The organism is Caballeronia sp. LZ032 (genome assembly GCF_031451315.1).
GTDB lineage: Bacteria > Pseudomonadota > Gammaproteobacteria > Burkholderiales > Burkholderiaceae > Caballeronia.
On the sequence record NZ_JARUXP010000007.1, the window covers coordinates 57672 to 112522 of the forward strand.

Genomic DNA, 54851 nt, shown 5'->3' on the forward strand with positions numbered 1-54851 from the left:
AGAACACGCTCGTAAAGAACGTTTCCAACGAACCGTTGATCGCCTCTACACAGCGGTTATACGACTCGGCCTTGCCGTCCGACACCGTTCCGTCAGGCAGCGACACCGGGCGCCACGTACCGTCGACGCCGCGATAGGCAAGGTAGTACTCCGCCTTGCCTGTCTTGCCGGGCTTGCGAAACGTGAAGGACGAGCGATAGCGAATGCCGTCGTGCTCCCATTCGAGTTCCTTCAAGGCACTGGTACCACAGACGTGATCCCAGTAAGAGAACGCGTCGACCGACAGCTTCGACGCCCTGGACGGCATGATCGGATACGGGTGCAAGTTGTCCATTATCGTGGTCTTGCCGGCCCCGTTAGGGCCGGTCAAGGCGATGAGGCCATCCGGCAACGTCTCCAGATCGAGCGTCACGCAGTCTCGTTTCATGCCGTCGCGCACGCCAACGAAGCCTTCCAGTGTCAGTTTCAGAGGCCGCATGACACGTCCTCCGACACGTTCAACGAAGCGGACAGCGTTGCCATCTGCGAGTAAAACGCGTCGTCGTCCTCGTTGGGAAACGGCTCGTTTATCACGACGGACGACACAGATTGCACCGGTGCTTTGGGCGCTTGAAGCGTTCCGTCTAGTGCGGCCGCCACGTTGTCGCAGACTCTGCCGAACTCGCGACGCGCATTCGTCAGAAGCTCGGACCAGCCGCTATGCCCGGTGAGGCTACGGATCTCAGCAGCAGACCACTGACTTGCATAGCCTTCCTGATAGGACCAGAGAAGGTGCTGCATTTCAACGGTCGGCGTAACGGCGATCTCGCACGCCCCGGGGGTTGTGGCGACCAGCAACAGCGTCTGACCGAACTGCGCCAGTACCGCGCCGCGGTGTTGACCGAACGGCTGATGCTGAATCGCAGCGGTAAAGCCGGCCGAATCGACCAACGACTTTTGAAGGTCACGCGATGAGCAGTCGCCCAACGCAAAGGTGCGAACCCAGTTCGGGCCAGCGGGATAAAGACCAAACATGATGCACTCCGTTATGGTGGGCGGAGTGCTGCCCCGGAAGGGATCGCTCCCCGCCAGGGTGAAAGAAGAAATGAACTGCTAGAGAAAGGTCCTGCCACTACGAATCGATGCGTCAAAGACGCGGTAAAACCTGTGTTTCGATAGCGACGTTGACAGTCGGCTATCGGAACACGGCTTGCGTGTTCAGGCGAAGGAGCCATACTGGCCTCCTCTGCATGCGCGGCTACTTTATTTGCTAATTAAGCCGCGAACAAATCATCGTTGAGCCACGAAAGCTGACTTGCCAAAGCCGACTCGACAATTTCCACCGTCGCATCGGGCATGGGCAGTGCATCGTCGCCAACATCGCTATCCGGAGCGACGTGGGCCGTCACCGGCGCAGGCTCGGATATGCTCGACAATGCGTCAGCGTCGCTCAGTCGCGCCAGCACGCCAGCGGCGATTGCCTCCGCGTCCCCGGTTTCCAGCAACTGCAGCCGGTCAAGCAAGGGCGCCGGATCGACGTCAGCGTGTTCGCACCAACCCTCGAGCTTCCGGTCAATCGACGTTTCGAGGCTGATGCCTTGGGCGCGTGACCGGACGACGGGAAGAATGCGAGCTTCGACCTTCAGCTCGGCCGCGTTGCTGAACAGCGCGGCGATCGCGTCACGGTCCACTGACTGTTTGTGCTCTTCGTCGACCTGCCAACGAACTCGCACAAACTTGTCGGTCGCATCAAGCGCGATTGCCGTGAGGCGCTGCATGTCGGGCGGTCCATCAAAGTCGACGCAGATCGTCTGCCGTGAAGGCGTAACGACCAGATCGGCGTGCGCGCTTCCGACCTCAACATTCCACATGAGAAAGCCTTTGTCGCCTTCCTCACCGTAGTAGAACCGCCCGATGGAACCGGGATAGGCCACGACGCGCCCCGCTCGCTCCCACTGCTGCGCTTTATGGATGTGTCCAAGCATGAAAGCATCGCATTCGGCGTCGAACAAACTGCCAAGCGAGAACTCATGGTCGAACCCTGCCATCGTCACGCCGTGCTCGGTCGTACAACCGTTGACCGTGCCGTGTGACACCCCGACAGTTCGAATGCCTGCGGCACGAAGCTGCTGGTTGACGCGCCCTGCTACGGCGAGATAGTCGCCCAGCACGGCTTCAAGACCCGTCCCGGCTTCCTTAGCACCAACAGCGACCGCCAGCGCCCCCTTATTAACCGTGGGCAGACACGTGAACACGACATCAGCCCCGATTGCCAGAACCTCGCGCAGCTCGTCGTCCGAGAACACCGGGCCGTCCGAGGGGTAGAACCGCCCCTCGTGGAGGCTTACCTGCTGCACGCGTTCGGCAACATAGATCTGATGCGTCGTTGCCATCAGTTCGAAGTTGCGCAGCGTGCCCGGAGGCTCGTGGGAAAACGTGCCCTGCAGCATCAGGACCGGCATGCTGCCGCTCAGACCGTTGATGCGGCGTGCGAGGCGGTTCAACGACGGCGCGTGTGCGTCGAGACGATGGTCCGTCGCATCACCCGAGATGACTGCCACGTCGGCATGGGCCAGCACCGCATGGTCGATGCCGAAACCGAAGCATCGGTCCGACTCTTCGATGTTGCCCGGCGCGTAGTGCAGGTCAGAAAAATGTGCGATCTTCAAATCGCCTCCTATAAATGAAAAAGGCCACCCGAAGGTAGCCAGTATTTGCCGACGCACCGCTAGGGCGCGCTAAAGGGATTACGTTGACAGCGTGTCGCGGACTTTCATCAGCGCCTTGCCCAGAAGGTTCTGGCCGCGCCACTTCGATCTGTCCGTGATGTCTGGATGGTGCTCACCGAGACCCACACCCCATATCGTGTCGTAAGGACTTGCTTCGACAAGCTCGGTCGGCGCCGTTGCGAGCAACAACGTCCGAAGACCCGGATGCTGCGCGAACTTCTCACGGCACCCGACATAGACGATCGACTCACGCTTGGCTTTCCACGTATCGAGGTCGAAGCCCCTAACCTTGCGGCCGAGGGCTTTCTGTTCCTTCGGCAAATGCGTGGCAAGTACAGCTTTGGCAATGTCCTCGTCGCCGAACAGCTTGGCTTTGGAGAACATCATGAACTGTTCCACCGACACAAAATTGACGTCATGGTAAGTAAAGCGGCACGGATGCCAGTTACTAAAAGCGTCCTCCGCGCCGAAGAACAGCGTGAAGTTGCCGACTCTACGCATTGGAAGCTCCTTCGCGTGAACAAGTAGATGGGCCGCCGAAGCGGACGAATTCGATGCGCAGGTACAGCGCGGTCGAAAACATTTGAGCAAGCGGTTCTTGCTGAAATGCTCTCATGCGCGAGCGGGAAAGACCGTGAGACACCGGAGAAAGGATGCCAGCCCCCGAAGGGGACTGGCCAAGGTTAGACGTAGGCAGCTTGTGCAATCGCGTCCTGAATTTCGACATCGAGCGAGGCGGGATCGTCAAGCGCGTTCTTGAGACGCGCATTCATCGCATCTACATCAGCGATGCGTTCGATCCAACCGCGACCGTACGTCTGGTGCGCGTACTTGCGAAAGCCGTTTTGTCGCTCCGGCTGACTTAGGCCCAGACGATGCAGCAGGTCCGACAGGCGGTGACGCTTGTCTTCCAGCGTCTCGTCGGGATCCGGCGAGTCGTCGTCGTGACCATCGGCGCCGTCGATGCCTGATGATGCGCCATCGCCTGTCAGTGCTTCCCCGGTCTGTTGCTCTGGCTGAAGGAGCGAATCGCCGATCGACTGTACCGTTCCGTCCGACTCGAGCAGCGCCACTGCACGACTGGCAGCATCGAGCGCCGGTTGAGCCTCGTCCGCGCCATCCAGCAGCGCGCCTAGGTCGATGTCGGCATCGAGCACCGTCAACATCTGCTTCTGACGCACGGCCTGGCCATTGTCGTCAATCCGCGTGATGTCGAACTCTTTCTTCGAGAGCCAAAAGCGCGTGCCGGTGAGCCTGCCGCGCGCCAATGCCACGGTCTGCATCGCCGAATACGCCTTCTGCAGCACGTAGATGGAGTTGGTCGGCAGCTCGATCAGCCCAAGCCCCTTTACGTCGGGAACTGCAAACAAGAAGTTAGCGGTCAGGTTGCACTTGCGGTCCTGATACTGCGGACAGACGTGAGGATCACAGACGCCATCGGGAATGTCGTCGTCTTGCCGGTGGACGACCAGTCGCCCACCGAAGGATCGCCGCGCGCGTTGTGCGCGTGCGTTGCGCTCGACCGGCGCGTATGTCTTGCAATAGCGTTTGCCGTCGCGGTCGTACTCCGAGAAGTACTGTCGCCCGGTAGTCGTGTACGCGGCCATCTGATTTGGCACATTGCGCAGCCAGTCGTCGAACGCAAACATGATCGGGAAACGGTAGAGCCGCAATCCTTGCCCGCGATCCTCGCCATACAGCCGCAGGATTTCGTCGGCCGTGTCCGGATTAGAGAAGTCCGAGCGTCTGCACACGAAGTAATCGACGTTTCTGGGAATCAGCGCGTTCCGAAGCTTCAGCGACGTTTCGAGCAGCTTGCCGATGGCTTCGAACGACTCGCCCGCAGCGACCATGTCGTTGTAGAGCTTGACCGCTTTTTCGTTGGACTGGTGCGCCCGCGTGAGCACTTTGATGCCGGGTCGAATCTTGCCGATCGTGGGCGGGCGAATAGCTCGTTCCTCAACGAGGCTACGCGGCGCGTGATCGAACATCTGAACAACTGCATTCATGACGGTTTCCTTGCAAGAAAGAAGATGGCGTTGGTCCGCAGTGATTCGGCCTGAGATTGCATCTCTCGGGCTGCAGCACTGCCGCGACGTTCGCTGATATGGGAAATGAAGACAGAGCGCTCTGCGTCGCTGAACATCGCGACTCGAGCGACTTCGCACCGCTCACGCCAAACGGGGGACGTGGTGTCCGCCTGCTCGCACTCGGTATTGATTTGATGCGTGATGGCCTCGGCGATACGTTGATTGAGGCGGTCGGGCAACAACATAGAACAGCACCTCCGTTGAGAAATGTCCGGCCGCAGGAAGCGACAGACGAAAAAAAAGCCCGCTCCCGTGAGGGAACGAGCTTCTTGAAATCGATATAGAGACCTACGCGCCACGTCCCTTCCGGGGACGTGGCGTGCAGGGAGCGGCCGGCATAGGCCGGTGTCGCTCGGTCAGAGAACGTAAAGTCGTTCTCGCGCAGCATGGTCACGCCGCGCAACAGCCCTTTTCGGAATTACTTCCGCCGCAGGAATCACGGATCAGCCAACTTCGATCGTTCTACCCAGATCAGGCTCTGGAGAGAGAACACCCGAAAACCCGGGTTCGAACGATGTACCGGCGCAAATGAATGCAGCACTGGGTACGAGTATCACGGCTGAAATTGGGGAGTGTGTAGCGAGCACACTCAGCACAAGGAAGATTTCCACACCGGTAGCTATCCGGTCGGCGCATGCCAACGCACGAGGCGGGCACGACTTGCAGAGAAAAGATGGACTCCGGGCTTGGAGTCGAGGTCGATGCGTCGGTGACGCGGGGAATGGAGTTGAGTATCCGGGTTATCGACGCGAGCGTGCGGGTGAAAGCTCACGAATTTGACCTAGCTTTCGCCGTCTTGACTCTTGCCTAAACAATGAAAATCTTATGTGAGAGAGAACACAGACATACCGAAACCGATCATGACTGGTACCGACATGGAAGCACCTGAAGACGGATTAAGACCCAGCTCACCTCCGGTCGCGCCGACTGGCGAGAGCGGTCTTCGGCGGCTCGACCGCCTGACCAACGACAGCCGGCTCGCGCGAATCCATGCGGATACGCTGGCTAAGACTGAACTGCCGTACCACTCGGCATTCGCACGTGAGTTTTTGCGAGGCGACTTCAACTTTGCAGCAGCGAAGATGACCGTCGCTCGCGGCGGCAAGCTCATCGCTATCGAATCTGAATTTCGAGTGGCCGAAGGCTGGTTCCGCAAAGCAATGGCTTGGGCCAATGAACTGCCCAAGAGGCAGACTGCGACGTATCCGGAGATAGTGACGCTCGAAATCAAGCACGCCATGTCTGGACGATTGGTACGCCTGCTGACTATCTATGACCAGCTCTTCTTACTGACGATGGGCGCACTGATCGCTCGATCGTTGGGCTCGGAAGCTCGTCAAAGCACCCTCGATGCCGCTCAAACGCGGATTCGCAAGATCGCCTATCTCTGCATTTTCGACAACGATCGCTTTGCCCCCGAAGGTGTGTTGCTTCCCGACCCTGGTCAAGCCCACTAAACCGTCTTGAGCGCGCGCATGCGCTCTCTGTCTTGACTAGCGGCAGCGCTGGTTACGCTCGACCTAATGCAACGACGAGAGGACCTCACATGGACCTACGCGATATTCAGCGACTGCACGCACAGTTCGCACCCGACTCGATGACCATTGATCTGCCGCGGCAGATTGCGGCGCTTCCGGCGCCGGCGGACCTGACGGCTCAGGACAAGGCGCCTTCTATGAAGGTGCGCCTGCCGAAGGCAGCGCCCACCGCGCGCCAAACGCTCGTTGCCGTGGCACTCGCCGCTGTGATCGGTATGGCAGGAATGGGAGCCGCTTCCCTCTACAAGTCGTTCGGCGCACCGTCGGTCCACAGCGCCGCTCGCTCGGATTCCGGTGCAGGCAAGCTCGCGGGAAGCGAGCAGCCAACTGCACCAACGACGCGTCCGATCGACGCGGAACCGCCTCATCCGGTTGCCGTGGCACCGATGCTCACCGCGAAGGACCTCGCTCCTTCGGGGGTTGGCTTGACGGCTGACCAGTTCAGAAATTCGCTTGGAAGCAACGCTCCCGCCGTTGGCGCAACCCCAGCCAAGTCGGCCCCGGTTTCGACGGAGGAGCAGCGAGCGGCGGCGTCGCCGATTCGTCAAGCCCGTCGTGACGCGGACGCGACACAGCAGCCTACAGCCAACGCCCCCGCGATGAAGGCGGCCGCACCGGCAGCGCAAAGCGCTGCGCAGCAACCGGCGACGTCGGCCACGACGGCAACGCCCGCCGGGAAGACGCAAGCCACAGACGGCGCGACGACAGAGACCTCCACGCCGTCGCACTCGCACAGCTACCGCCATCACGCAAAGCGCGCGCGCGACGAGCAGACCACGGAGTCCGACGGCGCCGCCGCATCGAATAAGAAAGCAGCACCCGCGACCCGCGGCGGGTCGAACGAAGTGCAAATGTTCTAGGAATCGACACCATGAAAACCGAACTCAACATCACGCTTATCGCGCGCGGCTGCGCCATCACCGGCGACATGGTCGTGGATCACGGCATTTCGTCTTTCGGCCTGCTCGACGGCGGCATCATCTCCACGCAGGGTCTGCTGCACATCGGCGAAGGCGGCCTCGTTAAGGGCAGCGCACAGGGCGAGCACGTTCGCATTGACGGGCGCGTTGACGGCGATGTGCACGCGCGTGGCTCGCTGGAAATCAACGGCCAAGTCTCGGGTGACATCTTCTACTGCGGCACCATCCGCCTCGGTCCGCGTGCGTCGCTCAACGGCACGCTCAAGCGCGTCGCCAGAATGCTGACGATTGAGGCCGATTCGACGCCGGACGAAGGGCCTATCGCCGGTCCGCGCTTGGACGACACGAAGGGCCAGGAACGCACGGAATCGAACGTGACGGAGATCTCGCGCGCCATCGCCTGAGCCCTGAATAAGCGTGATGATTTGCCGATAACGGGTCAAAGTCCCTAAGAACCCTGATCATGAAACCCGTCGAACCGATCTTCGATTTCGTCACTAAGACGTGGGACGCGGCAGCGCAAGAAGCCGCGTTCGAAGGCCATTGCTTTTGCATGCTCGACACTGGCCGGCTTGTGAACAGCCATGCGATGACAGCGGGCACGCCGCACTGGAACCGGCCCGCGTACAAGTCCGTCGTGACGTACAAGATGGCTATGCGCCAATAACCGTAGGGTTTATACTGATCACGTCTCCTCCATGTCTCGACCGATATGGATTGCAGCCCGCCTTGAGCGGGCTTTTTTTTGGCTGTAGCCACGAGAATCAGCGTTTCATCTGACGTTGAGCGACTATGCGGATATGCCGACCGCTTTCGCCACGGCGTGCACATGGACTGCAAGCACTTTCACTCTTCGACTTCACTGACTGAGGCGACCATGCCTGACACCGTCCCGAAGCCTGAGCACGAGTTCCTCAACGCGCTCCGCAAAGAACACAAGCGCGTCTCAGTTTTCCTGGTCAATGGAATAAAGCTGACAGGCCGCATCGAGTCCTTTGATTCGTACACGGTCTGTCTGAACGCGGCGACGGGCCCGCAGGTGATCTTCAAGCACTCCATCTCGACGGTCAGCGAGGACCGCGGTCGCCCTCAGAACTCTGAGCGCCACGAGCGCCCTGATCGGCGCCCGCGCCCCGGGCAGAAGGTGCCATGAATAGACACGGCACCGAGAGTAGCCGAGGCGGATCAATCGGCGCTCGAGAACCGTGGCAACAGCCCAATCACACTCTTAGGCCGCTGCCGCTACTTGCTGAAGTTGAGCTTCGACGACAAAACGAGACTCGAAATTTTTGGACGTGCCCGAGATCATCAGGGATTCACGTGCGCGCGTCATCGCGACATAGAACAGACGACGTTCCTCTGGCTCCGTCGACTTCGCATCAGGGACGATCGTCTCTTCGCTGCGCGCGATCCACACGTGATCCCACTCCAGCCCTTTGGAGCTGTGCATCGTTGTGAGGATGAGCGCGCCGGGCGTCGGCTCGTTGTTATCCTGACGCAGGAAAAGAAGCCGCTCAGCGAAGCTGCCCGACAAGCGACAGAGGACTTCATTCGTCGCCTCGATCGCGCGAATTGCAGAATCCTTCTTCGCGTACTTCAGCATCCATTCAGCGACGCCTGAGAGCGTCAGCGAATAAAACTTCCGATCGCACAAACTTTGCCATTCCGCCAGCCGCTTCATGAACTCACGGTAGTTCGTCGCGACGTCCTCGGGCAATCCCAGCTCGACTAACTCGGCGCGGCCCTTCTGCGTCAGTTCCGCGCCCATTTCGGCATGCAATGCGCGCAAATGCTGCGCGGTCAGGCCCAGGTGTGCGAGAACGGCGTCAAGACCGGTGTCTTTGATGCGCTCGACAATCTCGAGCAGGTTGCACATGAGCGCGCCCTCGGGGCGGCTCAGCACCGATGCGCCGGATGCGCGGTAATACTTGATGCCGTGAGAGCGGCAAACGGATTCGAGCGGATCAAGGATGCGGTTGGTGCGCGCAAGGATGGCGCACGATTGTCCTTTGGCGAGCAGCGGCCCCAGCACCTCGACTGCAGCGGTCGCTTCTTCGTACTCGTCCGGGTGCCGCGATGTCAGGACGCTCCCGCCCGGCCCCTTCTCGGCGCGCAGCACCTTCGCAATCCGGTCGACGTTATTGCGGATCACTCGGTCGGCCGCGCCGAGAATCTCGGCACGACAGCGATAGTTGCTGCCGAGCACGACCGGCTTCGCGTCAAACGCTTCGATGAACGATTCCATGCCGCGATAACCCAGCGCCTCGCGAAAAGCGTAGATGCTCTGGTCATCGTCGCCGACGACGGTCACGATCGAACCGGCCTTTGCATGAAGCTCGATCCACCTGTATTGCAGCGGGTCGGTATCCTGAAACTCGTCAACGAGCAGATAGGTGAACGCGTACGGGGCGATGGTTCCGTTTTCCATCCCCTCCACGGCGAGGCGCAGCATGTCCTGGAAATCAATCTTACCGTTGCGGGCAAGCGCGTCCTGATAGGCGTGGTACAGCTCGCCGTCGGCAGTGTCCGGATCGCACCGCCCGAAATTGGTTTTGATCTTCTCGATCGTTGGAATGAGGTCTTCTGCCTTCCCGTCGCGGCCGAGTTCCTGCATCACGCGGATGAGCATACCGAGCCGGTCACCATCCGAGGCGATATCGAGCGCACGTGCACCGGGGCGCTTCAGTTGCTTGAAGGCGAGCGAATGGAAGGTGCCCGCGATCAAGCGCTTCTTCACGGATTCGCCGGCGGCCGCCAGGATGCGCTCCCGCAGTTCGAGCGCGGCGTCCTTGGAGAAAGTGACGGCGCCGACCGTCGCGGCGCTGTCTTGCAGCAACAGGGCCGCTTTCGTGGCGATCGTTTTCGTCTTGCCCGCGCCCGGGCAGGCGATCGCCACGCAATGCTGGCGCAACTGGGCGACTTCCCGTTGCTGGGGATTGAGTTCGGCCAGCATCGCGCCTCCTTAGTTGCCGCGGACCGTCGTCATCAGCTTCAGGTGCGTCATGTACCCGCGAATGCCGAGCGGATTGAAGCGCTTGAGGAAGTTGACTGCCTCGTCGTCCACGTCGGACTGGTCGCGGATGCCGTTCCAGACCATGAAGTCGAAGTGATCCATCGCGCGGTCGAACTTCATGATGGCGCTCAGCACGCGCATCGAGAAGCGCGAGTACGCCTCGACCTCGATGTCCATTGCGGGCATCGGAATGGTGGGCTCGAACACGAATTCCTTGTTGGCGCGAAGCTCCGCTTCCTTCTGCTGCCGGAAGCCTTCGGCGACGCGCAGTTGCTCGTCCACGTAGCTCTCGATGCCTGCGAGCAGCTTTTCGAGCGCACTGTTGACCACTTCCTTGTCGCTCTCGCCGAACGTCGAGCGGCCGAAACGCTGCATGTTGATGCTCATGCGGTTGATGTACGGCCACCATTGTTCGAAGAGCGGCTTCAAGCGGGTATGGTTCAGCCGCACGCGGGCGGTCACGACTGCTGCGCCGGAAAGCTGGCGGTCCAACAACTGACGGCCGATCTCACGGCGGCGCTTGATGATCGCAATACGCTCGGCCGCAGGCAGGTCGCGAAACAGCTTGCGCGTCTTCGCCACTTCCGCCCGCTTCATCTGCGCGTCGTCGGACGAGATCACGCCTTCCTTCTGGAGGCGATCCGCATCCGCCTCCATCTGCGTCAACTCGCGCTCAAGCTCTCCGTCGTCCGCGCCGTCGGTCGTGAGCGGCGCCTCGACCGTACCTTGTTCGAGTGCGCTCAACGCGACGTTCTCCTCACTGCCGGGTTCGACAACCGTGCTCATTCGCCATTTCTCCTGTCTGGACCGCATGGGTCCCGTTTCATCGTGGGTGATCAGGCAAGCAAAGCGCGTTGCCTATGGGATCCATTGTTGCGGTCGGGGGCACCGGTCAACGTCCGAAACAGCGACTATTTCGCGCGCCTTTCCGACGACGGAGCCGAGTGGGGAGCACGTTTACGCGCAGTGCCCCGTTGCGCTCGCACGCACGGTAAGGTCATCCGCGCGTTCAAGAATGGAGGTCGGTGAGAGCAAGGACAGGCCGGCTCGGGGCGAGACGGCGCTTCCGTGAGGGAGCGCCGAGGGGGGAGTGCTGGTGGCTGGGGACCGTATCATGATGAAGCCCGTTTGCCACAAAGAAGCTGATTTTTGCGAGCTTTCCGGACTTCGCCTTACTAACTGCTTTCTATCGCGCAGATTGAAACGACTCCGCTGCTTTCCACAGTAGTGCGCCTAGCAGCGCAGCGGCCGCGACCCAGTATCCCGCCAGCACGGGTAACGGGGCAACGAGCACGGCCAAGAGCGTCCCGAAAACCAGCAAGAGGCCGTGGCTGGCGAGGTGGAAAGACAGCGGGCTGACGAAGCCCGCCGCCGAGGCTTTGATCTTTCGCCTAGCGGTGCCATCGATGAACATTCCGATGGCAAAAAGGATTGTGCCCACGATCCACAGCTTCATCACCATCGCGCGAAAGACGATTCGATAGACGAGCAGCCAGAAATTCTCGGTCCACGTATGCGCGAAGCTGGAAAAACCTCCGTCGTTCATTCCGCCGACGCTCCCCGACGCATTCAATGTCCGGTGAAGCAGGCCTGTATCAACGAACGCATGGCGAAATATTCCGTTTGCCCGGCTCACAGCGGCATCAACCTTCTGCTGCCCAACGGTAGCCACCAACGACTGAGTCTCGACGTCCGGCACCTCGAATAGCTTCCGGTCGGGCACCGCAGGCATCACGGCGATTGCCAACACCGGGACCAAGAGAAACCAGATCTTCAGGTGCGAACCGAAGCGGCTAGCCATGTAGCACCTTTACTGCCGCCAACACGGGTATCAGAGCTACGGCGAACAGCCCGCACCAAAAGAGCGCGGGGCGATACTCGGCGATGGTCGCCAGTGCGTAGCAACGCGCTCCGGCGCCATGGGTGAACTCTTCGGGCACGGCAGCGTTCGCATCGCCGTCGAATGCCATGGCGGTCTCGAGTGCTCGCTTTGCCGTGCGGAAATCAGTCTGCGACAACTTCGCTATTATCGTAACGGTGAGCGACATCGTATTCCTCGAAGTAGCGGCGGAACGTCTCGCCGTGCAGCACGCGGGATGCGAGCTGGAATGCTGCGGTACGCTGCGTGATATGGTCCGGACAGCGCTCGTCGACCATTTCAAGCTCGTGGTCGGGATGGCGCTGCTCAAACGCGGTGATCGCCTCCACCATCGGGCACCACACTTCAACCTTCTCGCCACGGCGCGCAATGTAACGACGCGCGTAAAGTGCCTGGGCCGGCTCAAAGAGACCTTGCATGAATGCCACGTACGGTTCGCCGTTGCGCTTGGCCCGCCTGTAGCTGTCGAGTGCCGATTCAATCATCTCAGCAGCCAACGGCCGCTTGTCTCCCATGAATCGTTCGCCGATGAAGTCGGCCACGCGGGAGCACGCGAGCTCGAGATCCGGCGACACGTTGAACACCGGCATGAGCCGGTGCGACAGCTTGTGATCGCGGATGATGTGTTTGTATGCAGCGGACATAGTTTTAGGTTTAGCCTTCGATGATGGGAATTCGACCCTGATACACGGCACCTCCCGAGATGCGCATGAAGTACTGCAAGTTCGGCAAGCTATGGAGGAGGCGAACCGGGATCAATGGCACCTTCTCAAGCTGAAGCGAGCGCGATTGCGAGCCGCTGAATTCCAGTGCATGCGCCTCTGTAGTCGTGTTCAAGCTGTTCGAGACGTTCACCACGCGGATCGCGGTTTCGCCGACCTTGTCGGAGAACCACTTAGCAGTATCTGAGTCCTCCAGTCTGAGGACAATCTGGTTGTTCAGGTTACCCAAAACCTGCAGCATTTTTGCTGCGTTTCCGAGTTTTGCTTCTAGGTCGGCGCGCGCCTGAAAAGCGACAAACGCCTTGAACCCGGCCCCGCGTCCCTTGTTGAGGATCTGAATCACCTGCTCGTTGATGGCCTCGGCGATCTCGTCGATGATAAGCACGACGTCGGGCTTCTCCGCGTAGAAGTTGTAGATTGCACCGCACACCGCCGCGACGTCAGACAGCGCCATTGAGGCGATCGCTTTCTGCACGATGTTGTTCGACAGGGAATCCAGGCCCATGTAGAGGACCGCCTTCTGCTTGATGATCTTGTCGATGTCCCATATTTCACGCTCGTCCTCGAAGTCATCTGCCTTCGGTGCGAGCATCAACCCGGTTTCCCCAGTCGCCAGCATCTGCAGCAGCGGCAGCGCCGAGGCGATGATTTTCATATAGTGCTCGCGGTCGTGGGTGTGCGTCGCGATCAATCCGTCGATCGTCTCGTGCCCGCGATCGTGAGCGGCAAACCGGTCGAGATAGAGCTTGACCATCCCGTCGACCATTGACGCGTCGTTGCGACGCTGAGCGTCTTTGACCGTCGCCGTGACTGTCAACTCTTCCCAGTCCGTCAGCCCGTTTTCGATGAAGAAGCGACGCAGCCCGCGCTCAAGAAGGTTGGAAATCCCCGACTGCGCGTACTTGAGAATCGATCGGAGGTTGGGCTTGTCGCCGACGTACAGCTCGCCCTTCACGGCGCGGTCGATGAACAGAAACGCGAAATCCCGGAACTGGCCTTCCTCCATCAACTGCGCAATTCGCGACGGAATTTCAGACGGCTGCGACCAGTTTTCCAGCGGGTTCAGGCGAATCGACTCGTGCGGTTTGGCCTGATTGAAGTAGAGGAACTTGCGGCCGGTGCGGGCGCACTCCTTCTCGACGCGCTTTTTCCACTCGTCGTCGTTTTTGGGGTCGACGATGATCAGAACGTCTTTGGGGTTATGGATCACCTGCGTGGAAATGACTTCATACGTCCGGGTCTTGCCCGCGCCCGTTGTACCGGCCACGAGCGTGTGACCGCCCATTGCCTTGTAGTGAAACGGCACCTTCACCTTCTGCGGCTCCATGCCGTGGATCCACGATGATCCCTGGGGCATGCGATCCCGGATGCTGTCGCTCGGTCCGAACAGCCGTTCAATGCGCGCCTCGACGGTCCGACCGATCTCGGTTTTAGGCAGCCACTTGGGCAACGACGGAATATCCGTCACCGGCATGCGAAGAATCTCATGGGCGATCTGCGTGTGCTTCTGCGTCCATTCGTAGCCCGTGCCCAAGTACATCGAGTCCGCTTTTTGCCGCATCGTCTTCTGCGTGGCGAGGAGCTTGTCGATATGGATCTTGCTGAGCCACTTCGTGGAAATCGCCATTCGAAAGCTCAGCGCCTTCCAGATTTGCAGTGCGCGTATCGAAAGCAGCAGCACACCCGCCAGAGCGAATGCCCAGCCGTACGGCATCCCCGAGACTAGGATTCCAACGATGACCACCGGCCAGACGACGAATGGCCTGAACTCGTAGATGGGTCGGAAGTGGTTGACGTAGCTCATGCCGCTGGCCGCTCCATGATGAGACGCCCTGCTCGCTCGACGATGCAGATATCGGTGCCATGAGCGCGCATGAGTAGCTGCCGCTTCTTAAGTTGCTCGACGAGCGTATCGCTCGTCATGCCGTACGCGCCGACAAGGCGCTTTTGCACGGCAAGGCCTTTTTCTTCCCAGGTGACCTTCGCGTTTCCCGACGCGACGTCGCCCGCGAGTGCCTTGAAGAACTCTTTCATCATCGCGGCACCCGGCCCCAGCACCTCAGTTAGTTCCTCGTCTGACGGCCCGGTTCGGCTGCCGGTGCCACGACCGGTATTAGCCGCCGCAGGGTCGATCGCTGCCGGGCGCCGTGGCGCGGGGGTCGGGACTGTGGAGGACTCAGTCGTTGCGGCTGCATCGCCCGGTGCTTGGCTGCGCTCCAACGCGTCACGCAACGACTGAGACAATTTAGGCGGGGCTCCTGAGACCTTCTCGTCAGCGGAGTTCGTTCCGGCCGCGCTAGGCGTTGCGGCCGCGCTGGGCGTTGCCGAAGCCAGGGCAGCCGAGGCCGCCATGTCCCCGGATGCCGGCGCTGGCTGCGGATTTGGGTCGTTTGAGGACGTCTTACTGTTTGCCGGGGCCGTCGATTGGACAAACTGCGGCTCGAGCGCGAGGGCGACATGCACGGCGGACGGAACATCGTATTTGACCGGCGCAAACACCGCCTTCTGCGCTTTGCGCTCAAAGTCCACGGCAACGTCCATCGCCTGCCGTACCACTTTATGAACGAGCGGCTCGTAACCTTGCGGACTGCGCTCTGGATTGATCGCGTTGAAAAGGTCGTCCAGCACCCCGGTGTCAAACCCGGCGAGCAAATCTGGCGCGATGACAGTCTGGGCGAACATCGCGGTGCGCATCCGCTCGTTCTTGAGCGGCGCTGCTCGCCGTTCCACCGTGTATTGCCCGCCGCCCAGCCACGCGCCGAACGCGCCGTGTGCCGCCGGATTCCACTTCGACCGGTCGGACAGGCGAATCATCTCGAAATGACGGAATGGCTCGTCAAGCAGAGAACACGCAGCCGCCAGGAAGACCGCATAGTTGTATTGCGGCTCGAGCCGCCGCCGCTTGTCGGACGTGAGATCCGCGGCGAACTTCTGCGCACCGGCCAATCGCATTGCATAAAACGTCGACTCGATCGTCGCGCGGAAAGCACCGCCCGGCTCACAGTGCAGATCCGGCGTGAGCGGCATCGAGGAGAACCAGCTCGCGCAGCGGCGCAAGACGGACACCCACTTCCGTCCGAATTCCGCCTCAGTGCTTTCGTTCGCGCACTGGCGAACGAGCTCAATGCGCTTATGGTGCGTCGCGAACAAGTCTTCGATCGCGATAGCTTCGTGAGCGATTGTCATGGAATGAATTTGCTCGCCAGCTTCAAAGCGCCAGTACCGGTCGCCGTCGCACCGCCACCGAAGATCGTTGCTAGCTTCGGAATCTCAAAGGACAGCAGCAGCACGAACACCGCCAAGTCGAAGACATACGCCCCGTTGACGGTCGTAGATCCGCCTACGTGCGTAGCCTTGCTTACCGCGTCTGAGATGGACGTCCCGACGAGCTTTATCAGGACGGCAACCACAACGGTGTACATCCCCGCGCTGATCATCCAATCTAGCCACTTCTTAAAATAGCTGCGCGTGTACGACGAGAAGCCGAGCGCAATCGCGATCGGGCCAAGGACAATACCGACGGCGGCCTGAATTTGGCCAATCGCGGTGTAATAAACGAAGATGATCGAGGCGAGAACCATGAGCATCCCCGCGAAGGCGAGAACGATGACATCGGTCAACAGCGCAGGAATGTCCCACAGCTTGACCGTCTTAAGCTTCGCCGTGAGCGCGTCGATGATGGTCCCCGCTAGGGACGCCATCTGGGAGCCCACCGACCCGTTGTCGGAATTGCTGATATGTGCCGCCAACTGCTCAAACCACGTCCAAAAGCCAGCCGCCGACGACGTGTAGCCAAGGTACAAGGCGACGAAGATGCCGAGGACAGCCACTTCCTCGAACAGGTCGACCCACGCGGAAATCGGATGGTGGGTCCCGGCGAACCTCACTCCGACGAGAACTAGCGAGATAACGCCCAGGCCCCACGCGAACTTGTTGGCCTCGCTCATCACGTTGGAACTTGCATCCACTGCCGTCGTGACGACGTTGCCGAGCAGGACATGGATCTGCTGTGCGGCGCTGCTTGCCCCCTTGCTAAAGTCGCCCGCCTGGCTTGCCAGCAGTGCAGCCGAGCTAGTCGACGACGCCGGCACAGCGGGGGCCGCTTGCGCCATTGCGCGGCTAGAAGTAAAGCCGATGCAGCAGATCACCGCCAGAAAGACGAGGAGCGACCTCATGAGCGAAATTGCTGATCGCTCCATCATTGCCCCAGCACCTTCGAAGATCCGATTTGCGCGTCGAATGCAGCGCGTTCCCTGTCCTGTTGCGCCTTGATTGCCGCCTGACTCGCGTTGTTCGCCTTCTGATCGGCGACTGTCGCCGAGTCTTTGACAGCGTCGTTGCGTTGCTTGGCCGCCATCATCGTCAGAAGGTCGCTGTTCTGACTGGAGATGATGTCCAGCATGTGCGTGGTCAACTGAGCGGTGGCCTGCATCGTCGGCGACATGTTCAGTTGGTCCTGAATCTCCTGCCGGCGCTTGGCGAGCGTGCTCACATGCGAGATGACGTCGTTGCCCTGTTGGAAAAGTAGCTTCGCCGTCTTGTCGTTGTTCTGCAGTAGCGGGTTTTGGTCCGTGAACCACTGGTCGGCGGTCTTTCCCGATTGCGTGATCAACGCCTGCACCTTGTTCGCGTACTCGGCGTTGCTCTGCAGGCCACCGTAGAGATCCTTCAAAGCGTCGGTGTACTTGCTCAGGCTCGAGATGTCGCCTGTGATGCTTTTGAACTGCGCAAGCATCGCGGCCGGATCGAGGTTGGTCGCCTGCTTGAGCTGGTTAAGCATCATCTGGTACTGATAGACCAGATTTGAATCCTGATAAACCTCACCCTTCACGGCGGCCGCTGCCGTCATGGTGTTTTGAATGAAGTTGGATGCGTCGAACACAGGCATGTTTGCGTAGGTCTGCTGGACGAGACCAATCGTCAGCACACCGGTTGCGGCGACGCAGCGGAGCAATTTTTTCATCATGGCGGTACCTTGCTGATAGAGCGTTAAGCGTTGACGAGTACGTCGCGCACGTACTCCTCCTGCCACTGTGGGCTGCCGGACTTGACGTGCTTGTCGAGAAGCGCTTGGGCGCGGCCGTCCGAGCGGAGATAGGCGAGCGCTTCTTTCGGGAACTGGGCCTGCAACATCCGGCTTTGTTTGGCCGTCACCCACAGGTAGTCGCGATTGGGCACCGCATCGGAGATCATCTTGATCTGATGCGGCGTAAGGCCGAATACATCGCGGTACAAGCCTTGGTTGTTGATGGCGTCGCTGTTGGGCAGGTAAATGAGGTTGGGGATGTTCTCTTTCAGAATCTCAAAGTTCGGCACGCGCGCAAGCTGCCCGAGCGACTGCGTCGCCATCACCAGCGCGGCGTTGAGCTTTCGGATCGTCACAGCCCAGATTTCGAGGCGCGCATAGAACTTCGGGTAGGTGAAGAAGAAGCCCGCCTCTTCGATCTCGATCACGGTGTAGCGCTTGCCGTCGAGAATCTGCGCGATCCGGTAAAACGCGTAGTCCATGAACAACGCGGCGGCCACCGGGAAGTTCTGGAACAGGTCACCCATCTCGATTGACAGGTCGTCGGAGATGGCGAAGCCGTCTTCGGCGTGATCGAAAAACTTGCCGTTCTTGTTGCCTTCGGTCCACACCTGCAACCGCTCGCGCAGGTCCGCGGGCAATAACGTGATCAAGCTCGACAGACGCCACTTCTCAGGCGGGAAGCCGAGCGCCAGCGTCTTAATGCGGTCGTAGATTTCGGTCTGCTGTTGCGGCGTGCACGTGTAGTCCTCGCCCTCGATGGCAAGCTGCACCCAATCCGCGACGTACGACCAGTGCTTCTGCTCACCGATGAGCGAGAGTGGATTGACCGAGGTTGCGGCCTCGAAGCGCCCCGTGGCGTCGATAAATCGGCCGCCGCCGAGCAGCGTCGGAATACGGGTCGATCGGTCCTTGTCGAAGCGGATGCGCCGCGCGCCGTGGCGGCCCGTCTGCGTCATCAAGTAGTTCAGAAACACCGACTTACCCGCGCCGATCGGACCAACGACGAGTGTGTGCGCCTTACCGCCCGGATGGTGCAAGTCGAAGTACTGCAGCGTGCGATGGCGGGTCGGCAGGCACGTGAGCGGGCCGGTCTTCATACCGGACTGCTGCGTCAGCCATTCGTTGACTTTTGAACCCTCGCCCACGCTGCAAAGCGGGGCGATGTCTGACACCGCGGGCGTCTCAACGAACTGCAGACGCCTTTGCTGGTCCCAGCGGCCAGGCAGCGTCGCGCTCCAAGAGGCGAACAGGTTGGTCTTCTCGAGGATGACACCGAAGCCAGCGTTGCCGATGACGCCGACCACCTGACGAGTGGCGTCCTCGCATTCCTCCGGCGTGCTCCCATAAACGACCACCGAAATGTTCGCGAAGCCGTACTGTTGGCCTTCGGCGTCGAGCTTTGCAAGCGCGTCACCGGCTTCCTTCGCGAGGATTTCCCGGCCTTCGTCGTTTTTCTGCTCTTCCTTCGTTGCCCACTGCTTGAGGATTGCCACCGGGTTGAAGGCCGCGACCTTATAGAACCCGCGAATCTTCTTGATGTAGGCGCTCGCCCGCGAGCTGTCGAGGAATCGGAACATCACACAGACGTCCAGTTCTGCGTCCACCTGCGAGAGCACGTCGAGCGCCGCCTCCTGAAAGCCCATCCACTCCTTGATGCCGATGATGCGGGCGTACACCTTGCCGTGCGCCGATTCAAACATCAGCTCGGTCGCGCCGATTGTGACTTCGGTCTCGGTCAAATGCGTGTCCAGCATCGTGACCGGATAGCGCACGCGGCGCTTGGGTGTCGACGGATTCGCGCGCTGATGCAAGAACGACAGCACATTCTGAAGCTGCAGCCGCTTCATCTTCAAGCGCGTAACACCGCCGACAAAGCCGTCGATCACGGACTCGAACCGCTTGATCTCGTTCTGGATCTTGGTCAGGTCGAACGCGAAGGCACTGCGCGCAAGGATCGTGTCTTTCGCCGCTTCGAACATCGCGACAGCCAAATTCTTGCCGCCGACCGTCATGTGATAGCCGATCTTGTCGAAGATCCGCGAGATGCCGGTTTCAGGCGTGAACGCCAGCGCGAGCGAGTGAGAGTTCTTGAAGTACTTGCCGCTGCCGATGATCGCTTGATTGATCGCGTCGACGCGCGCATCAGCTTCCGACGCGAACGTGCCGTCGATGCCTCCGCGCACGCGCCGGTGCGACATGCGCCACCACGCGGTGATGCGGTGATCGAAGTTGCGGCATGCGTGGTCGAGATTGTCGCGCGCGGCGGTGATGTCGCCCGGATTCGGCGAGTCAGCGTCGATGCCTTCAAACTCGAACACGGTCAGCAGCGACCCGTCCTTGTTGAGCACCAGTTCGGGCGTAACCATCGTCGCCCACGGCGCGATTTCCTGCACCGCGCGCTTGGTGAACATCATTTTCAGCATGATTCTGGCCTATTAGCATGGAAGGTCCTGATCGAACCCATACGGGCGCTTGAAGCGCGCGCTAAAACGGCTGCTCGGCCCCGGCTCATAGACGTCCGGGTAGCGGTTGTACACCAGCATCACGATTCGCCACCACGGGTCAGTCGAGCTTTTCCAGCGCAAGAACACATGCACCACCACGCCGACAAGGAGAAATCCCGGCGTCCAGCTCGTGTAGGTGAGCAGCGCCGTCATCGTCCCGTTGAAAATGGCGAGTCCCCGGTCTGCACCGCCCATTTGGCGCGGCAATGAGAGGCCTCGACTAACCTTGTGCTGGCGCATATCAGCAGGCGTTGGCCATGTGGAAGTGGCTCTGCATGATCGGCACGGCGACCGACGCAATACCGAGGCCGACCAGCACCACCGAGAACGTCTTGGCGATATTGCTTTCCGAATTCGCCACCGCGACGCCGCCCAGCGTGATGAGCACGATGCCGATGCCGTACAGGTACGGGCCGCTGATCAGGTTGCTGATCGTGCAGATGATGTCCGTCAGGCCCGTCAGGTTGGAGAAGTCCCCCGCCGCCATTGCGGCTACCGACACCACGCTCAGTAGCGCGCCGACCAACATCGACTTGCCCGGGCGCAAATGCTTCGCGACCGTGGCGGCTCTGTTCAGTACCTTCTTTCCCTTCATTTGATGCTCCCGTTAAAAAACGCGTTGTAGGTCGTAATCGTTGTTTTTGAATCCCCTGATTTCGAGGATCTCGGAGACATGCCGCATCTCGCCGGTGCGCTTGAAATGCACAACGTAGTTGAAGCAGTCAGCGATGTTTTTGCGCATGTCTTCCAGCTCCCACCGTGATCCGGTCGGGATGCCGAGCATGGCGAGCGATTCGAGGCGGCTCAAGGCCGTGCGCCCGTTGTTCGCGTGAATAGAAGCGAGGCCGCCGTCATGGCCTGTGTTAAGCGCCTGCAGCAGGTCGTAGGCTTCGCCCCCACGGACTTCACCAACGATGATGCGGTCGGGGCGAAAGCGCAGGCACAGCGCGACAAGCAACTGCGTCGTCACGTTCGTGTCGGCGTTAGAGAGCAGCCGCACGCGGTTTGGCACGTGCAGCTTCAATTCCATGGTGTCCTCGATGGAGATCACGCGCTGGTCGGACGGGATTTGTTCGATCAGCGCGTTGAGGAACGTCGTCTTACCTGCTGACGTTCCGCCGGCGACGAGTACGTTCTTGCGAGACTGTACGAGCGCGACGAGCGCCCGCATGAGCGCCTCATCCTCGATGCCTTCCTCGAAGTGAATGGCTTCGGCGAATTCCGGCCGTGCGTTTGCGGCAGAAAACGCCCCCATGCTTACGTAGTCGGAAAGCGTCAGCTTGGACTCGCGGTGCTTCCGGATGCTCAGCGCATGGCCGTCGATCGAGGTCGGGCTCATAACCGCCGCGATACGCAGGTTCTGGTGACCGGCGTTGATGATGCCCTTGTCGCTGCCAGCCTTGGCTGACTTCTCAACGGAGGAGGCTAGCGAGTGGATTGCCCCTTCTAATTGTTCCGGGCGCAGGTCGATGTTTTCGCGCGTCATCACGCCGCGACGCTCCACCCAGACGTTGCGGTAATCGTTGATCATGATTTCCGCGAGGTCGGGCGCATCGAGCAGCTCGCGCAGCGGCGAAAGCGCATGGAAAAACATGCGCACGGCTTCCGCTTCGAGCGGGCGCAGTTTCAGCAGTGGGTTATCGGCAGACTCGGACACGCGATGCTCTGAGGGCGATCTAACATGTCGGGTATTGTTGGTGTTGCAATGTACCTCCGGATCCGCAAAAGACGCCTCAAATTCATCGGCTTTTAGGGTATTGCCAGCTATCGCCCCCGGTAATTAGCTCCTGGCCTGCCAGAAGGGCCAAGTGAATTATCATGATGAAACGCATTTGCCGGAAAGACGCTAAAAATGATGTAGCTTTCCGGCTACGGCCTGCGGCGAGTGGCTGTTAGGCCTTTCCTGTTGTTCGGCGGACATTTTCGTCGACCGCTATCCGCTTCGTTCGTTTTTCCGCCCCTTAAGTGATCGGCGATGCGTATCGGAAAACCAATCAAACCCCTTCCCCACCCAAATTGCGACTATTGCGGCAATCCGGCCGTCGTTGCGCGTGCAGGCGACGACGCCTACCCTTACCGAGATGATCATGGCCCGCTGTGGCTGTGCCAGAACTGTGAGGCGTGGATCGGCGTCTTCCCGCGCAGCACGCGAAATGTGCCGCTCGGGCGCCTTGCCGACGCGCGCCTTCGGGAACTGAAGGCGAAGCTCCATGCGGCGCTCGAACCGTTGGTTGCCGCGAAGGTCCGGCGCGATGGCTGCAATGTGTTTGAGGCGCGTGCCAAAGCAATGAAATGGCTGGCTGGCGAGATCGGGGCGGATGCGCAGAAGTGCTCGATTCATACGCTCGACGCAGATCAATGCGAGCGCGCGATCGCCGTTGTCGAGCGTTTCCAGCGCGGCCGCACCGCTAGCCCTTCAGAACCGGCGTGGGAAGATCGTTAACACGGGCAGTCAACCAAACGTTTGCTATGTCTCGCACCCTACCCTTCCAGCGCTCCTCTCAGGCAGCCCGCGCGCGCCTGAACAAAGCGCAATTGCTCCCGATCCCTCGTGCCGTTGCTGATGACCTCGCGCTTCGTGCCCACCTGTCGTTGGAAGCCATCCGCAGCGCGTGCGATCACATCGGCCCCGCGCAGCACATCACCGAAGTCGTGTTGCTCGGCAAGTTCCTCAGCGAGGCCGGCCACGGCGAGTTCTCGCACGAGTCGCTGCTGGCAGCCGACCGGGCGATGGCCGAGGTGTTCGACGGTGGCCGGCAGACCGGAACGTGGGGGGTGTCGTCGGAGTCAGCCTTCGCGCTGCTGGCTGCGATTGTCAGCATGTACGACCGGCAACTGCATAGCGCGACGCTCGGCGCGCTGACCACGGCGAGCGACCGTTTGGAACGGTTCAAGGGCGGAGAGGCATACCAGCCGCTGCAGAAACGGCGCGCTTGAGCCTGTACGCACTCGAAAAAAAAGCCCGGCAAAATCGCCGGGCTTCGTTTTTCAGGGGAATGCCCGGCCAAAGCCGGGGACTAGCAGATCACCTCCATCGTTTCGCCAAACGGCGCTTTCCGAGCCCGTGTCAAAGGCGTGGTTGATGCCCACAGCACCGGGTAGTGCGGCGCGACCGTCGGGAAGCGCCCCACCATATCTGTCAGATAAACCAGAAAGGCGGGGTTCATGCCGTCTTCCGCGACCCGGTTGAACGGGTCGACGAACGCCGTCCCGCCACCACCACGCACAGGCTTGATCTCGGGCGAGTCGCCTCGCTCGAAGATCTGCACCTGCGTGACGCGCGTGTCGCAATCCATCACGACCAAGCGCGCGGGCTTCAACGAATGAAAGACCGCGAGGATCTCCGCGTCGAACTGCGCCTGCGTCTCGTCGAACACCGAACCGCTGGAGTCACGTACGAAGACCGCGTCGCCGATTGCCGGTGTATGCAGCGCGGGGAGATAGAACCCGAGATGCAGATACCGGCGGTTAGGCGTCGCGAAGCTGTAGTCCGATGGCGACGACTGCTGCGCGAAGCGATGCAGCACCGCGCGCCAGTCCACCACAGGCCGAACCGCTTCGCCGGCCATCGCCTGCAGATCGCCGGGGAGCTTGCCGCGCATCGCGGCCGCTTTCGCGGCTTGCGTGACGGCAACCTTCCACTCCGCCTCCTTCACTGGCTTGTCCGGACCTTTGTAGGGCCGCACTTCGCCGAATGACCCGGGTTTCGCTTGCTGATCGGCGGGCGCCTGCCCCGGCGCGGTGCCGTTCTGGCCACCTGGCTTCGGAGCCTGCTTGCCGTTCGGCTGCTGCTGATCCTGCGGACTTGGCTGCGGCTGCTGTTGCGACTGCTGGTTCTGCGGCTGCTGTTGATTGTGCTGCGGAGGCTGTTGCTGCTTTTCCTTCGCCTCCTGCGTCAGCAAACCGTAGATCTCCTCGGCCGACTTGCCCGTGTAGCGCGGATCGACGAGCGCCCCCTTCGGCAGAACCATCCCTGACGACAAGACGATCGGGTTGATCGCGTAGTCACAGGCATCGTTCCATCGATCGGGATCACGCGCGCCCTGCCGCCAGCAATGGCCGTTGGCCACGTGCAGCACTTCATGGGCGACGACACCCCTAACTTCAAGGTCGCTGAGCGATTCCATGTACGTCGGGTTGTAGCCAAGCGTTTCGCCATCCACCCAGAACGTCTTGGCAGTCGGATCCTCGCGGACATTCAATCGGAGCGCGAGCGCCCCAAAAAACGGTTGCGAGAGCACGAGCTCGGTCCGCTGCCGGGCGATGCGCGGATGGACCGCGCTACTGCCTAACACCACATCGTTGCGGTCCATGACGCCCCCTTATGCGACGAGGCGCAGTTGGCTCGCGTGCGCCGATTCGACTTCCATCGGCTCCGGCTGCATGCCCATGAACGCGGCCATCAGCCCTTCAATCTCCTGTGCCTTGCTGGCCACCTGAGAACGAAGCACGCGCGAGTCTTTCAGTTCCGCCCCCGTGTGCACGGCCAGATGCGTCTTGGCCTGCTCGAGGATGTGCGTGAGCTGCGGGTCGTTCGCGAAGTTGAGCTTCGGCAGCAACGCGCAGAGTTCCCGCACGTTGTTGGCGACATCCAGTCGGACATTGCCAGTCGCGTACAGGCGGTTCGCCATTTGCGAGACGGCTTCATACAGACGCCGCACCAGGTCCTCATTCGCGGTCGCGATGGAGGCGAGAACGTGCTGGTCCAACTCGCTCTTGAGCGTGTTGAGCACGTTCGCCGGCAACTCGACGCCGAACTGGCTCGCGTCGGGAAACGGCAGAACCGCCATCTTCACGCCGAACTTCGTGGACAGTTCCGCGAGGGTCGGATAGTCCGCCTCGTTGAAAAGTCCGTTCAGTTCTTCGCGAGCCGCCTCCTTCAAGTTCAGGTAGTCGGTGAGGAACACGGAGACCGCCAAGTCGAACTCGTCTTTCAACGAGCGCATCTTTTCGGCGAAGTCCATGTAGACCATCGTCGGCAGCAGCCGCACGCCCAACTGATCGTACTTCACGGTGTGGTCGTAGAAGTACGAGCGGATACGGCCGGCGAGCGTCACGACTTCTGCGAAGCTCGGCGCATGCTCGGGCAACAGGCGTTTATTGAATCTGCCGATGCCCTTCGCGTGGTGCTTGCTCTCGACTTCCTGCGTCACCTTGCCGTCGAAACGGCGGGCGACCCAGGTGGAAATCGTGACGGAGCAGAGCATGACCTTCGATTGGATGGAAGTGATGTCCATGAGAGAACCTCGTAGAGAAAGGGAATGGATAAAGCCAAGAAAAAGGCCCTGTGAGTCCGAAGACACGACAGGGCCAACATGGGTGATGCTGAGACAAAGCAGAGTGCTTTGTTACTCGCCGCGGATGATCTTGCCGATCTCTCCGCCTTGCGCACCAATGAAGGCATACGAGTTCTGGATCTGCGGCGAGCGCTGGACAGCGTCTCGCACCAGCAGCGCCGCGAACTCGCGGTGTCCTTCACCGATCAGACGCTCGGTGTAGCGCACGACGCGATCGAAGTTGTTTTCGTTCGCGCGTGCCGCAAGCGCAGCCGCGATCGCGTACAAAGCCGAAGGCGTTGTCGGGATCATGGCCGTGTCGGGCGCGAGAAGAATCGCGTCCGGGTTCGGCAACTCGCGGAAGATCTGGAGGAACGCGACCAGTTCCGTCGCCGCGCCCTCTCCCACGGATCCGGCGTAGGAGATGTGCTCCAGGTGCTTGGGGACTACATCCATGGTTTTCGCCACGAACCCCCAGCTACGCGGGCTCGGCGCGTTCTCGATATCGCGCGACGTCTTCTGCACGGACAGCAAGTCCGGACGGAAACGCAGGAACGCGATGAGCGCGGGCGGGATGTTTTCGCGCACGGCCCACTGGGTCCAGTCGTCGATGGTCGGCTCCAACTCGACCACCGTGGCGAAACGCGAGATCACCGGATCGAGAATCCCGGAGACACCGGCGTTGTCGGTGCGGCGGTTGGTGGCCGCGAGGAACGTGACCTGCGGCGGCAGGACGTGCTCGCCGACGCGCCGCGCGAGCAGCAACTGCATCTTCGCGGCTTGCACGGCGGGCGAGGCCTGCCCGAGGTCGTCCAGAAACCAGATCAGCGGGCGTCTGGCCGTCATCGCACGTTCCAAGTCCCCGAACGGCAGGAACTTGGCGGTCGTGCCATCGGGCGAGGGAAACGGCAACCCTTTTGAGTCGGTCGGATCCTCGACCACCGGGTGACTGATGAGCAGTTCGTGATCAGTCGCGTGCGCGGTCTGTTCGACGATGTCGCTCTTGCCGATGCCGGGGCGGCCAGTGATGAGCACCGGCAGGCGCTTCGGCACGTACAGCGAGAGGAGTTCGGTGAGTTGAGCGGGCGTGACTTTCATGATGGCTTCCAAAGAGAAGCCCCATAAAGACTACGCCCGTAGGGACGTGGTCCCTGTGGGGCAAGATATGCAAAAGCCGGCTCGTAGCCGGCTGGGTCGATGCGTCAGTGACGCGGGTGATAGATGCAGTGTAGGGGTCGGGCGATCAGTCAATCCGTGCAAAGGTCACTAATTCATAGTGCCTTAAGCCATACCGACGGCCGACGCGACGAAAAAAAACCCGGCACGTAGCCGGGTGGGTTGAAAGTGAGTTAGCTTGCGCGCTGTTCAAGCGCCACGCGCGCATAGGCGAGCGTACCGTCGTTGGCGCGAAGCGATACCTGCAGATGCCGGATCGGGTCAGCGAGCGCATAACGCACGCTAGTGCCCTGCCGCACGCTCACGATCTCCGAGAAACCTTCGGCGATCGTCCGCTCCACCCACTGCGCGCCGGTCACGACTGCACCGTCTTGCATGCGGATGCGCGACATTTCGGCCGCTTCGCGAGCGCGAGCGACCTCGCGGGCGACGCGCCTCGCCTCACGTTGCGAGACCGACAACGCCTCCCACTCTGCTTGCTGCGCGGCGTCCATCCCCGCCAGTTGGAAGATGCCCCGGCGCCGAACCGCAGCTCGAACGCCGATGAGCTTGATGCCGAACACCTCGCGGACCGCTTGCTTGGTCGCGCGGTTGGCGTCGTCTGGCCGGTCCAGGATGCTGAGGAGATAGGACATGTCGGCCGTCTGCACTGCCTTCGCAAACTCATTGGCGAAAGTGTGCGTTTGCCTGCCGTGATCGAGAATGGCCAGTTGCGAGTCCAGTTGGAAGCGACGGGCGCTGATGCTGCCTGACTTCCGCGCCTTTTCGAGCTCCGCTAGCCGGTTGTCACGCGCGCTGTCGGCGAGCGTGCGCCGCAGCACTTCCGCAAACTGGCAGGTCGGCAGGCCGACATCGACGGGCTTCAGGTACGCCTCGGGCAAAGGATGCGCTTCGAGAATGCCTTTCGCGTACAGCAGGTCGTCGACTTCGACCGTCGTTGTCAAGTGCGGCACGAGACCCATCAGCATCGCGAGCAGCGCGGCATTGTCAGAGGTGATCGCCTGCTTCGAATGGCGCATCACCGTTGCGAGCGGCACCAGCTTCGCAAGCGGCAGCGCCCCACGCAACTCCGGCACCGTAAGAAGCGGCTTGGCCCATTGCAAGTCGGAGTCGAACTTCGACAACGAAGCGTAGTCATCGATCACCGCCTGCGGAACGGGCTTGCCCGCCGCGAGCGCGTAGGCCACATGAACCTCGTGCCGACCGTTGCTCTGTCGATTGTCCAGCACTGGGCCGGCGTAGCGAAAGCCGAACCGACGCTCGGACTCGTCCTGAAGCAGCTCGAACAGGTCCAGCCCGCGACGGCCGCTCTTAGCCGCCTCTTCGTTGGCTTGCGCCATCTGGTCCGAGGAGAACAAATACAGCGGCTCGCGCGCCAGATCAAAAGCCAGATAAAGCAGTTGCCAGTGCTCGCGCCGGATTTGCCACGCTTCGAGCGCGGCGAACGACGGTCTGAAGTAGGTCGCGTCGATCTCGTCGATGAGCGACAGGAAGAGGCTTGTCGCCGTTCCGGGCCGACGAACGGTCAGCTTGCCGTTATAGCGAGTGACGGATACGGAGTGGCTGACGAACGTGAGCGCGATCTCTGCCGCGTCGACTGCTGCGACGCTTGCGTCGTCTCGTAGGAAACGGAGCACTTCGAGCATCGTACGGAAGGTATGGGCGGAGCCCGAAGAGGAAAGCTGATACATGGTCGATTGCCTCGGAAAAATTGCGGGCAATCGCTCCCTGTCGGGTCGATGCCCGGCAAGGGTTAATTGCGCCAAAACCGGCGCGGATAAGAGTTGAGAAGCTATTACGCCGCGTCGATTAGACGGGCAATCAGACGAGCGAGCGACCACGCGTGGTCAGTCGAAAACACCTTCGCGCGGAGCAACGGCATGATCGCGTAGGTGCGGTCGAGCGAGTCGCTAAGCTGCGGTCGGCTGATGAAGTCGACATGAATAAGCCAGCCCTCGCTGTTTCCGATGCACACGGAAACGGAGATTCGTTCGTATGACGACGGCTCGGGCCACGGTCTGCTGTGGCGCGCTCCGTACATGGCTTCGTTCGCGTCGTCCTGCAGGTTCGCGTGACAAAGCCACTCGGGTTCGAGCTCCGTTCCGCGCACGATGCGGCACAGACTTCCTAACACCTGATCGACCGTTTTGCCGTCGATGTCGAGCCGCGGGACTGACTTGATATCGACTACGCCATCGGCGCTGATACCGTTGGTGACAGGGTCCGACAGCACATCGGCGTTTGCTTGAGACATAACCAGCTCCTGAAATGAAAAGCGCGCCCGGAGGCGCGCTAGAAAAAGGAAGTCGAAAAAAAACCGCACCCAAAAGGGTGCGGTCTTGTCTGTGGACTCAGCTTGCGCTGTGTCGAATCATTTGCCCCACTCGCGTTCGCGATCGGCTTTTTGCCCGTTATGCCCGGTCCAGAGGAAGAAACCGGCAATGGAGAGGCCAAGCACTACCGTGAAAATCGTCGCACCCATTTCACTCTCCTTTCATATTGAAATAGCCGCAGTACCATAATACTAACCCAAGCGCCGCAAGTGCGATCGTGTTCACTGCCGTTAGCAGGTCCCACGACGCCGCCGAATGCGCGTAGCCCACTGCGCCGACTATTGAGGCCGCTGAGAGCGTATGCAGTAGACGCCCGTTCTGCTGGCGCTGGTCCTTGGTCGGCGTCTTAATTGCATGAACTATCTGCCGCCATCCGGGGCGTGGGCCCGCTGGAATGGTGACTGCGTATCCGCCGCCGACATTCGTCACCGGCAAGATGTAGCCCATGTACTCAAGTGTGAACGACGGCGAACACTCCGACTCCTCCATCTTGCCGAGTAGCCCGAGTACACGCGGTGCCAGATGAACCTGACCTGTTGTTGGATCGAGCGTAACCCGGTCCATGATCGTGGTGCCGGAGCTGTACTCGATTTTCACCTTCGCCAGCTTCATCGACGACCTCCGCATTTCAAGTCAATGCCGCCAGCCAAACGCAGGCCGTCCAGCATCGCTCGATAGCCCGCGGGCGTCTCGAGTTGCGTCAGGGCGACGTGGTTCTCGCCACCGCCCGTAAGGTCGGAGCGGCCGCGCCGGGTTCTAAAGCACAGCGCGACACCTGAACCACCTTGCCGCTCAAGCACGTCGACAAACAACGTCTCCGTGCGCAACGACACCCGTATCGCCGAACTGCCGCGACGCGTATCGGTGACGATCTCGTGCGCATGCGCCGGAAGACGCAAGTCCTGGGCGACGCGTCGCAGAACGCGCGCCGCATGACGTTGCAGAGCCGCTTTCGCGCCTGCATTGGCACTACTGCGGTCCGCATAGAACACTCGGGGAAATTTCATGATTGCCTCATTGCAGACGAGGCAGGTCCCTTGCGGGGAGCCTGCCCCGCAAGGGTTGGCGCGGTTTTCACCGCGCATTCAGAAGATGCGTACTGCGATGCCCGGTTAGAGGAATCGCGCCTTATAAGCGTCGAGCGCAGGCTTCAAGCGTATGAAGCTCGCGTCGCCGTAACCGTCGCTGATTCGCCCAACCTCGGCGAACATATGCGGCCGCGCGCCCGATGGGTTGAACTCGGGGTGAGACACGATCGCCGCGAATTCATCAACGTCGCCTGCTTGCGCAGCGACTTCCACCGGAACCATCCCGTAGAAGTTCTTGCCGTTGACATCGTTGGTCGACGCGTCCCAGCCGCTGGTCTGGCCGTGGGTGATCAACTGATAGTGGTTCATTGATGGTTTATCCAGTTGGTCGGAGGCGTTGCCGCCAGTTAGTGGGTAATTCGGTAGCCGGACCCATTTGAGACGAGAAACACCTGCTGACCAGCAGCGAACTGCTGATCGTCGACCTGTGTAACGACCACGGTCTGACCGTTGGCGCGACGAAGGAAGACTTCGACACCGCTGTGGCGCGACATAGCGGCGCTTACGCGCTGAGCCACCAACCCGGAGACGGAGCCGGAAAGCGCGCCGGCAATATAACGGCCGCTACCGTTGCCGATGACTTGCGAGCCCAGGAAGGCACCTGCCGCTGCGCTGACGATCGATGCAATGCCCGACGAGCCCGAATTGCTCTCGATGGTGATCGGACGCACGCGCAGGATGGTTGCCTGCTCGAACTGGCCGATGCGTTGAACGTCGTAGCGCTGGTAGGTATCCGGTGAGCCGAAGTCCGCCGTGGCGCAGCCAGTCAGAACCGAAAGAAGCATCACGGAACAGAAAAACTTGATCATGGATCACCTCGATTGAATGTGAGGCAATCCATTCCCGAAGGGGCTGGTTTGCCCCAAAGGGAAGAGAAACGGGAAATACGCAGCGTCAAGCTACGTGAGTCAGTGGGTGAACGAGGCGATTGCCGTCGAGACGTACACAACGACAACGAGAAACGACAGCATCTTCCAGGCTTCCGCGTCCTGCTTGGCGTACCAGGCTAGGCTGCTGAGAGCGTGTTTGATCATTGGAAACATGGGCAACTCCTGAGAAAGGTAGGAGCCGCCCTCGATGGGCGGCTCCCATCAAGGAAAGATTTGGATCTGAAGAAACGGCGTCCAGCGAACTGCACTGGACGCGTCATTTACGAAGACCTACGAGGCGGTATGGCTGAGGTGATGCAGTCTGACACGACCGCTTTGCACCAAATGCCGTTCGGCTTGATGGTTGAGCGAATAGTCCCAATCCACCATCGCCGTGCCGTCGCTCCACACCGAATGAATGCGTCCGGTGTAAAGCTGCGGCGGGTTGGCCTCGACGTCTTGACCGACCACACGCTGATTCGCCATGAAACCGTTCTTGCTGGAAACTTTGACGACAGGTGCGAGATTGCGAGACATAGACAACTCCAAAAAAATAATGGGAGCTGTCTCCCGGAGGGATAGGCTCCCAACGGGACGAAAAAAGGCGACCAACGCGGGTCGCCTAGAAGATTGCCGTCATGGACGGCTGGAGAGAAGATGGTCCTCCAGCACGCTGGAGGGGTAGGTCGATGCGCTAAAGCGCGGAGAATGAAGCCAGTCTACGGAGACACCCGCGCAGCGGGAAACGGAAAGCTCAGCGATTTGCTATGTCTTTCGCTCAGAACCGCCATGAAACGGCCCCTAGACGGTGACTCGACCTGACGCGAGTCGCCCGGCTCGGGACCGACAGCACGTAGCAAGGGCAAAAAAAAGCGCCTGCTCCATTTGGAGCGGCGCTTGAACGTTCGTCATAGTTCCGAGGCCGTTGACGAACCTGAGAGACGTGCCAATTCTAGCCATCGACACCCGAACCGATGCGTCGAAAAGGCAGCTAAAAGCGTCGCAATTCAAATGAAGAAAAGGCCACCCAGGGAATGTCCCCTGGGTGGCCTCAGTTTGTCGTTTTGTGTTGTCTGGTCTCGCAAGCACCCTTCTTAGCGGGTACGAACAATATAGACTGACAAATCCAGTCGAACTGTTAGCAACATAACGTTCGGTGATCAGGGCCGCCACCCGGCCCGTCGTTAGCTCTAGGCGGGCTTTTCGTTGCGCATCGGCGATTAACAACTAAGCTATTACTGCGCGTCCTCTTGGCTGTGGGCGCGCTGTTGTAGATCTCATCCAGTGCCCGCTATCGTTCGCCGCGACGCGGGCTTTTTTTCGGGCAGTTCCGCTCGGAGCCCCGCCCAGCTTGACTTTTCGCTGTAGCTGCGAAGATGAATCATCTCCTCCGATTCTTCTTCGGCCATGCTCCAGACCATCGACCTGTCCTCGCTTTGCCCCCGTTCGAACGCCTACGCTCCAGCGCGCGCCCGTAACGTCGCACTCACGCCTGACGTGTCGGCGCTACTCGCGACCGATGCTGTCGTCGCCATCGGCGTGAGCGGAGGCAAGGACAGTGTCGCCTGCGCACTCGCGGTCGGCCGCCACCTTGACGCCATCGGCCACAACGGACCTCGTATCCTTGTTCATTCCGACCTCGGCCGTGTCGAGTGGAAGGACAGTGGACCCGCCTGTGAGCGGCTTGCCGCTCACCTTGGCTGGGAGCTGCTCACGTTGCAACGGAAAGCCGGTGACATGCTCGCCAGATGGGAGAAGCGCTGGTCGAACAACGTCGAGCGCTATCGCGATCTCTCCTGCGTGCGGCTGATTCTGCCGTGGAGCACGCCGTCCATGCGCTTCTGCACCTCGGAATTGAAAGGAGCCCTAATCAATTCTGCGCTGAACAAGCGTTTTACGACGCACAACATCGTTAGTGTCACCGGTGTGCGCCGTCAGGAAAGCAATGCTCGCAGCAAGATGGCTGTCGCCGCCCCGCTCGCTCCCCTGTCGACCAAGGGCCGCACCGGTGTGACGTGGAATGCGATCATCGAATGGACCGTTGACGAAGTCTTCACTGAGATTGCTGCGGCTGGACTGGCGCTGCATGAGGCGTACACGGTCTACGGCGCGTCGCGCGTCTCATGCGCGTACTGCATCATGAGTTCGCTCGACGACCTGCGCGCCGCGGCAAGCTGCGCTGATAACCACGACGTCTATCGAGAAATGGTGCGCCTGGAAGCTGAATCGACGTTCGCCTTCCAAGGGCAACGGTGGTTGGCCGACGTCGCGCCCGATCTCCTGCCGCCTGAACTGGCCGCGGACGTTGCGCGTGCGAAGGCTGCCGCCATCGAGCGCCAAGCGATCGAGGCGGAGATTCCTGCGCACCTGCTCTTCTCGTCTGGGTGGCCGACGGCGCGCCCGACGCCCGACGAAGCGGAATTGCTCGCGAGCGTGCGCCGCCGCGTCGCCCAGACAGTAGGCATCGAGGTCGGCTACACCAGCGCAGCCGACGTTATGCGCCGGTACGACGAGCTGCTGGCACAGCGGCAAGGCGCGGCCTCTTCTCCCGACGCAAATGCCACCGCACCCGCAGCCGCATCAGTCCCGGCGCAAGCGAGCTTCGCCTTCTAGCGGGCGAAAAAAAGCCACGCCCCGGAAATCCGGGGCGTGGCGTTGATCAAAACAGCACTAGGCGAGACACAGCGAGAGCTGAACGTCAGCCGCAAAAAATGCAGGATCCGGCTCAGCGCCTGCGCGCGTGACGGGCACCTCCCACTGGAGTTGCGCATCGCTGAAGGAACCCAGACCGTACAACAGCCGGTCGGTGTCGTCGCGATTGAGCAACTCGCCGAACGCAAAGCTGAATACGGCCGGCGCACATTCACCCTCTGCCACGAGGCCGAGGGTCCTTGCAAGCTCGTCCGCACAGCGGACCCGCCACTCATCGGTGCCCTCAGGCGAGCGCGTCACGGTGATGCGCGTCGCCGAAGGCACCTGCGGGGCATTGCTCACGGCGTCGCGGAACGCTGGAATCGCCTTCTTGGCGAAGCCCGGCGCTTCCATCTCCACCGGATAGGCAACCTCGGTGACGAACGAGCCGACCGCGTTGTACTGCCAGCCAGCGTGACGCCAGGGCGCTGCGCCCATCGCGACCAGCACGTTGTGTTGGTCAATCGAATGACACCGTACCTCGGGCATACGTTCCATTGCCGTCTTCGTTGCCGATGGCACCGGGACCTCAATTTGCGCCGTGCCACAGTCATACTCCTTGAGAACACGCCAAGCGCTGAGCGGCCCACTGTTGCCGTAGATCGCGAGCAGCAGGTCGATGTCCGCGTGCAGCGAAACGCTCAACGTCCCGGCGACCAGTTCGTCGATACGAGACTCGAAACCGGCGCGGATCAACGACAGCCGGACGTCGTCCAGCTGCGACTCAGGCACCGCCGAGTAGCACGAGGAGCCGACCGACAGATCGATCTGCCGGTCACGAAGCAACGACGGCTTAGCGAGCTCGCGTCTCCAACTTTCAATGAAGTTTTCGGGCTTGATCGAGCCGTTTCGGCTTCTCAGCATCCCGCCTTCGCAACTGCTCGCGTGGGAGAAGAGGCGCCGCATGACCTGCGTGTAATTGCCCAGTGCCACCGCCGACCAGTGGTCGGTATGCGGATAGACGTTCGACTCATAGCCACGCTCGAACAACGCGTAGATCCACTCGCCGTCGGCCTTCTGCATTGCGCCTGCGCGCTTGCCCGTCAGAATTGATGAACCCATGTTTTGCTCCAGTAAATGCGCGGAGCAGCCCCAACGGGCTGCGTACCCGCTGAGGTGAAAGAGGACCGCTCCACGAGGGAGCGGCTAATGCTGCTAGCGCAGACGCGGCATAACCGAGAAGGCCGTCAAGCACTGCATGCAGCACATGACAAGGCCGAGCCAGACGCCGAACGCAACGCCGAACAAGACGCCGTGTGCACCGCAGGCGAAGCTCGCGCCAATAACCACCGCGACGCCGCGCGCAAGGTGCGACATCAGGAAGCGGTTGACGACCCAGTCGCACGCACGGGCGAAGAGTCCTGGGCGGGCGCGGTCTCGCTGACAGGTGACCTGCCATGCGAGCGAGGCCACCAGAATGCCGAGGACCCCGGCCATGATTCGGCCAACGCCCGATGCGTCGTGCAACAAGTGCTCGTACGCGAACCTGATGGCCATGCCGAGATAGCCCGCCGGCGGGAGCGAATTTGCGGCCGTTGCGACAACAAAGGCCGCACAGCACCACCAGCGCTCTTGCCACAACGCCGCCGCCACTTTGAGCGGTGCCGAAACTACGATTTCAATGTCTTCCGACATTCGGATACTCCTGTTGAGGTTGTCGTGCTGTATAAGCACGAGAAAAAAAATGCCGACCCCTTGCGGAGGTCGGCAGTGATGGAACAGCGACTACTTACGCAGCGAGCTCGCCCTTGCGGCTCTTCCTGGCTTTCTTCACGGGCGGCTTCGGGACTTCGTACCCAAAGCGCGCCCACGCGGCCGGATCCAACGGAATCGGATTTGTGCGCCCCGTTGCGAGGTTCACAAACACGCCCGAGAACGGCACCGCGCCGGTTCGAAACATGGTCCAGAGCATGTTGAATGCTTGGACGGCGATCGCCTGATTGATGACCAGCGACTGCTTGCGCAGCGCCTCTGCCATCGAACAGGACGGGGTCTCGTCTTTCGCATCGAGCTTCGCGTCGATCAATTCCGGAAACAACTCGCCCACATGCGGCAGCCGTTCCGGATGTTTCAGCGCGTAGCTCTTGCCACAGACCTGACCGATGACAACTTGGCCGCGATCCGTGTCGTTGCCGCAATCGAGGTAATACGCCCCGCTGTGCTGGGCTGCGCCAACAATCGCGGCCCGAGCAGCACGCGTATCGACGCAGCCAATCACGAGATCGACGTTGTAGAGGGGCTCGCCCGGACCGAATCGCCGGGTTTCCGCCCGCCAGTTCGTGCCCATCAGTGCGTTGAGCCGATTGACGATGAGCGAGGCTTTGTACTCGCCCACGTCGTTCGGATAGAAGCCTTGCCGGCCGACGTTGGTCGGGCTGACGGTGTCGTCATCGAACACGGTGCAGTCGATGCCGCCCGGGTGACCCAGTTCCAGCATCGCGTGGTGCAGCCGCGCCAAGCTCGGGAGCACAGCACTTCCGGTGCCGCCCGCGCCTACTACGACCACATTCCAGCTTCGCTCGAGCATCCGCGAAGGAAGTTGATGTCGGACAGTCCCGTTCATGCAACCTCCTGCGCGCGAGCCGCCGCGTACCAACTGCTCGGCACGCGCTCGACGCTCTCGAAGATGCCTTTGGCACACAGGCGCATCGCCATACTCGGCACCGACGACGCACAGTTGCCAACGACGAGAGCGAACTTCGTCTCGTGTCGGTCATCTTCGTTGTCTGTCGGCGAGAAGTACGCGGGATGCGCGCCATGCGAATGGCAGTCGATCACCCGCAGTTCACTTCGAAGAAGTTCCGGCCGCTCGTACTTCAGCGACCCGGTCCCCTGCGAAAGCACCTTCACAGGTGCGAGGCGAAACTGCTTCGTCTCGACGTTCCAGACGATCCAGGCACCGGTTTCCAGCGGATGCGCGGCGCGTGCCATCGCGACGAACTCGCCGATCAACTCGGGCGGCACCGCACCGCAACGCAACTCGGTCGACTCTGCCACTTTCCCGTAGGGGATTGCGGTCGGGACCGTGTAGTGCGCAATGCGGCGAACGACTGAGAGCCACGGCAGATCAATTTCTAGAAAGACACCGTTCTCGCCGATCAGCAGTCGCTCACCGGCCGACTGCATCGGCGCGACCGACTCACGCCGGGGCACCATGACGGAAGGAAATGAGCGTTGAAGCGCGGCATCTGCAGGATTCAAAGCACCAGCGTTCATCATCGAACTCCTTGTTTGCCAGCGATTAGCTCAGCGAGGGTAAGGTCCATAGGAACGAGCGCATCTTTCGGAAAATGCTCGCCGTACTTGCCGTCGAGCATTTCTTTCCAGAACGCGAACTCGCCATTGGGATGCGAAACGCGTTTGTTGCCGTGGTTCGGGTGCGTGAAGGCCGATTCGAAGAATCCGCCCTCCCATCCGCTGATCGACTCGATATCAATGCGCTTAGGCACATGAGCCGAGCCGATGCAGATCCGCCCCCAGTCCCAGGTGTTAAAGTAAGGCGGTTCATGCAGCTTCGATTCTGGTGTTGGCCGGCTGTCCTCATGCAGCGCGAACACGGAGAACCCGCTCGAAGCTGCACGGAACACCAACCCCGGATGCGGGACGACAGCACTGCGCCGCCCGATCTCCTGACAGTCGAAGAAGACTCTTCGCATCGCCGGTCTGCACCACCACATCACCGCGTCTTGCGACACCGCGAGCACCGTCTCAGGCAAAAATTCCGCCTTCGGTGCCGCGTTCTGAGCCAGCTCACGCAGGCAATCAACAAGCGCCATACGGTCGATCGGCCTTCCGGCACCGATCGTTGCCCGGCCGCTCTTACCCTGCGTCACCGGATGAACGGTGCCGTAGACCGCGCTGCGATCCTGACGGCCGTACAACAAGATGGCGCTGATCGCCGCGAGTTCGTCAACGCGGTCCGAGCCGATATCAAGCCCTTTCATACAAAGCTCCTAGTTATGCCGCGAGACACGCGATGACGCGGTCCAATTGGCCAAGAATGGATAAGCCCTGCGACCAGTCCGCGTACTGCTTGCGGATGGCGTCAGGCGTACAGGCAAGCGGCGTAAAGCCGAGGTAGGTAGTGCCGTCGCCGGCGCTGGCGAGGTACTCGTAGTGCGAATCGAGTACTTCCCCCACGCGGGTGTCGTTTTCCACGGTGAGGGTGGCCGACGCATAAGCGCAGCGGGGCCGATACTCACAGCCGAAGAGGTCGCGATTGCCGACCCGCTGCAACATCAACGACAGCTTCTCCAACTCCGCACAGATGCGCCGCGTGCGACCGGCGGTGAACCGCTGAAGCCGCCTAAGCGCCGCGACGCCAAGTGCCCGTTGAGGCAGATAGCGCCGGGTTTTCGCGTGCCACCGGTAGACGTCCATGTCGTCGGGACAAAGCTGAGGACGTACAACGGAAGGGAGGTAGTAGTCCATCTCCGCCTCGTCCTCGCCGAATCGGTCCGTCAGCATCTCGCGCGCTTCCTCATCGGTTGCGTTCGAGTCGCCATCCCAGAACCAGGAAGCGAATTCCCCAAGGAACTCATCCGGCGTCCGAACCCACATCGTGCGTCCGGCTGCACGATTGATCAGCACCATCGCCGTCGACACCAACCGCGGGTGAACATTGCGAAGCTCGGCGGCACGTCTGCCGATCTCGAAGATGCTCTCCTCCGTAATCTCGATGCCGAGATAAACGGGCGAGGTCGGATTGAACTCGCTGCTGTCCTCCTGATACTGGACAACGTCTTGCACCGCCTGCACGTCGCACAGCACGAAGTCAAAGCCAAGGCAGTCCAGACGCGGCGTATGACGCTTGGCCCATGCAAAGAAGCCTTGGGCAAGCGCGTCGCCCGCGCCTTTGAACTCCGGTACGTCGCGCGGCCTCAGCACGCCCGAGTTGAACTGGGCGGAGATAAGACCGGCGACATCCTTTTCGGCGTTCCAACGCATCACTGCGCGCGTTTTGACGTCCGAGCCGATGGCCGGCAGGCTTAGAAAATCATTGGGAGTTCGACGTCCGGCAGCGGGAGCGCGTCGCGGTTGCCAAGGCTCTCCCGAGACAGCGACTTCTGCACCAGACGGGCGAGGATCGAAGAGCATTGCTCGATCTCCTTGTCATGAAAAAAAACCGCCCTTCCGGGCGGTTGCTGATGGGAAAGCGCCAGGTCCGGGTCGGACAAGGCTTTAAGGAGGTCGCGCTTACGCATGGACGCTGCAGGGCTGCGGTGCGCGATGAGCTGCACCCTTAGCACCAGCCGCACGCACGAACGTGAAGCGCATGACATCGCCCTCCGTCGTGGGTCCGTCGATCGCCGCGGTCGTCAGCTCCGGGTACTGCGCGGAGTAGAGGTCGCGGACATCGTCGGGCGATAAGGTCGGCCCCGGATCAGGGAACGTCACGCCGTTGTAGACGAACTCGCGCGTGAGCTTCGCAACTTGGATAGCCATGTTCTGCTCCTTAGTCGAAAAGCGATGCGAGGTTGGTCCCGGTGTTAGCCGGTTCCACCGATGCTTCCGACAAAGCCGAGCCCGGCGATGCGTTCGGGGCGGTGCTCTGCCCTTCAGCGTCGTCACCTGCGTCGTCATCATCGTTGTCCGCATCGGTGCTCGATCTGCCGGGCGCCGGCAATGCCGGCTTGCTGCCGCCCTTAGCCAGCGTCTTGGTCGCTTTGGAGACTTGCGTCGTCTTGGCGGCCTCGAGGATGGCGGTGGTCGCAGCAACCTGCTCGGCGAGCGACGCGTGCGCGCCGGTGTAGGCCACGAGCGCGTCAATAAAGCCCGCTTCCAGCTCGGCGGCCGTCGCGGTGAGCGCGAGCGGCTGCAGCATGGCGGCGTCTTTTGCCGTGCCTTGCGGCATGACGCAGACAACCATCTCGTCGCCCTTCATCTGCAAGGACAGGGTGAGCTTCGTGCAGTGACGCAGAAGCGGTTCAATAGCTGCAAACATGGAAAACTCCTGAGAAAGAAAAAAGACCGCCATTCAAAGGATGGGCGGTCTATAAAGGATGGAAACTACGATCGATGCACGGGCGAGCCGCGCGTTAGAACTTGAGCACCTTCGGGATCTTGCCCGCGTAGTCGAAGCCTTCGACGGCCAGAAGCGCGTCAATGACCTCGGGCTTGGACTTGCCGAAGACCTTCTTGAAGTTGTCGCCGAGCGCGGCACGAATGCCCAGTTCGTCGGCAACCACCAACATTTCCGACTTCGTGATCAACTCCAGAAACTCCTTGCAGAGCTTCCAGTGCTTCGCGAGATCGAGGCGATGGTGCTTACACAGACGCGTGAGATGCTGGACGTCGAGGCCTTGGATCGCAGCGACCGTCACACCGGTGACGGCATGCGCGAGCTTCGCGTCGTCTGCGGCTGCCGTCGAGGATGCCGCTTTCGACACATCGCCGGACGGGACTTGCTCCTCGGTGAGCTTCTCCCAGATGCCCGAGAGGGTCTTTTGATCGACGCAGCGCATCTGGTCGGACAGGGCAATCGCAACGAGGTATCGCTGGGCGAGCGCGGGCTCCGCACCCACCTCACGGCGCAGGGCTTTACGCCATAACGCCACGCGATACGCTTTCATCTTGTCCGACTCGGCCACCACCGTCGCCGGCGGATTGCTAGTCGTCGATGCCGCGGACGAACCGGTCGAGCCCTTCGCTGCTGCAGGCGACGCTTTCGCGCCCCCCTTGGCTGCTTCGGGCTTCGGCTGCCTCGCGGCTTTGACCGCTTGCAGTTGCGCCGCCACCTTCTTCATGTTGCAGACGGTGTCAAAACATTGGCCGCGATAGACCTTGCCGATCGAGTCAGGCAGGCCGCTCACCGCCGCGCCATAGTTCTGGCACGCATGACACGCCTTCGCCTGCTCCTCGCCGACGCCTTTGGGGCCATCGACTGCGAGTTGCACGCGCGTGTGATTGTCGCCAGCACGCACGATGCGCACGACCGGATATTCGTCGCGCAGGCCGGTGGCCGTCGCTTCGAGCATCTTTTCGGTCTTCTCGTTGTAGCAGGTCCGGTTGGTGCAGTTGCCCGTACCGATGGACTCGCCGAACATCTCGCCCTGCGTGGACGAGTTGTGCGGGCATCCGGCGCAGTCGGCCTTGTCGAAGATCGCGGCCGCCAACGAACAGGCAACCTGTTCGATGGTTTTCTTGACCTCGGCGACCGCCTTGCCTTCCTTGATGATCACCGGCAGCAGCTTGTCCTGCGTCTCTTTTGGGAGCGCAGCAAGCAACTCGGCGTGACCGAGAAGGATCTGTCGCGTGCTGAGCGCATCGAGCACGGGCGTGCTGCAGTTCATCAGCGCGAGACGCTTATCAAGAGTCGCACGGGACCAGCCGAAGATGCGCGCGACTTCGTCGCGATCGCCCTTGCACAGCCCAACTTGCTCGGCTGCCGCAATGGCTTCTTCGGCGGGCGACATGTCGGCTCGCTGCATGTTCTCGATGATGGCGAGTTGCTTCGCTTGGACCTCATCGATGTCTCGAACTACGACCGGGATTTTATAGTCTTCGCCGTGCGCCGCGAGCGCCGCCTTGTATCTGCGGCCGCCAGCGACGAGGCTGAAGCCGCCGTCAGCGAGCGTGCGTACGATGACGGGCTGGATAACGCCCTTTTCGCGCACAGACGCGGTCAGCTCTTCCATTTCCGCCGCATCGAAGTACTTGCGGGGATTGACGCTGACCTGAATTTGCTTGAGGGCGAGAGTAGGTTGCTGTTGCATGACAGGGCTCCAGAGAGGGAACCTGCCCCCTTTGGGAGTGGTTCCCAAAGGGTTGAACAACGTGGGCTGACGGAAGTCAGCGCGGGGTCGATGCGTCTATGACGCGGGTGATGGAGTAAAGATAGCGGTTTTAACTGCGGGGACGCCAGGCAAAAGCTCACGAATTCATGCCGTCTTTCACAGCCAGGCGGGTCGCGGCTCGTCCTCGTCTGCATCCAGCGGCTTGCCTCGTGTCCACGCAAGGCGATGAACTGACACGAGATCCGCCGCTAGCCGTTCCGAATCGGCGGCAGACAGCGCGAGGCCGAGCGAGCAAACATCGCCGACGCCGAGCGCGACTTTGACGAACAAGGTCACGTCGCGATAACCCGGCGCATCGAGCTTGTTTTCGTACTGGCACGAGTGCACCACGTCGTCGTCCGGCAGCGGCGTGTGCGCCGGCTCGTGAGCCAGCCCCCATCGTCTGATCATCGCCAGCCAGCGGGCCTCCCCCTTGGGAAAGTAACGATGCACTTCCGTCGCGTGCCGACTGTCCAGCCGCAGTACCTGCATGCAGTGCTCCAGCAGATCATCGTCGAGCCGTCGAAAGTCAGTGAGACTGAAGGGGAAGTCCTCTCCGTTATAGAGGCCTGCCAGAAACTGAGCAGCGACGCGTGCCTGCCCAGAACTGCCCTCGGCCACCTCAAGGAGATAGGCAAGCGAATCCAGGCTGGCGTCGCGATCCTGAGCGCGTATCTCGGCCGCTCGCTGCGCGGGAGTCGTTCCGCCCGCCGCTTTTGCGAGGAAGTCGTCAACGGTCTCTTGGAGTGCTTCGGCTAAATGCGTCGGAACGGTAAAGGCGAGGGATCGGCTGCTGGGTGCTGGAGAATTACTCATTGCATTGTCGTGGCGTAACGGACGCTCCAATTCGCGTCTGTCCGCATGATGCCATGAGTGAAAAAGTGCGCCGGCACAACGCCGGCGCCCAAGACGATCGGCGCATAACCGGGGGGACGCCTAACCGCGAACGGAGCGTATTGGCATTAAGGGCCAAATGATGCGGTGCAACGAACACTCGGGTTCGCGATGGCGAAAACACCCCGACGCGTGGCCGAACGGTCATCAGGTCTCGGGTGCAATGTCGAAAAAAAACCCGGCTCGAAAGCCGGGTTGTGATTAAAGGGTATGGCGAGCGGCATCCGAGGATGCCGCTGTGTCTTATGCTGCTGCGCCAGTCGCGGGCGGCAGCGATCGAGACAACAACGTCGTGACTGCTCCTGCCAACGTCCACTCGCCGAATTGCTGCTCATGGCTTTCGTGGACGAGACGGTCAAGGCACAGCACCTCGACGCCATCGACTTGCACCTTGCCGAGGACGTTCGCCAGCACCGCGCGATTGGAGCCTTCACGTTTAACCGTAACGACGCCCTCCCCGACCACCACATACACGTTCGAGTCTTTCGGCATTTACGCTGCCTCCTTCAAAAGTTTGCGCATGTCACCGGACGTTTCCGCCGATAGCAATGCGAGATCGTCGACGAAGCGATCCAGCAAAGAATCCATGTGCAGAAACGTCTCGTCGTCCAGTTCCGGCGTCGCCCAGTCGAGCCCCGCCTGAGTCGCATCACGTTTGTGCGCGACCATTTGGTCCTGATACTCGTCGATGCTTCCTGGTAAATGGAAATAAACGACTTTCAACACGCCCTTCCGGTTCCATCGCAGCGCGCGCCGCATCGCCTGATACTCGATGCGCCACGTCCACGAGCGGTCATAGAAGAGGATGTAGTCGGCGTTCGGCAGGTTATAGCCCGCGCGGCCCGATGCCTTGGTGGCCATCAGTCCGGTTGCTAGTCCGCCCAAGAAGCGCTTGTCCTTATCGGCCACGCGACGCTTGATTGGGATCTCGCCATGAAACGGGACTGTCTGCACACCATGCGCATCCAGCTCGCGCGCCAAAAGATCGAGCACGCCCGGGTTTTCGGCGAACACGATCGCTTGCTTGCCTTCCGCCGCGATCGCGCGCATGCGCGCGACAATTGCGCGTTGCTTGCTCGTCAGCCCGCCGATGTACTCCACGCCATCCATCCCGAACTGCGGGTAGTTGGCGGAGAAGTGAACGGCACGGATACGAGCGAGGATCGTCACCAAGTTGCACGCCTTCTTGTCATCGCGCGATGAGCGATACCAATCGGCGAACTCGTCTGCAGCGCGCAGATACGCGGCCAAATGGCCGCGATCCCAGTCGACTGTCTCCACCTCGAACTGCGGTGGTTCGATCTGGATGTAGCGCGAGACTTCAGGCTCGGCGACCAGCCGCCGCTTGATGTGCGGCGCGAGCATCGCCCGGTAGAGATGAAGGTTGCCGATCTTTGGCACCTCGCGTTTCGCCCCATCCTGCAGACTCTCCGCAAACTGCCACGTCACCCACTCCAACACCACGAAGTCATCCCTGAACCGATCGACGCCGCGCATCGCGTACTCCGCCGAATTGATCCAGTTCTGCTCGAGGTAGCCCACGCGATAACCATACGGCTGGGCCGCCGTCCCATCACCGCCTGAGAACGCGATCAAACCAAACGCATCTCTCGGATAATTCGGTATGGGACTTCCCGTCAAAACGAACCGTCGCCGCGCCGAAAGCTGCCAAAGCGCGCGGCTCTGATCGCTTGTCGGATTGGCGAGGCGCTCGCCCTCGTCGGCCACCAGCAGGCCGATACGGCGACGCAGACGGTGCGCGTATGTCACGCGCGACGAAGCCGCCTTGTCGACCGGCATCCGCAGGCGTTCATACGAGATAAGGTTGATCTGTCGAAGGTCGCCAAGATCCGCCGCCGATTCGATTACCTGCACCTGATCGGCCGCGATAGGCAACTGCCCAATCTCCTTCAACATCTCCTCGATGAGCCGGGACTCAACAACGATGAGGCCGTGCTTCACACCGGAGACGAGGATCAGCGCCAACGCGAGCCGGGACTTGCCGCAACCCTGCTCCCACGCGACGACACATCCCGTCGGTTTTAACAGCGTTTCGACCAAGTCGTCGACCTGAAACTCCCAGTCGAGCCACTGATCGACGCCGAGCGCCTTCACGCGCGAGCGCAGCGCCGCTGCTTGGTCGGGGAAGCGCGCGCACAGACCTTCGTGCACCACTTCCCATCCCTCGATGACGTTCTCGACCGCGAACCGCGCATTGAGCTCGTCGACAGACAGGTGGTACCAGACGCCATGCAGGGCGTATCGGTAGCGCCCGTCGGCTTCGCGATCAAACTGGACTTGATCGCCCGCCTTGATGAGCGGCCTGGCCCAGCGAGTCGCGTCGACCTTGTGGGTCTCCTTCGCGATGCCCGACACCTGATCTCGCGATCCAGCGCCGGTCGTCCAGGCGACGTGCCGCAGTGGTACCGCCTGTCGCACGCTGCGTCGCATGCGTCTGTTGAAGTGCTCCATAAAGCCGGCTGCGAGTTGCGGCTCGCCACCGACGCTGCGGATTCGATCCAGCAACTGATCGAAGGCCGCGACCGGGTTGTCTTGCACCAGATACGTTTCCATATCTAGCAAGCCTTGCCCCGAGTAACGGAAGCCACGCGGCAGCCGGTGGCCGTCGCGCGAGTAGATGCGCTTCACGAGAATCGCGTTAAGCACCATCGCTTCGTTGAAGCCACACGCAAAGGACAAGCGAATGCGCCGGCCATCGTGCGAGACCTTGACCGACTTGTCGCCCGTGACCGCACGCGTGATGAACGGCACGCTGTCATCGAGCTTTTGCAGCCGCAGCCGAGCTTCGCCGAACGAACGTTCCTCGAAGTGCAGCCCGAGATTCGGGCCGGGTTTCGCCAGATCGTCGACGACCGCGCGTACGAAGTCCGACGGACGATCGCGGTAGCGGTCGAACACCACGACGGCCGTGCGCACGTTCGCGCCTTCCAGCTTGAACGCGTCCGCCGGCAGTTCGAAAAGACCTGCCGCGCGGCGTTTCAAACGGTCCCCTTGCTCGCCCCCAACCATCGACTCGGCGGTCGTGATCGGCAGGAGCGCGACGACGATGTTCGCCGCCTCAAGCGCCTGATGCACGGCGTAGTCGTGGCTCAGCGCGCTGGTGTGCGCGCCGTACCGGCCCCACGTCGTGCATTCGAGCGTCTGCAGATGTGGCGACTCGAGATGGATCGAGAACGGCGGATTGATCAGTGCGATATCGAAGCGCGCCGGATGGATATCCTCCATGCCGGCTTGCCGGAACTCGCAATCAAACCCTGCGTCCTCGAACACCTTCTGGCACTGCTGGATGACATCGGCGTGCACGTCGACGCCGTACACGGCATGGCGTTCCGGGTCTGCGTACTGAAGCAGTCGGCCCGAGCCGACCGAGTTATCCAGGATACGGATAAGCCGATTGACCTTCCAGCCGCTCACGAAGCTCCACATAAACGCCGCAATGGCGTCGGGCGTGAAGAATTGCCCGAGGTGCTGACGCCGTGCCGCGGCCAGCTCGCCCTGATGGGCGACCGACGGCGCCTGCGATCCCAAACTTCTGATCGCACGCAACGGCTCATACCAATCCCGCTCAAACGAAAAGAGATCTCTCTGCATGAAATGCCTCTAGAAATGAAAAGACCCGCCGAAGCGGGTCGAAAGGATGGAACGGTGAACGCTTTAGTAGCGGTCGCGCGAGGCGAGGTACTTGGCGCCAAACTCACTAATGAAGAGGGACAACGCGTCACCCACGTCGTGAGCGAACTTGAACTGCCACTTGTCGTTGAACAGCACGATCTCCAGCCCCGCGAACGACAGCTTCTCGCGAGTGGAAAAAGTCAGTCGGTGGACGCTGAAGTTGCGCAGTTGCATCGCCAGCGCGCCAAACTGATGCTTCTTCGCGAAGGTCGCCAAGCCGTCGAAGGTTGTTGCGACCGCCTGCTGAGAGGAGTAATACACCTCGCGTTGCCCCTTCGAATGGAAGCACGACTGCGAGGTGACGCGCTTTTCGAGAATCACCGCGCTGCTGGTGCGCTTGATCTCGGTATCGGACTTGAGCCAGAAGCCGTTGATGATGGCCTTGGCTGCCTGCTCGAACGCAACGCGCTCGCCAGCTTCACCACCGAACGTTCGCTCGAGGTGTTGCCAGAAGCCGTCCAAGTCAGGGATCTTGTTTTTCCTCAGTTCCTCTTCGATATCGAGGCCGCATCGGTCGAGTTCGCGACTCTGATCGATCTCAATTCTGCCGCCGGCGGGGGCGAACTTTCGGCTTGCCTCCATCACAAGCCGCGAGAGCAGCCGTCGGCAGAACGTGTTGAGCTCGCGCTCGACTTTGTATTCGCTTCGAACTTCCATCGCCGAATACTCGGTCAATCCGTCAGCAAAGACGTCGCGCTCGGCCTGAACGACAGCGCAATACGCCACTGCTGCTGCCGTTTGGGCCGTCTTGAACTGCTCGATTAATTGCGTGTACATGCGATTGCTCCATGGGGATGAGCAGGCGCACGCCCGCAATCGGGGACATGCCCCTGCGGGTTAAGGTAGACGTTGCGGGTGCGGCGAAGTTGGTCGCCGAGAGTCGATGCGCTAGGACGCGCGGGTGATGGTTCAACGATACCTGCATGACGTCGCCGCGTTGCGGGGAAAGGCGAGCTTTTGATAGCGCCTCTTCAGCCAGCCGCTTTCAGTTATCCCCAGTTTTTCTGGATAACCCTGGGGATAACACGTCACCGCCGCGCACATTCACCCACACATCTCTCGGGGTTCACGGTCCGGGGGCTTCATCATGATGAAGCGCGTTTGGCGAAAGACCCCCTAAAAACGATAGCTTTCCGGTCAATTTGCCGGCAAGGAATTCCGGCTCAACTACGTGTGCGCACGGTGAATCGAAAAGGCGATCGAAACGACGCATCTTTCTCCTTCGCTAATGAATCGCTGATCGCGAGAATTGCGAACTGCGCTAGCCGCGTCAACGATTCCATGAGCACATGAAACTGAGTCACATAGCCACTGTTGCCGTCCTCATCGCTTCGTGCGCGACCTCGGTTGCGGCGATCGGCCTTGTTGTGCACGGATTCAAACTCGAGCGAACAGCCGTACCGGTCGTTGCAGGCACAGGCCTCGTAGAGCGCATGCAAGGCGTCTCTGATGCGCTTCAGCATGTTCCGGCCAACGCGCAGGCGACTGTGCTCCAAAACTATGGGTTTCGCGACCGTCAGTCGTTCGACGACGCGCTTGATTCGCAGCGTGTCGACCTCGCGAGGGCGCAAAACGTCCGCGCCGAAGCGCTAGCAAGCAACGAAAAGAGGTTGGCCGCACTGCTCATCGCACTCGTATACACAGGAGTCGTCGCGGCGATGGGCGCGCTCGTCCTTTGCGACAAGGCTTTGGCGAAAGCACCAACTTGCAACTGAGGCAGCTCCCATCTGCCTCTTCGCCCGTGACTAAGGACGATGGACCTCATCATTATCAGCTTCGAAGACATCAGAGATGACCCGGCAGGCGCACGCGCAGATGCAGAGCCGGCCGCTGGATTCCCGGACTCATGGCTGGACGCACTGATCGGCGCTGGCTCGGTATTTTCTCGTGACTATGCCGCTCCTGGCGCTGTGTCGACCGTCGGCGTTCGGTTTCCCAGCACTTTCCACGCAGAGCAGTTCTGCTTGAGCGTGCGCCAGATGGCCAATCTGCTGGGCACTCGCGCCCATGTTCACAAGGTCCCGAGCCACCAGGCGCGTTCCACCCTGCGCGAGGCCGAAAGACATGGTTCACGTCTCCTTTGACAATCTCACCGTTTTGCTTGAGGACGTTCAGAACAGCCCGGCACGCTACGCGCGCCAGCTTGAGCGTGCCAAGAAGTCGCCGGGATATGCGGTGTGTCGATGCAACGCTGCGGGTGCGGGCCAACCGCTGCGTCTCGTAGTTCGTCGCTACGGCGCGCTCTTTCATCTCGCGCGATGGCCCGACGAAGGGCCGCACCACAACTCAAAGTGCCCTTTCTATGCGGCGGCCGCTGCGACCGGCAAGAGCAAGTCCGACGCCGCTGATGCAATCCAGCACACGCCTGCGGGTTTGAACGTCAAGCTCGACGCTTCCCTATTTGTCAAAACAGTCGAAACCTCTCCCCGCCTGTCCGCGAACACTTCAGGCACCGGCAAGACGCGCCGTGCGGCGCCGCTGCTCGGCTTCCTGCAGCGTCTCTGGATCGAGGCGGATTTGCATACCTGGACGGGTGCCTCTGCGCGCAGTTGGGGGCAATGCAACGCTCACCTCGTCGCCGCACTTGGAGACGGCAAACTCAACGGTAAGCCGATGCAGAGCGTCCTGCATGTCATGCGTCGCTATGACGAAAACGAAGCGCAATCCATCGTCGCGGAGTTCGATGACTTTCTTGGGCGGATTGAAACGACGCCCACGGCGTCGCAACGTGGCTTGGTCCTTGGCGAGTTGCGCACGGTCGATGCTTCCAAGTATGGCTTCGTCGTCAAGCTTCGCCAGACGAAGCGCACCTTCTTCGCCTCAAAGCAGTTGATTGCGATGGCGGCCGCATCATTTCGATCTGCGTGGGCCATGGTCGGCGACGCGAGCGCGCGGATCGTGGTGTTAGCGGTCATCGAGCGGACCAAAGAAGGCAATCTTCGAATCGTCGACATCGCCCTGCAGTTGTGCAACAGCAGCTTCTTACCTTGCGACTCGAGCTACGAAGTCGCGATGGCCAACCGGCTGGTCGCGGAGCGCCGGCGGTTTACCAAGCCGCTCAGGCTGGAGAACGGCGATGCACAGCTGCCGGACTTTCAACTGACGGACACCGAGGCCCCGACCGCGATCGAAATCTATGGCATGCAGGGCAACCCGCAATACCTTGAGCGCAAGAAGGAAAAGCAGGCGCGGTACGCGCTCACTGCAACGCCTTGTGTCGAGTGGATACCACCGGCAGAACTAGCGTCGGTACGACTGCCGGCCGCCGCTTGACTTGACAGCGCGCATCACCGCGATACCTTGACCCAGTTCTCAACTTCTCGATACAACACGTGAGCTCGAACTCGTTCTTTTTGAAACACGCGACGGCTCGCGATGCCGACTGGCAGGTGAGCTACCCCGCGCTCGCAATGGCAAGTTCGATCGACCCGGTCGATGAGCGGCGCAAGCAGATCGTTGTCGCGGCCGCCGACGACACCCATGTGCGCATGGTGTTCTTCAGCACCCTTGGCGCGATCCTCGACTTCCGGGCGTCGTGGGCAGAGATCGATAGCTCAGCGCGTAGCTGGCTAGCCTTTACCGTTCGTTGGAACAGGTGGTGGCTACCGGACGGCGGACACGCGCGAGCACTTGAAAAACACGCGTCGACGCCGACCGATTTACGGCTCGCGCATTGTTCGATTGAGGGGCGTCTCACCGATGACGCAGGCTTTCGGCGATATCTTGATAATGTTGAGCGGCATTATCGGCGAGATGCGAGAATCGCTCCGATTTTGTTTCCCGACAACATTGCTGGCGACACTGGCCGTTGTCCGCCTAGGGACGCGGAGCACCCGTTGACTCCTGAATGAGCACCATCCTTCCATTTACGCGTCTCTCTACCAATGATGCGCGCAGTCACGGCAACGACTGCGCGCATCGTCATATTCGGCTGGCCAAACACGGCGGCACCGTCTCTTGCTCTGACTGCGGTGCGGCCCTGGCGCCCTTTTCCGCGCTTTCAATGCTCGCGGAGCAGTACGGTCTCGCTCTCTCGCAGATCGAGCACCTCAAGAATCGTCTGGCTCTTGCTGATGCCCGGAATCTCGAGCTTTCCAAAACCCTCGACGCCATCGATAACCTGAAAAGAGCACCGAAACAGCCTTCAACGGAGACTTGACGGAGCGTCAATCGGTGGTGCAATAGGCTATCAGCAACAACAGAGCACCAGCACCATGAAGCAGTCGTTTGCATGCGGCCACACCGGCAAGGGGAAGTTCTGCCACACCTGCGCCAACGCAGAAAAAGAGAAAGCGGAGCAGCGTCTCGCGATGGAACAAAAGCGCGCGGCAAAGAGAAGTTCGACTGCCGACGACGCCATCGACCTGTCGATGGTTCGCCATCTGTCGTCCGTTCAACGCGAGGCACGCGACCTCCTCGCGAAGGTCAGCAACGGAATCCATCCCTTCTCGCTCGACGGCAAATTCCTGAAGTCGTCCGCCGGCAAGCTCCTATCGGTCCCCGTTGGCAGATCGTATCGGTTACTTTTCGACGCCCCATCTTTGAGGCCTATCCGCTTGGTCAGCCACGAGGATTACAACGCCATCGCCGCCAATCGCGTCGCCGCGTAGTCTGAAAGGTGTTGTAAAGTTCGGGGTTGTTTCCTAATTTGGCCGGGAAACGAGCGTCGTTATAATGCATCCGCCCACACCCTTTTCGCCGACGATCGGCGAACGCCCCGGACCACGCTGCCATGACTGACGAGCTCTTCCCCTGCGACCATTGCGGCGGAAAATGGGCCTTTGGCTACTCGCACCGGCTATTGAAGCGCCTGTCGGCGCCCGCGAGTGACTATCTGAGCGCCGACGACCGAGCTGCTCCGCAGATGAACGACCTCGAAGCGCGCTCGCTCTTTGCGATCCCGCAAGAAAAGGTTTGCTGCATCTTTTGCGAAGACTGCGGCATGCAAACGCCTTGGATCGCAATCGGCGACGACCGGCACGCGGCATTAGAGAAGGCGGGGACGATCTGGAACGCTCGGACGCGGCGCCCCGCTGCCAAGGAAGGCGATTTGCTCAAGCTGATCAGGAAGGAAGTCAGCGCCCTCGATGCGCCATTCCTGATCAACCTCTTGGCACGAACGGAAGGCGACTGGGAGAAGCGCGGCCCAATTTTCGCCATGCTGGCTGCGAAAATTGTCGACAGCAAGATCACCTTGAGCGATTTCTGGCCTGTCGACACAGTGCTCAACGATGCTGCGAGATACCGGAAGCTCCAGCAACTTGCGAAACGCGTCTACATCGACGGCATAGCCTCGATTCAGTTTCCGCGCATTCCTGCGACGGGCGGTGATGAGGGCAGTTTCGAAAACAGCGTGAACCTCGCAGTTGACGATCTGCCGGACCGCAATCGCTGGTAACTTGACTTGCGGCTTATGCGTCCATACTGGTTTGGTGCTGGCCAGTTCGGCGCCAGCAGCAACCCACCACCACAGGAAACGCATGTCCCCCATCGACTACCTTCGCGCCGCTTACCGCCTGCGCGCAAAGCTCGCACCGCAGTTCACGGTGGTCCTCGCCTTGGCCGCCATTCTCACCTATCACGCTATGACAAGCCGGTCGCTAGATTGGCTTTTGAATTGACTCAAAAGCGCGGGACTGAACCCACGCGCCATATCACTGATATGGCGCTTTGCGTGGACGCGTTTAGCGCATCCCATTGATATTATTGAGTTATCAGGCTTTCCGCGAGTGTTACATTTGGCAAACTATGACTAAATGTAACACTTCCGTGACGTTGAATGATCCGATACATCTTCTGCCTTGATATCTGAAGGAAGTTTGCGGCAGCTTTTTTGTTGCCGTCGAACTTAGCGATGGCATCACGCACTTGATCGAATGTGACGTCGGGCGCCTTTTGCTGCTGCACCCTATGCGTCGATAGATACGCGTTTGCAATTGAGGGCCGGCTATGACCTGCCGCTTCGACCACCTGACGCCTGGCCTCCTCGTGCTGCGCCTTCGGCGCGATTTCACCTGTTCCCTTAACCGGCGCTTTAACCCCTGCCAGGGCTTCGTACATGGCGTGAAAGTTTTGATGACGTAGACCGTGGGCAGTTATTCCGAGCGCGCTCTTGCGCACGCCGTGCTTGCGGAGCACTCGGTAAAACCGGTCTTTCCACTGATGCTTCGTATATCCCAGCGGAATTGTGGTCTTGGAAACTGGATTCGTCAGCGCTGCCGCCTCCTTCAAGACGTCTAGGCCGTCACCGATCGGGACAACCCGGTTCCGACCGCCTTTCGTCCCCCGGGTGACATGAAGCATCCCGTCATCGCCGACTGACTCGACCGGGCGCAGGAGGAAGCTTTCCTCGACGCGCAAACCGAAGGTCAGCTGCAGGCGGAGCTGGACAGCGACATACTTGTCGGTATGTGCGATCTCCGCCATCTTCTCGATCGAATCGACTCCATTGCCCTCCCACGACTTGTCTTCGGTGGCGATGTACGAGCGAACAAGACCGTGCTCTTTGCGGTCAACGTAGCTTTCCAACGGGCCAATCAGGTTCGGCTTATGCATCCACTCGGCGAGTGCGCGAAGATAGGTCAGCTTGTTCTCGATTGTCCCGCCTGTCAGCTTCTTACGAACCCAAATGTCCACAAGTGCCTCGACGTGCTTCTGCTTCAGGGCCCACGGAGATTTCAGCGCGTATCCGTTCTCGCGAAGCTCCACGAATGCGTGGCAGATCTTCTGAATCCGATATGCCTGTGTCTTCAATGACAGCGGGTTTTTACTCACGCGAGTCCGGCTGTGCACGCGAGCGACGTTGTCCTCAAGAAGCCGTTCCAGTTCGATTTTGAAGTCCTCTGGCAAATTGTAGCGACGAAGTTCTGAGCGGACGTTGACGGTGACCGACATTAGCAATTCCCCTGTGCGTTCGTGATCAAGTGATTAGTTGCATAGCAGAGCGCCCGTCCTGTCTCGAACGATTGGCGTAGCTCGGGCGACCGCGCAATATGGCCGGATATCTCAAACACGCCTGCCGCCGCAGATTCCCATCCGGCCGACGCTGCATGCCTATGCGCAGCTCGTCTCGCACTCACATCGTCAAAACCGTATCGCACGGACAATTGCCACATGGACCACGCTAGGTCAGCCTCAAGCGGATGATTGATCCACGGCGCCTGCGCGGCTTTCTGCGCACCTGTGCTGGTGGCGCCACCCGCCGTCAGCGCGACGAAACGTCCGTGCGGCTCGATCCGCCTGAGCGACGGCTCGAGCAGGATATCTCGGGCACTGAAGCGGTGTGCCTGCGAAACGTCTGGCGTCCAAGGAGAACCACGCTCGATCGCTGCTCCGAATGCACGCAAAAACAGCGGCGGCGCAGGCGCTAAGACCTCTATCCAAGGTGTGGCTCTAGTCCACGCAGCCAAGCTTTCCGGCGAGACGGAGGAGTGATTACACAGCGAGGTGAAGTCGCCCGCAGGCACGCCAGACGCGTGATTACATTCGTCGAGCTTCGCTAGAAAGCCATCTATGTCGACCGTGGTGCGCTCAAAGCGATGGGCGCGGTCCAGGTTCAGCGTCAGCCCGTAGTGCCGTTCGACCGAGTGGAACACGTCTAGGAAAACTGGCCCCATGACGCGGTGGTACGAGCCGACAATATATGAGCCCGTTACTGCCTTCCGAAGCACGAATACGTCCAACGGCTCCTGCATCGTTTCCTCGTTGATTTGCGCTTGGTCCGCGGACACTGACATGTGCCCGATCCCTTTGTCGCCGGGCGAGAACCGCAGGGAGCCTATCTCCTCGTCTCTTCGCGCTGCGCGCCGCGTAACCCCGCCGGGTCCGCCCTTCCTCGCCTTTAGCGATTCCATTCGATCAGCCCCGCACGTGGAAGAGACGTGCATCGACCGTCCGTGTTGCTGCGTGCTGCCGGTCTCACGCTTCGCGTGTTGACCGCCGCCGACTAGCTGCCGGTAGGCATCAACGCAGGTCCGCTTCGCGGAACCTCTCGCCGTTGATTGTTCTCCCCGCTGCTGCCGGCAGTCCAACCGCGAGCATTTCGCTTCGCGATCGGGCTGTGCCGCTGCTACGGCTACCGCGCCGGCCTTAGCACTGATGCGCTGAGGCCAATTGCTCGGTAATTGCTCTTGCGCTGTTTTGTTCCGGTTGCGCCGACCGTTCGTCTTCCGTACAGGGAGCAGTCGCCTTTCTGGCTTGCTCGCTCCCCCATCCCCAAGCGCGTTGAATCCGCCGCGGTGTGTCGGGCCTCATGCAACGTACCCAGCTTCGTGTGCTGTAAGGATGCGTCCATGCTCGTTGAATGCGTCCGTGATCGCAGCAGCAGACTGTGTCCGTGTCCGCTCGCACCTCGACTCAACTTGCTTTCTCGGGCTGAACTGCCCGCAAACCCAATGGATATCGCGTGTCCGTGTTCCTCAACTTGGCTCACGGTGCGTTTGATTTGTTTGAGAAAAAGGCCGCATGATTTTGCGGCCTGTGACAGAGGGGATTTTCGCTAGGCAAAGCGGTCCCCTCGATGGTCCGTATAGGAGGTCGATGCGCTGGTCGCGCGGTTGGTGATTGGAATATTAGCCTCTCGGAAGCCAACGCATTTTTCGAAAGCTGCCTAAATGTAGCGAGCTTTTGCTTCCTTGACTTTCTGTGGCGATCT

Annotated in this window: 61 protein-coding genes (1 of these 61 only partly in view); 16 read left to right on the top strand and 45 right to left on the bottom strand. The window is 60.7% G+C overall.

Going from position 1 to position 54851, the window contains the following annotated elements; genetic code table 11:
* The 6 genes from QCE69_RS36740 to QCE69_RS36765 form a co-directional block, all read right to left on the bottom strand.
* A protein-coding gene (locus tag QCE69_RS36740; protein ID WP_309935817.1) for an SMC family ATPase crosses the window boundary here: on the bottom strand, positions 1–478 show its 5' end (the start). The gene continues 1844 nt to the left of window position 1, outside the view; only the first 478 of its 2322 coding nucleotides appear in the window; the start codon lies at positions 476–478; its stop codon lies beyond the left edge, outside the window.
* Positions 466–1014, bottom strand: a complete 549-nt coding sequence (locus QCE69_RS36745) for a hypothetical protein (protein ID WP_309935818.1) — start codon at positions 1012–1014, stop codon at positions 466–468. The genes QCE69_RS36740 and QCE69_RS36745 overlap by 13 nt, the downstream gene beginning before the upstream one ends.
* A 239-nt stretch (positions 1015–1253) precedes the next feature.
* Positions 1254–2648, bottom strand: a complete 1395-nt coding sequence (locus QCE69_RS36750; RefSeq protein WP_309935819.1) for a metallophosphatase family protein — start codon at positions 2646–2648, stop codon at positions 1254–1256.
* Positions 2649–2726: 78 nt separating this feature from the next.
* Positions 2727–3209, bottom strand: coding sequence for an NADAR family protein (locus QCE69_RS36755; protein WP_309935820.1), 483 nt, complete (start codon positions 3207–3209; stop codon positions 2727–2729).
* A gap of 182 nt (positions 3210–3391) precedes the next feature.
* On the bottom strand, positions 3392–4717 hold the full coding sequence (locus QCE69_RS36760; protein ID WP_309935821.1) for a hypothetical protein: 1326 nt from the start codon (positions 4715–4717) through the stop codon (positions 3392–3394).
* A complete protein-coding gene (locus tag QCE69_RS36765; RefSeq protein WP_309935873.1) occupies positions 4714–4980 on the bottom strand; it encodes a hypothetical protein in 267 nt (88 codons plus the stop codon). Before QCE69_RS36765 ends, QCE69_RS36760 begins: the two co-directional genes overlap by 4 nt.
* Positions 4981–5658: 678 nt before the next feature.
* Here QCE69_RS36765 and QCE69_RS36770 point away from each other — a divergent pair.
* From QCE69_RS36770 to hfq, 5 genes are all read left to right on the top strand, one after another.
* On the top strand, positions 5659–6255 hold the full coding sequence (locus QCE69_RS36770) for a DUF1845 domain-containing protein (RefSeq protein ID WP_309935822.1): 597 nt from the start codon (positions 5659–5661) through the stop codon (positions 6253–6255).
* Between the two features lie 89 nt (positions 6256–6344).
* Positions 6345–7196, top strand: a complete 852-nt coding sequence (locus tag QCE69_RS36775) for a hypothetical protein (protein ID WP_309935823.1) — start codon at positions 6345–6347, stop codon at positions 7194–7196.
* 11 nt (positions 7197–7207) lie between these two features.
* Positions 7208–7660, top strand: a complete 453-nt coding sequence (locus QCE69_RS36780) for a polymer-forming cytoskeletal protein (protein ID WP_008343235.1) — start codon at positions 7208–7210, stop codon at positions 7658–7660.
* Positions 7661–7719: 59 nt separating this feature from the next.
* Positions 7720–7923 carry a hypothetical protein gene (locus tag QCE69_RS36785; RefSeq protein WP_244818617.1) on the top strand — a complete coding sequence of 68 codons (204 nt, stop codon included), beginning with the start codon at positions 7720–7722 and terminating at the stop codon, positions 7921–7923.
* A gap of 210 nt (positions 7924–8133) precedes the next feature.
* Entirely contained in the window at positions 8134–8409 is a 276-nt protein-coding gene (gene hfq / locus QCE69_RS36790; RefSeq protein ID WP_244818618.1) for an RNA chaperone Hfq, read from the top strand.
* Between the two features lie 75 nt (positions 8410–8484).
* Here hfq and QCE69_RS36795 read toward each other — a convergent pair whose 3' ends face one another.
* The 13 genes from QCE69_RS36795 to QCE69_RS36855 form a co-directional block, all read right to left on the bottom strand.
* Positions 8485–10209, bottom strand: a complete 1725-nt coding sequence (locus QCE69_RS36795; protein WP_309935824.1) for an ATP-dependent helicase — start codon at positions 10207–10209, stop codon at positions 8485–8487.
* Positions 10210–10218: 9 nt separating this feature from the next.
* Positions 10219–11055, bottom strand: coding sequence for a hypothetical protein (locus QCE69_RS36800; RefSeq protein WP_008343229.1), 837 nt, complete (start codon positions 11053–11055; stop codon positions 10219–10221).
* Positions 11056–11455: 400 nt separating this feature from the next.
* Complete coding sequence (locus QCE69_RS36805; protein ID WP_238213537.1) at positions 11456–12070, bottom strand: DUF4400 domain-containing protein; 615 nt, start codon at positions 12068–12070, stop codon at positions 11456–11458.
* The gene (locus QCE69_RS36810) at positions 12063–12239 is read right to left on the bottom strand and encodes a hypothetical protein (RefSeq protein WP_235516677.1); all 177 of its coding nucleotides are present in this window, start codon (positions 12237–12239) and stop codon (positions 12063–12065) included. Before QCE69_RS36810 ends, QCE69_RS36805 begins: the two co-directional genes overlap by 8 nt.
* A 34-nt stretch (positions 12240–12273) precedes the next feature.
* Positions 12274–12792 (bottom strand): hypothetical protein, encoded by a 519-nt coding sequence (locus QCE69_RS36815; RefSeq protein ID WP_244818622.1) that lies wholly within the window; start codon positions 12790–12792, stop codon positions 12274–12276.
* A gap of 10 nt (positions 12793–12802) precedes the next feature.
* Complete coding sequence (traD, locus tag QCE69_RS36820; protein ID WP_244818623.1) at positions 12803–14674, bottom strand: conjugative transfer system coupling protein TraD; 1872 nt, start codon at positions 14672–14674, stop codon at positions 12803–12805.
* Positions 14671–16056, bottom strand: coding sequence for a TraI domain-containing protein (locus QCE69_RS36825; protein ID WP_309935825.1), 1386 nt, complete (start codon positions 16054–16056; stop codon positions 14671–14673). Before QCE69_RS36825 ends, traD begins: the two co-directional genes overlap by 4 nt.
* Entirely contained in the window at positions 16053–17045 is a 993-nt protein-coding gene (locus QCE69_RS36830; protein ID WP_309935826.1) for a type IV secretion system protein, read from the bottom strand. Before QCE69_RS36830 ends, QCE69_RS36825 begins: the two co-directional genes overlap by 4 nt.
* A 23-nt stretch (positions 17046–17068) precedes the next feature.
* A complete protein-coding gene (locus tag QCE69_RS36835; RefSeq protein ID WP_309935827.1) occupies positions 17069–17836 on the bottom strand; it encodes a type VI secretion protein in 768 nt (255 codons plus the stop codon).
* Between the two features lie 23 nt (positions 17837–17859).
* Positions 17860–20322 carry a type IV secretion system protein VirB4 gene (locus QCE69_RS36840; RefSeq protein ID WP_309935828.1) on the bottom strand — a complete coding sequence of 821 codons (2463 nt, stop codon included), beginning with the start codon at positions 20320–20322 and terminating at the stop codon, positions 17860–17862.
* A gap of 12 nt (positions 20323–20334) precedes the next feature.
* A complete protein-coding gene (locus QCE69_RS36845; protein ID WP_053572942.1) occupies positions 20335–20598 on the bottom strand; it encodes a conjugal transfer protein in 264 nt (87 codons plus the stop codon).
* Positions 20599–20644: 46 nt separating this feature from the next.
* Positions 20645–20998, bottom strand: coding sequence for a hypothetical protein (locus QCE69_RS36850; protein WP_045463810.1), 354 nt, complete (start codon positions 20996–20998; stop codon positions 20645–20647).
* A 12-nt stretch (positions 20999–21010) separates the two neighbouring features.
* Positions 21011–22060, bottom strand: a complete 1050-nt coding sequence (locus QCE69_RS36855) for an ATPase, T2SS/T4P/T4SS family (protein ID WP_309935829.1) — start codon at positions 22058–22060, stop codon at positions 21011–21013.
* 318 nt (positions 22061–22378) lie between these two features.
* On the opposite strand from QCE69_RS36855, the gene QCE69_RS36860 reads away from it, so the two are divergent.
* Both QCE69_RS36860 and QCE69_RS36865 read left to right on the top strand, forming a co-directional pair.
* Entirely contained in the window at positions 22379–22846 is a 468-nt protein-coding gene (locus tag QCE69_RS36860; protein ID WP_309935830.1) for a zinc-finger-containing protein, read from the top strand.
* Between the two features lie 26 nt (positions 22847–22872).
* Positions 22873–23340, top strand: a complete 468-nt coding sequence (locus QCE69_RS36865) for a hypothetical protein (RefSeq protein ID WP_309935831.1) — start codon at positions 22873–22875, stop codon at positions 23338–23340.
* Between the two features lie 80 nt (positions 23341–23420).
* Here the strand turns inward: QCE69_RS36865 and QCE69_RS36870 are convergent, their stop codons facing one another.
* The 11 genes from QCE69_RS36870 to QCE69_RS36920 all read right to left on the bottom strand — a co-directional run bounded on the left by QCE69_RS36870 (position 23421) and on the right by QCE69_RS36920 (position 31682).
* Positions 23421–24716: a DUF2201 family putative metallopeptidase gene (locus tag QCE69_RS36870; RefSeq protein WP_309935832.1), complete on the bottom strand. Its 1296-nt coding sequence runs from the start codon at positions 24714–24716 to the stop codon at positions 23421–23423.
* A gap of 9 nt (positions 24717–24725) precedes the next feature.
* Positions 24726–25640: a hypothetical protein gene (locus QCE69_RS36875; protein WP_309935833.1), complete on the bottom strand. Its 915-nt coding sequence runs from the start codon at positions 25638–25640 to the stop codon at positions 24726–24728.
* Between the two features lie 111 nt (positions 25641–25751).
* Positions 25752–26777 carry an ATP-binding protein gene (locus QCE69_RS36880; protein ID WP_250482461.1) on the bottom strand — a complete coding sequence of 342 codons (1026 nt, stop codon included), beginning with the start codon at positions 26775–26777 and terminating at the stop codon, positions 25752–25754.
* Between the two features lie 251 nt (positions 26778–27028).
* Entirely contained in the window at positions 27029–28696 is a 1668-nt protein-coding gene (locus QCE69_RS36885) for a hypothetical protein (protein ID WP_309935834.1), read from the bottom strand.
* The gene (locus tag QCE69_RS36890; protein ID WP_309935835.1) at positions 28651–29109 is read right to left on the bottom strand and encodes a hypothetical protein; all 459 of its coding nucleotides are present in this window, start codon (positions 29107–29109) and stop codon (positions 28651–28653) included. The genes QCE69_RS36885 and QCE69_RS36890 overlap by 46 nt, the downstream gene beginning before the upstream one ends.
* Positions 29110–29338: 229 nt before the next feature.
* Complete coding sequence (locus QCE69_RS36895; RefSeq protein WP_250518881.1) at positions 29339–29800, bottom strand: hypothetical protein; 462 nt, start codon at positions 29798–29800, stop codon at positions 29339–29341.
* The gene (locus tag QCE69_RS36900; protein ID WP_309935836.1) at positions 29797–30195 is read right to left on the bottom strand and encodes a hypothetical protein; all 399 of its coding nucleotides are present in this window, start codon (positions 30193–30195) and stop codon (positions 29797–29799) included. Before QCE69_RS36900 ends, QCE69_RS36895 begins: the two co-directional genes overlap by 4 nt.
* A 105-nt stretch (positions 30196–30300) precedes the next feature.
* A complete protein-coding gene (locus QCE69_RS36905) occupies positions 30301–30585 on the bottom strand; it encodes a hypothetical protein (protein WP_309935837.1) in 285 nt (94 codons plus the stop codon).
* A 38-nt stretch (positions 30586–30623) separates the two neighbouring features.
* Entirely contained in the window at positions 30624–31085 is a 462-nt protein-coding gene (locus QCE69_RS36910; RefSeq protein WP_053572901.1) for a glycine zipper 2TM domain-containing protein, read from the bottom strand.
* Positions 31086–31184: 99 nt separating this feature from the next.
* On the bottom strand, positions 31185–31319 hold the full coding sequence (locus QCE69_RS36915) for a hypothetical protein (protein WP_255751473.1): 135 nt from the start codon (positions 31317–31319) through the stop codon (positions 31185–31187).
* Between the two features lie 117 nt (positions 31320–31436).
* Positions 31437–31682 (bottom strand): hypothetical protein, encoded by a 246-nt coding sequence (locus QCE69_RS36920; protein ID WP_244818469.1) that lies wholly within the window; start codon positions 31680–31682, stop codon positions 31437–31439.
* A gap of 870 nt (positions 31683–32552) precedes the next feature.
* On the opposite strand from QCE69_RS36920, the gene QCE69_RS36925 reads away from it, so the two are divergent.
* Entirely contained in the window at positions 32553–33758 is a 1206-nt protein-coding gene (locus tag QCE69_RS36925; protein ID WP_309935838.1) for a hypothetical protein, read from the top strand.
* Positions 33759–33815: 57 nt separating this feature from the next.
* On the opposite strand, the gene QCE69_RS36930 is transcribed toward QCE69_RS36925, so the two are convergent.
* The 13 genes from QCE69_RS36930 to QCE69_RS36990 form a co-directional block, all read right to left on the bottom strand.
* Complete coding sequence (locus QCE69_RS36930) at positions 33816–34898, bottom strand: hypothetical protein (protein WP_309935839.1); 1083 nt, start codon at positions 34896–34898, stop codon at positions 33816–33818.
* A 93-nt stretch (positions 34899–34991) separates the two neighbouring features.
* Complete coding sequence (locus QCE69_RS36935) at positions 34992–35471, bottom strand: hypothetical protein (RefSeq protein WP_309935840.1); 480 nt, start codon at positions 35469–35471, stop codon at positions 34992–34994.
* A gap of 94 nt (positions 35472–35565) precedes the next feature.
* A complete protein-coding gene (locus QCE69_RS36940; protein WP_309935841.1) occupies positions 35566–36399 on the bottom strand; it encodes a PRTRC system ThiF family protein in 834 nt (277 codons plus the stop codon).
* Positions 36396–37052: a PRTRC system protein A gene (locus QCE69_RS36945; RefSeq protein ID WP_309935874.1), complete on the bottom strand. Its 657-nt coding sequence runs from the start codon at positions 37050–37052 to the stop codon at positions 36396–36398. Before QCE69_RS36945 ends, QCE69_RS36940 begins: the two co-directional genes overlap by 4 nt.
* A complete protein-coding gene (locus tag QCE69_RS36950) occupies positions 37052–37780 on the bottom strand; it encodes a PRTRC system protein B (RefSeq protein ID WP_309935842.1) in 729 nt (242 codons plus the stop codon). Before QCE69_RS36950 ends, QCE69_RS36945 begins: the two co-directional genes overlap by 1 nt.
* A gap of 13 nt (positions 37781–37793) precedes the next feature.
* Positions 37794–38933 (bottom strand): PRTRC system protein F, encoded by a 1140-nt coding sequence (locus tag QCE69_RS36955; RefSeq protein WP_309935843.1) that lies wholly within the window; start codon positions 38931–38933, stop codon positions 37794–37796.
* A 99-nt stretch (positions 38934–39032) separates the two neighbouring features.
* On the bottom strand, positions 39033–39281 hold the full coding sequence (locus tag QCE69_RS36960; RefSeq protein ID WP_309935844.1) for a PRTRC system protein C: 249 nt from the start codon (positions 39279–39281) through the stop codon (positions 39033–39035).
* Between the two features lie 10 nt (positions 39282–39291).
* Positions 39292–39813: a PRTRC system protein E gene (locus tag QCE69_RS36965; protein WP_309935845.1), complete on the bottom strand. Its 522-nt coding sequence runs from the start codon at positions 39811–39813 to the stop codon at positions 39292–39294.
* Between the two features lie 61 nt (positions 39814–39874).
* On the bottom strand, positions 39875–41551 hold the full coding sequence (locus tag QCE69_RS36970) for a PRTRC system ParB family protein (RefSeq protein WP_309935875.1): 1677 nt from the start codon (positions 41549–41551) through the stop codon (positions 39875–39877).
* A 177-nt stretch (positions 41552–41728) separates the two neighbouring features.
* Complete coding sequence (locus QCE69_RS36975; RefSeq protein WP_309935846.1) at positions 41729–42427, bottom strand: hypothetical protein; 699 nt, start codon at positions 42425–42427, stop codon at positions 41729–41731.
* A 321-nt stretch (positions 42428–42748) separates the two neighbouring features.
* A complete protein-coding gene (locus tag QCE69_RS36980; protein ID WP_309935847.1) occupies positions 42749–42997 on the bottom strand; it encodes a hypothetical protein in 249 nt (82 codons plus the stop codon).
* Positions 42998–46117: an SNF2-related protein gene (locus QCE69_RS36985; protein WP_309935848.1), complete on the bottom strand. Its 3120-nt coding sequence runs from the start codon at positions 46115–46117 to the stop codon at positions 42998–43000.
* A 63-nt stretch (positions 46118–46180) separates the two neighbouring features.
* Positions 46181–46975: a hypothetical protein gene (locus tag QCE69_RS36990; protein WP_309935849.1), complete on the bottom strand. Its 795-nt coding sequence runs from the start codon at positions 46973–46975 to the stop codon at positions 46181–46183.
* Positions 46976–47487: 512 nt separating this feature from the next.
* Between QCE69_RS36990 and QCE69_RS36995 the strand changes: the two genes are divergently transcribed.
* The 8 genes from QCE69_RS36995 (at position 47488) to QCE69_RS37030 (ending at position 51819) form a co-directional block, all read left to right on the top strand.
* A complete protein-coding gene (locus QCE69_RS36995) occupies positions 47488–47913 on the top strand; it encodes a hypothetical protein (RefSeq protein ID WP_244818481.1) in 426 nt (141 codons plus the stop codon).
* A gap of 39 nt (positions 47914–47952) precedes the next feature.
* Entirely contained in the window at positions 47953–48282 is a 330-nt protein-coding gene (locus QCE69_RS37000) for a hypothetical protein (RefSeq protein ID WP_035472815.1), read from the top strand.
* Positions 48263–49471, top strand: coding sequence for a DUF1173 family protein (locus QCE69_RS37005; protein WP_309935850.1), 1209 nt, complete (start codon positions 48263–48265; stop codon positions 49469–49471). The genes QCE69_RS37000 and QCE69_RS37005 overlap by 20 nt, the downstream gene beginning before the upstream one ends.
* A 59-nt stretch (positions 49472–49530) precedes the next feature.
* Positions 49531–50049, top strand: a complete 519-nt coding sequence (locus QCE69_RS37010; RefSeq protein WP_309935851.1) for a hypothetical protein — start codon at positions 49531–49533, stop codon at positions 50047–50049.
* Positions 50046–50357, top strand: a complete 312-nt coding sequence (locus QCE69_RS37015; protein WP_309935852.1) for a hypothetical protein — start codon at positions 50046–50048, stop codon at positions 50355–50357. The genes QCE69_RS37010 and QCE69_RS37015 overlap by 4 nt, the downstream gene beginning before the upstream one ends.
* Before the next feature lie 55 nt (positions 50358–50412).
* Positions 50413–50808, top strand: a complete 396-nt coding sequence (locus tag QCE69_RS37020; RefSeq protein WP_309935853.1) for a hypothetical protein — start codon at positions 50413–50415, stop codon at positions 50806–50808.
* Positions 50809–50930: 122 nt separating this feature from the next.
* Positions 50931–51596: a Lar family restriction alleviation protein gene (locus QCE69_RS37025; protein ID WP_309935854.1), complete on the top strand. Its 666-nt coding sequence runs from the start codon at positions 50931–50933 to the stop codon at positions 51594–51596.
* An 82-nt stretch (positions 51597–51678) separates the two neighbouring features.
* Positions 51679–51819: a hypothetical protein gene (locus tag QCE69_RS37030; RefSeq protein ID WP_309935855.1), complete on the top strand. Its 141-nt coding sequence runs from the start codon at positions 51679–51681 to the stop codon at positions 51817–51819.
* Positions 51820–51901: 82 nt separating this feature from the next.
* On the opposite strand, the gene QCE69_RS37035 is transcribed toward QCE69_RS37030, so the two are convergent.
* Both QCE69_RS37035 and QCE69_RS37040 read right to left on the bottom strand, forming a co-directional pair.
* Positions 51902–53092, bottom strand: a complete 1191-nt coding sequence (locus tag QCE69_RS37035) for an integrase domain-containing protein (RefSeq protein ID WP_309935856.1) — start codon at positions 53090–53092, stop codon at positions 51902–51904.
* Positions 53092–53934 (bottom strand): hypothetical protein, encoded by an 843-nt coding sequence (locus QCE69_RS37040; protein ID WP_309935857.1) that lies wholly within the window; start codon positions 53932–53934, stop codon positions 53092–53094. Before QCE69_RS37040 ends, QCE69_RS37035 begins: the two co-directional genes overlap by 1 nt.
* Positions 53935–54851 lie beyond the last annotated feature (917 nt).

Bases quoted from the DNA above. Each gene is read 5' to 3' on its own strand.
- QCE69_RS36745 (WP_309935818.1), bottom strand. From the start codon at position 1,014: ATGTTTGGTCTTTATCCCGCTGGCCCGAACTGGGTTCGCACCTTTGCG.
- QCE69_RS36755 (WP_309935820.1), bottom strand. From the start codon at position 3,209: ATGCGTAGAGTCGGCAACTTCACGCTGTTCTTCGGCGCGGAGGACGCT.
- QCE69_RS36760 (WP_309935821.1), bottom strand. From the start codon at position 4,717: ATGAATGCAGTTGTTCAGATGTTCGATCACGCGCCGCGTAGCCTCGTT.
- QCE69_RS36770 (WP_309935822.1), top strand. From the start codon at position 5,659: ATGACTGGTACCGACATGGAAGCACCTGAAGACGGATTAAGACCCAGC.
- QCE69_RS36775 (WP_309935823.1), top strand. From the start codon at position 6,345: ATGGACCTACGCGATATTCAGCGACTGCACGCACAGTTCGCACCCGAC.
- QCE69_RS36780 (WP_008343235.1), top strand. From the start codon at position 7,208: ATGAAAACCGAACTCAACATCACGCTTATCGCGCGCGGCTGCGCCATC.
- QCE69_RS36785 (WP_244818617.1), top strand. From the start codon at position 7,720: ATGAAACCCGTCGAACCGATCTTCGATTTCGTCACTAAGACGTGGGAC.
- hfq (WP_244818618.1), top strand. From the start codon at position 8,134: ATGCCTGACACCGTCCCGAAGCCTGAGCACGAGTTCCTCAACGCGCTC.
- QCE69_RS36795 (WP_309935824.1), bottom strand. From the start codon at position 10,209: ATGCTGGCCGAACTCAATCCCCAGCAACGGGAAGTCGCCCAGTTGCGC.
- QCE69_RS36800 (WP_008343229.1), bottom strand. From the start codon at position 11,055: ATGAGCACGGTTGTCGAACCCGGCAGTGAGGAGAACGTCGCGTTGAGC.
- QCE69_RS36805 (WP_238213537.1), bottom strand. From the start codon at position 12,070: ATGGCTAGCCGCTTCGGTTCGCACCTGAAGATCTGGTTTCTCTTGGTC.
- QCE69_RS36810 (WP_235516677.1), bottom strand. From the start codon at position 12,239: ATGGCATTCGACGGCGATGCGAACGCTGCCGTGCCCGAAGAGTTCACC.
- QCE69_RS36815 (WP_244818622.1), bottom strand. From the start codon at position 12,792: ATGTCCGCTGCATACAAACACATCATCCGCGATCACAAGCTGTCGCAC.
- traD (WP_244818623.1), bottom strand. From the start codon at position 14,674: ATGAGCTACGTCAACCACTTCCGACCCATCTACGAGTTCAGGCCATTC.
- QCE69_RS36825 (WP_309935825.1), bottom strand. From the start codon at position 16,056: ATGACAATCGCTCACGAAGCTATCGCGATCGAAGACTTGTTCGCGACG.
- QCE69_RS36830 (WP_309935826.1), bottom strand. From the start codon at position 17,045: ATGAGGTCGCTCCTCGTCTTTCTGGCGGTGATCTGCTGCATCGGCTTT.
- QCE69_RS36835 (WP_309935827.1), bottom strand. From the start codon at position 17,836: ATGATGAAAAAATTGCTCCGCTGCGTCGCCGCAACCGGTGTGCTGACG.
- QCE69_RS36840 (WP_309935828.1), bottom strand. From the start codon at position 20,322: ATGCTGAAAATGATGTTCACCAAGCGCGCGGTGCAGGAAATCGCGCCG.
- QCE69_RS36845 (WP_053572942.1), bottom strand. From the start codon at position 20,598: ATGGGCGGTGCAGACCGGGGACTCGCCATTTTCAACGGGACGATGACG.
- QCE69_RS36850 (WP_045463810.1), bottom strand. From the start codon at position 20,998: ATGAAGGGAAAGAAGGTACTGAACAGAGCCGCCACGGTCGCGAAGCAT.
- QCE69_RS36860 (WP_309935830.1), top strand. From the start codon at position 22,379: ATGCGTATCGGAAAACCAATCAAACCCCTTCCCCACCCAAATTGCGAC.
- QCE69_RS36865 (WP_309935831.1), top strand. From the start codon at position 22,873: ATGTCTCGCACCCTACCCTTCCAGCGCTCCTCTCAGGCAGCCCGCGCG.
- QCE69_RS36870 (WP_309935832.1), bottom strand. From the start codon at position 24,716: ATGGACCGCAACGATGTGGTGTTAGGCAGTAGCGCGGTCCATCCGCGC.
- QCE69_RS36875 (WP_309935833.1), bottom strand. From the start codon at position 25,640: ATGGACATCACTTCCATCCAATCGAAGGTCATGCTCTGCTCCGTCACG.
- QCE69_RS36880 (WP_250482461.1), bottom strand. From the start codon at position 26,777: ATGAAAGTCACGCCCGCTCAACTCACCGAACTCCTCTCGCTGTACGTG.
- QCE69_RS36890 (WP_309935835.1), bottom strand. From the start codon at position 29,109: ATGTCTCAAGCAAACGCCGATGTGCTGTCGGACCCTGTCACCAACGGT.
- QCE69_RS36895 (WP_250518881.1), bottom strand. From the start codon at position 29,800: ATGAAGCTGGCGAAGGTGAAAATCGAGTACAGCTCCGGCACCACGATC.
- QCE69_RS36900 (WP_309935836.1), bottom strand. From the start codon at position 30,195: ATGAAATTTCCCCGAGTGTTCTATGCGGACCGCAGTAGTGCCAATGCA.
- QCE69_RS36905 (WP_309935837.1), bottom strand. From the start codon at position 30,585: ATGAACCACTATCAGTTGATCACCCACGGCCAGACCAGCGGCTGGGAC.
- QCE69_RS36910 (WP_053572901.1), bottom strand. From the start codon at position 31,085: ATGATCAAGTTTTTCTGTTCCGTGATGCTTCTTTCGGTTCTGACTGGC.
- QCE69_RS36915 (WP_255751473.1), bottom strand. From the start codon at position 31,319: ATGTTTCCAATGATCAAACACGCTCTCAGCAGCCTAGCCTGGTACGCC.
- QCE69_RS36920 (WP_244818469.1), bottom strand. From the start codon at position 31,682: ATGTCTCGCAATCTCGCACCTGTCGTCAAAGTTTCCAGCAAGAACGGT.
- QCE69_RS36925 (WP_309935838.1), top strand. From the start codon at position 32,553: ATGCTCCAGACCATCGACCTGTCCTCGCTTTGCCCCCGTTCGAACGCC.
- QCE69_RS36930 (WP_309935839.1), bottom strand. From the start codon at position 34,898: ATGGGTTCATCAATTCTGACGGGCAAGCGCGCAGGCGCAATGCAGAAG.
- QCE69_RS36935 (WP_309935840.1), bottom strand. From the start codon at position 35,471: ATGTCGGAAGACATTGAAATCGTAGTTTCGGCACCGCTCAAAGTGGCG.
- QCE69_RS36940 (WP_309935841.1), bottom strand. From the start codon at position 36,399: ATGAACGGGACTGTCCGACATCAACTTCCTTCGCGGATGCTCGAGCGA.
- QCE69_RS36945 (WP_309935874.1), bottom strand. From the start codon at position 37,052: ATGAACGCTGGTGCTTTGAATCCTGCAGATGCCGCGCTTCAACGCTCA.
- QCE69_RS36950 (WP_309935842.1), bottom strand. From the start codon at position 37,780: ATGAAAGGGCTTGATATCGGCTCGGACCGCGTTGACGAACTCGCGGCG.
- QCE69_RS36955 (WP_309935843.1), bottom strand. From the start codon at position 38,933: ATGCTCTTCGATCCTCGCCCGTCTGGTGCAGAAGTCGCTGTCTCGGGA.
- QCE69_RS36960 (WP_309935844.1), bottom strand. From the start codon at position 39,281: ATGGCTATCCAAGTTGCGAAGCTCACGCGCGAGTTCGTCTACAACGGC.
- QCE69_RS36965 (WP_309935845.1), bottom strand. From the start codon at position 39,813: ATGGCGGTCTTTTTTCTTTCTCAGGAGTTTTCCATGTTTGCAGCTATT.
- QCE69_RS36970 (WP_309935875.1), bottom strand. From the start codon at position 41,551: ATGCAACAGCAACCTACTCTCGCCCTCAAGCAAATTCAGGTCAGCGTC.
- QCE69_RS36975 (WP_309935846.1), bottom strand. From the start codon at position 42,427: ATGAGTAATTCTCCAGCACCCAGCAGCCGATCCCTCGCCTTTACCGTT.
- QCE69_RS36980 (WP_309935847.1), bottom strand. From the start codon at position 42,997: ATGCCGAAAGACTCGAACGTGTATGTGGTGGTCGGGGAGGGCGTCGTT.
- QCE69_RS36985 (WP_309935848.1), bottom strand. From the start codon at position 46,117: ATGCAGAGAGATCTCTTTTCGTTTGAGCGGGATTGGTATGAGCCGTTG.
- QCE69_RS36990 (WP_309935849.1), bottom strand. From the start codon at position 46,975: ATGTACACGCAATTAATCGAGCAGTTCAAGACGGCCCAAACGGCAGCA.
- QCE69_RS36995 (WP_244818481.1), top strand. From the start codon at position 47,488: ATGAAACTGAGTCACATAGCCACTGTTGCCGTCCTCATCGCTTCGTGC.
- QCE69_RS37000 (WP_035472815.1), top strand. From the start codon at position 47,953: ATGGACCTCATCATTATCAGCTTCGAAGACATCAGAGATGACCCGGCA.
- QCE69_RS37005 (WP_309935850.1), top strand. From the start codon at position 48,263: ATGGTTCACGTCTCCTTTGACAATCTCACCGTTTTGCTTGAGGACGTT.
- QCE69_RS37015 (WP_309935852.1), top strand. From the start codon at position 50,046: ATGAGCACCATCCTTCCATTTACGCGTCTCTCTACCAATGATGCGCGC.
- QCE69_RS37020 (WP_309935853.1), top strand. From the start codon at position 50,413: ATGAAGCAGTCGTTTGCATGCGGCCACACCGGCAAGGGGAAGTTCTGC.
- QCE69_RS37025 (WP_309935854.1), top strand. From the start codon at position 50,931: ATGACTGACGAGCTCTTCCCCTGCGACCATTGCGGCGGAAAATGGGCC.
- QCE69_RS37030 (WP_309935855.1), top strand. From the start codon at position 51,679: ATGTCCCCCATCGACTACCTTCGCGCCGCTTACCGCCTGCGCGCAAAG.
- QCE69_RS37035 (WP_309935856.1), bottom strand. From the start codon at position 53,092: ATGTCGGTCACCGTCAACGTCCGCTCAGAACTTCGTCGCTACAATTTG.
- QCE69_RS37040 (WP_309935857.1), bottom strand. From the start codon at position 53,934: ATGTCAGTGTCCGCGGACCAAGCGCAAATCAACGAGGAAACGATGCAG.